Genomic DNA, 56,047 nt, shown 5'->3' with positions numbered 1-56,047 from the left:
AACATGTCGCCGGGCACTTCGCCCGGCGGCACCGGCGATACGCTGCGCAATGGCGAATAACGCGAACTCACTGCGTCGCGATCACGGTTGAAACAGCGCACAGGTGCTTCAACCCGTAGTAGCCGTACAAGCAATAAGTGGCGCGCCAGCTTCGCGCGGGCGCGCCACCACTTAAGGCATGCAACGGCCGACAAGGCAAGGCATGCAACGGCCGACAAGGCGCCCCGGTCGACCGTCGATACCTGGTATTAGAGTTGATACACGCGCTGCGCATTGTCATGGAACAACGCACACCGTTCCTGCAATGAAAATTCTTTTGTAACCACTTTGAACGCGTTGAACACGGCGTCGTAGCTGCTGAACAGCTTGTCGACAGGAAAGTTGCTCGCGAACATGCAGCGCTCCACACCGAACACATCGATCGCATCGAGCACGAACGGGCGAATACTATCGACGGTCCATTTCCAGTCACCCATGCCCAGCCCGGAAATCTTGCATGACACATTGGGCACCGACGCCAGCAGCTTCATCGCTTTGCGCCATCCTTCGATTTCTTCCGGCGCGCGATCGACAGGCATACCTGTGTGGTTCAGCACGATCGACGTATCGGGGAAATCGCGCGCCAGCGCGACGGCCTCCTCCATCTGCGTGTAGTAAAGCTGCAGGTCGAACGACAGGTCGTAGCGTTCGAGCAGTGCGTATCCGCGGCGCCACTGACTATCGCTGATGAGATGCGGACTGTCGATGAATGTCTTCACCGGGTCGCGATGGAAATTCAGACATTGACGAATGCCGCGTACATTCGGAAATTCGCAATGCGCTTCGATCACGGCCTGCACATCAGGCGAAGAGAGGTCCGCAAACGCCACGATGCCATGCGGATAGCCGTGCCGGTCCGCCACGCGTTGCAGCCAGCGTGTTTCGGCGACAGGATCGTGATGATCGTATTCGACCTGAAGATGCACGGTCTTCACCACGTTCTGATTCCTGATATCGGCCAGAAAGTCGTCGATGAGATAGTCATGACGTATCGCCGAGTAGTCGCCGAATACCCGCTTGAGCATCGGGCCCTGCAACCACGGATAATTCCCGGTCTTGAGATCGTAAAGGTGATGGTGCGGGTCGATAATGGGAAAGGTGTCCACGATGTCTCCGGTCCCGTTAATTCATTCAAAACGAAGTGCCGCCCATGTACAAGCGGACGGCTCACCCATCAGTTCGATACTCAGTAGTTGCCAGCCGAAGGCGGATACACACGCTTCACCGTGGCCTGCGCATCGGGCTGATCGATCGTGTCCTTCGTGACGAGCGGCTCCTTCAGCGCCAGTTCCTGAGTCGTCGGCTTGTGGTTGAGCGCATTGAACACCTGGCTCGTCGCATCGATGCCTTGCCCAACCGCTTCCTGCAGGAAGATGCCCTGAATCGCGCCATCGCGCAGCAGCCGGATCGTCGTCGGGCTGCCGTCGGCCGTCACGACGGCGACTTTCCCCGTGAGGCCACGCGTTTGCAACGCTTTAGCCGCGCCCGTGGCGGCTTCATCGTACATGCCGTAAATCGCCTTCACGTCGGGGTGCGCGGTGAGAATGTCGTTGGCTTGCGAGACCGCCTCGTTGACGGTCAGGCCGTGTGTTTCCAGTACCTGCACGAGCTCGCAGCCATCGGCCTTGAACGACTCCTGCGCCCCCTTCATGTACTTCTGCGCATTCTCCCGGTCCTGCGGCAGTGACAGCATCGCGACCTTGTTGCCGCCGCGCTCCTTCGCCAGCCTGCAAACATAGGCGCCCTGGATCTTGCCGGTTTCATAGTTGTTCGCGGTGACGGCCGACGTGAAATCGGTCTGCCCCGCCTGCGGCCCGATTCCTGTGAACGCGATCGGCACGGATTTCTCCTTCAGCAAGCGCAACACGGGCGGCGTACTGGTCGAACTGACCGGCCCCATCACAATCGCGCTGACACCGCGCGTGAGTGCCGTGCGCACATTGTCCATCTGCTTGGCCGGCGAATTCTCCGACGTGAACTCGACGTAGTTCATGCCGAGTTCTTTCGCGCGCTGCTTGACGCCATAGGCAACCCATTGCCAGTACGAAATATCGAGCGAAGGCGCGATATAGGCAACCGTCTGCTTCGCCTGCGCGAACGACGCTTGCGGCGCCATCGCGGCGGCGATCAGTACGGCCGCCGCGATCCACGGGCCGAATGGCTTGCGCGAGCCGCCCTGCTTTTGCGTTGCGATCTTCATCATCTTTGTCTCCTTGAACCGTGTTCGACGCGGCTTAGCGCCGTGCTTTGGTGATGCGGTCGACGAGCACCGCGATAAGAATGACGATCCCCGTCACGGTGCCTTGCCAGAAGCTATTCACACCGATCAGGTTTGCGCCGTTCTGAATAATCGTGATCATCAGCGCGCCAAGTAGTGCGCCGATTGCGGACCCTGTGCCGCCGAAGAGGCTCGCACCACCGATCACGACGGCCGCGATCGCCTGCAACATGAGGCTCGAACCCGCCGTTGCCTCCGCATTGCTGATGTACGAGATGCTGACGATGCCCGCGAACGAAGCCAGAAGCCCCGACAGCAGATACGCGGACAGCCGCACGCGATTGACGGGAATACCGATCACGCGCGCCGACGAACTGCTGCTGCCGACGGCATACAGCCAGCGCCCTGCAACAACCTTGCGCAGACAGAACTCGATCGCGACGAGCAGCAACACGCACCACAACGCATAGTTCGGCAAACCCGGAATGAGCGTGCCGGAGTTGAGCAGGTAGTAGTTGGGATCGGAGATCGGCAACGAGTGCCCGTCCGTCACGATGAACGACAGACTTCCCGCGATCGCATAGGTGCTCAGCGTGACGACGAATGGCGCGAGTCCGACGAACGTGACGAGCGCGCCGTTGATCAGGCCGATGACGAGACCGACGGAAAGACCCGCAAGACTGCTGGCCATCGCGCCGAAGCCATGCGCCATGGCGAGCCCCGTGACCATGCCCGTCAACGAAAACACCGAACCGACCGAGAGGTCGATGCCACCGGTGATGATCACGAGCAACACGCCGAATGCCATCAGAACGAGGGGCGCCGCCGCCTGCGTGACGTTCGCGATGTTGCCGCCCGAGAGCGCGGCAGGCACGACCATGCCGACGGCCAGTTCGATCACGATGATGGCGATCGCGATCGCAATCTCGGTGCGGTACGTCGACAGCAAGCGTCGGCCTGTCCTGCCCGGCTGACGTCCCTCGCTTGCGAGCGGGTGGGTGACGGTCTTCATGGTTGTCTCCAGATTGGAATACTTGGGTGATGCGTTAGGCGTTCATCGCGTTTTCAGCGGCGTTTCCAGCGGCGTTCTCAGTGACGTTCTCAGTGACGTCTTCACGCCGCCATGCCGGTCGCGTTGGCCAGCCTGGTTTCGTCGACGTCGGCATGGCGCAGCACCCCCGTCGGGCGCCCGTCCAGATCGAAGGCGAGCACCGTGTCGCACAGTTCGACAAGCTCGACATACTCGGTCGACCACCAGATCACGGCGGTGCCTTGCGCGGCCATCTTGCGAATCAGTGCGTAGATCTCGCGCTTGGTGCGGATATCGACACCGCGCGTGGGCTCTTCCAGCACCAGAAGCTTCGGCTTGAGCGTCAGCCACCTCGCCACGAGCAGCTTCTGCTGCGTGCCACCGCTCAAGGTCGAAGGCAAGTCCCACAGCGAGCCCGCGCGAACGTTCAGCGCTTCGAGCAGGCGCGTGCCTTGTTGCACTTCCTTTTTGCGTGCAACGCCGCGCCGTTCGACGATGCGTTGCGCCGCCACCAGGTTATCGACGATCGGCAGTGTTTCGAGAATCCCTTTGTTCGCGCGGTCGCCCGAGATAAAGCCGACGCCATCGCGCGCCGCAGCCGACGGACTCGTGTAGGCCACCGTCGCGCCATTGCGCTTGACGTGCCATGCGTGATCGGCTGCGAGTCCCGTCAAAGCGGTAATCAGCGCGGACGGCCCGGTCGGCGCACCCGCCAGCCCCACGATCGAACCCGGGCGAATGGCCACGCTGATGCCTTCGTGTTCGATCGTGATCGTGTTCCCTTCGCTGACGCTGAACTTCGCGCGCACGTCACTGCCTTCCTGCGTCTGCGTTGCATGCGCGGCTATCGCGTCAGATTGCTCGTCAGGTTCGACGCTTTGTCCCATGCATTCGACGATTTCGCGGTCGCTGATCGCGTCGAGCGCCACGCGGTCCACGGCCGTCTTGCCATCGCGGATGATCGTGCAGACGTCGGCGATCTGACGGATTTCGCGCATCCGGTGCGAGACGAACAGCACCGCAAGCTTCGTGTCCGCGATCAACCTTCGGATGACCGCAAAGAGGCGTGCGGTTTCGGCTGCCGTGAGATTCGCGGTGGGTTCGTCGAGCAGCAGCAGCCTCGCGCCCGAGCCGAGCGAACGCGCGATCTCGACAAGTTGCCGCTCATGCAGCGTCAGGTCGCCCACCACGCGCTCAGCCGATTCACGCGCGAAATGCGGATCGATCAATGAGAGCGCTTCGACTGCGACGGCTTTCGCCGCGCGCTCGCTGTATTTCCGCATGGCGCGCCGCAAGCGCGGCATCGCGATGTTTTCCGCAACCGACAGATGCGGCAGCAACGCAAGCTCCTGGTTCACCACCGCGATCGCACCCGCCTCGACATATGCGGCGGCGGAAGCGCCGATCTCGTTGCCGTCGAATTCGAGCGTGCCGCCATCGCGCTCATGCTGGCCGGAAATAATCTTGATGAGCGTCGACTTGCCCGCGCCGTTGCCACCGAGGAACGCATGCACCTCGCCTGGCGCGATCGACAGATCGAATCCTCTTAGCACACTCGTCGGGCCGAAGCGCTTGACGATCGAGCGCGCCGACAACACGTACGGCTGTTGAACCATGTCGAATCTCCTGTGGCGATACACGTTTCACGCGCCGCAGCCAACACGCGGAGCCGATGCGACGTACCCGTCGCACCCGATGGCACGGCGTCCATCGCAAACTCAATGAATCAGGGAATCTGGACCGTGCCTTGCTCGTCAGGTGACGAGAAACGATCGCCCTTCAGGAGGGAAAAACGGATAATGCATGTCTGTCTCCTGCGCAGTTGTGCAATGCGCCAAGTTGGTATGCCGGTGGACGTGAGAAGCACACCCGACCTTCCGCATCGCGACCACCGCCGTATTGGCTACAAGCGATGTGTGCGGGTTGTCGACAGAATGGCAGTGCAGATGACGTGCGAACAAGCCGGTTTCATTCAACTGCAACTGAAAAAAATTTCACTATGCGTATTCCACCGCTTAAGGCCATCATCGCGTTCGAGAGCGTAGCCAGAACCAAAAGCGTGAATCGCGCGGCGGAAGAATTGGGCCTGACCGCTTCGGCCGTGAGCCATCAACTCAGCAATCTCGAATCGATCATCGGCCAGTCGCTATTCCAGCGAGCGGGGCGCGGTCTCGTGCTGACACCGACCGGCGAGCGATACCTCGCCGACGTAACAGGATCGCTGGCCGATCTGAGCCGCGCAACGGAGCGCGCGTCCAGCCGCAAGGAGGTCGACATTTTGCGGGTGCATTCAAGCCCGAGCTTCGGACTCATGTGGCTGCTTCCGAGGCTGTCTTCGTTTCAGGCGGCAAACGACGATATCCAGCTCAATCTGGCCTGCTCGTACGAGAGTGTTTCCTTTTCGAACGGCTATTACGACATCGACATCCGGCACGGCTACGGCAACTGGAGCAACCTGGAAGTCCGGACCGTGCGCAGCGAATTCATTGCCCCGCTGGCTTCGCCGGGCTATCTTGAGCGGCATCCTGTCGAGACTCCGGAAGATCTGCTGACGCATCGTCTGATCTATTCGGAAACGCCGCTCGTGCAATGGAAGCAATGGTTTGGCAGAACGGGCGTGTCCGCGAAGCAGAAGACATTCGACTTTTCGTTCGACCGCTCGTACATGTCGATCGAGACGGCGGCGCTCGGCCTCGGCATTGCGCTCGAGAGCCTGATGCTCGCGTCGGTAAAAATCAGGGACGGCCTGCTGGTGCCTGTTTTCAACGATACGTACTCCGTTGAAGTCGGTGCGCATCACCTCGTTTACCCGATGCAAAACGCCGAATTGCCGCGCGTCGAACGGTTCCTCGCGTGGATCGAGCGGGAGGCGGCCGCGCCCACCTGAATTTTTCTCAGCCATGGTTGAACGTTTCCGCGTTGATGCCGCTGCCCGGTACGCCGACACTACAGGCATACATCAACGCTCAGGAGACAACCGATGTTGCTCGAGAACAGGATCATTGTGGTGACGGGCGCGGCATCGCCGCGCGGTATCGGCAAGGCGACCGCGAAGGCGCTTGCCCAACAGGGCGCACGTGTCGTGATCGTCGACCTGCGCAAGGAAGACGCGCAGGCCGCCGCCGCCGATCTCGGCCCCGGACACCTCGGCCTCGCCTGCGACGTCACCGACAAGGCAGCCTGTGTGTCCGCCGCGCGTGCAACACTCGAACGGTACGGCCGTATCGACGGCCTTATCAACAATGCGGGCATCACCCAGCCAGTTCGCACCCTCGAAATAGATGGAAAGGACTTCGATGCAATTGTCGACGTCAACCTGCGCGGCACGCTCTATATGTCGCAGGCCGTGATTCCGGCGATGAAGGACCAGAAAGGCGGCAGCATCGTTTGCATGTCGTCCGTTTCCGCGCAACGCGGCGGCGGCATCTTCGGCGGGCCTCACTACAGCGCCGCCAAAGCGGGCGTGCTGGGGCTCGCCAAAGCGATGGCGCGCGAATTCGGCGCGGATGACATCCGCGTCAACTCCATCACACCCGGTCTTATCCAGACCGACATCACGGGCGGCAAACTGACACCGGAGATGCGCGCCGACATCATCAAAGGCATCCCGCTCGGACGGCTCGGCGATGCCGCCGATGTCGCAAACGCCTGCCTCTTTCTGGTGAGCGACCTGTCGACCTACCTGACTGGCATCACACTCGACGTGAACGGCGGCATGCTCATTCATTGACGCTCGTCGGCGTCATTGGCGCTGACCGGCAAAAAAAGCCGCGCTCGCGCGGCATGCGTTCCGAGGCACCCGGGACAACACGGGGCCGCAGCAGGAGACACCCAATGAGATCCCGATACACCGCGCCGCCCATCGCTGGCGATGCCATCCCCCGCAGCGACTCGCCGACATTCGAAAGCCGAACCTATGCCAAGGTCAGCCGGCGACTGATCCCCTTTCTGATGCTGTGCTACCTCGGCGCGTACCTCGATCGCGTCAACGTCGGCTTCGCGAAACTGCAGATGCTGAACGACCTGCGCTTTAGCGAGACCGTCTACGGCATGGGCGCGGGTATCTTCTTTCTCGGCTATTTTCTGTTCGAAGTCCCGAGCAATCTCATTCTCCACAAAGTCGGAGCGCGCAGATGGCTTGCGCGGATCATGCTCACGTGGGCTGTGATCTCCGCCAGCTTCGTGTTCGTCAGATCGCCCGCGCTCTTCTACACGCTGCGGTTCCTGCTCGGCGTTGCCGAAGCAGGGTTCGCGCCGGGCGTGATCCTGTACTTGACCTACTGGTATCCATCGGCGCGCCGCGCGAAAGCGCTGTCGCTGTTTTTCATGGCGATTCCGCTCGCGGGCATCATTGGCGGCCCGCTATCAGGCTTGATCATGCATTCGCTGCAGGGCGCGATGTCGATGGCCGGATGGAAGTGGCTGTTCCTGCTCGAAGCCGTGCCGTCGCTGGTGCTCGGCATCGTGATCCTGCTGTACCTCGACGACAGCATCGCGCAGGCAAAGTGGCTCAGCGACTCCGAAAAAGCGCTGCTCGCCCGCCATGTCGCCGGAGACAACGCGCACAAGACGGCCCACCTGTCGATCAAAGCGTTTATCGGCGACCGCCGTCTCTGGCTAATGGCCGCGATCTACTTCTGTGTCGTGCTCGGCCAGTACGGTCTGACGTTCTGGCTACCGACCATTATCCGCAAGGCGGGTGTATCGGATCCGCTATGGGTCGGCATTTTCACCGCCATTCCGTATCTGTGCGCGATCGTCGCGTTGCCGCTGATCGGCATGAGCGCGGACCGCCTTCGCGAGCGCCGCTTCCACCTCGCGATTCCGATGCTGATCGCCGCGGCGGGTTTTGCAACCTTGCCTGCGTTGGGCAGCGTAGCAGCGTCGATTGTCTGCCTGAGCGTTGCCGCCGCCGGCATCCTCGCATCGTCTTCGCAGTTCTGGTCGCTGCCGACCGCACTGCTGGGCGGCGTATCGGCCGCCGCGGGCATCGCCGCCGTGAACTGCTTTGCCAATCTGGCGGGATTCTTCTCTCCGGCGATCGTCGGCTGGCTCAACGATCTGACGGGCAAGTCGACGGCGGGCCTCATTTTCATCTCTGTGGCGGTGGTGCTGGGCGCCACGCTCGTGTTCCTGGTCCCGGCCCGATCTGTCAACCGGTGACGTAGCAGGATTCATTCGATATCAAAGGAGCAATACATGGACAGCGAAATCATTACCGAGGACGTGTCGCTCGCCGAGCGCGCGTACCGGATCCGCAGAAACGCGCTACTGATGGGCGAGGTGCAGGGCCAGGGCTATATCGGCCAGGCACTCGATATCGCGGACGTTCTCGCCGTCGCGTACTTCGGCGCGATGCGTTACCGCCCGCAGGAGCCCGAATGGGAGGGACGCGACCGCTTCCTGCTGTCGAACGGCCACTACGCGATTGCGCTATATGCGGCGCTCTTCGAGGCCGGCATTCTGCCCGCCGACGAACTCGAAACCTATGGCAGCGACGACAGCCGCCTGCCGATGTCCGGCATGGCCAGCTATACGCCCGGCATGGAAATGTCCGGCGGCTCGCTGGGCCAAGGCCTGACGATCGCCGTAGGGCGCTGCCTCGGTCTGAAGCGCAAAGGCTCGAACGCGTTCGTCTACACGCTCTTCTCGGACGGCGAACTCGACGAAGGCGCGATCTGGGAAGGCCTGATGTCCGCCGCGCACTGGAAGCTCGACAACCTGATCGCGATGGTCGATGTGAACAACCAGCAGGCCGACGGCCCGTCGACGCAGATCATGGCGTTCGAGCCGCTCGTCGAAAAACTCGAGGCATTTGGCTGGTACACGCAGCGCGTAAAAGGCAACAATATCGATGCCGTCAAGCGCGCGTTCGACAACGCCCGTGACCATGACAAGCGGCAACCGCGCATCATCGTCTGCGATACGAAGATGGGCTGCGGCGTGCCGTTCCTCGAAGAACGCGAGAAGAACCATTTCATCCGCGTCGACGCGCACGAGTGGCAGCTCGCGCTCGATGCACTCGAAGCCGGGAGACAAGCATGAGCACCGTTGCAAAGAAGCCGCGTCTGAAAACCTCGGCGATGATCGCGTCGATCGCGAGCGAAGGCCAGCTCACGCGCTCCGCGCCGTTTGGCCACGCGCTTACAGAACTCGCCCGCACGAAGACCAACGTGATCGGCATGACGGCCGATCTCAGCAAATACACCGACCTGCATATCTTCGCGAAGGAATTCCCCGGGCGCTACTACCAGATGGGCATGGCCGAGCAACTGCTGATGGGCGCGGCCGCGGGGCTGGCGCATGAAGGCGCACAGCCGTTCGTGACGACGTATGCGGTGTTCGCCACGCGCCGCGCATACGACTTCATCCATCAGACAATCGCCGAAGATAATCTCGATGTGAAGATCGTCTGTGCGCTACCGGGCCTCACGACCGGCTATGGTCCGAGCCATCAGGCCGCCGAAGACATCGCGCTGATGCGCGCGATGCCGAACATGACCGTCATCGATCCGTGCGACGCGCTCGACATCGAGCAGATGGTTCCGGCAATCGCAGCGCACAAAGGGCCCGTGTATGCGCGCCTGTTGCGCGGTAACGTGCCCGCCGTGCTCGATGAATACGACTACCGCTTCGAACTCGGCAAGGCAAAGCTGCTGCGCGACGGCAACGACGTGCTGCTGATCTCGTCCGGGATCATGACGATGCGCTCGCTCGAAGTCGCGCAGGCGCTGGAGGCGGACAACATCGGCGTCGGCGTGCTGCATGTGCCGACTGTCAAGCCGCTCGATACGGCAACCCTCCTGCGCGAAGCGCAACGCACCGGTCGCATGGTGATCGTCGCCGAGAACCATACGGTGATCGGCGGCCTCGGCGAAGCAGTGGCGCGCACGCTGCTCGCCGCAGGCGTCACGCCGCCGTTCCGGCAGATCGCGTTGCCCGACGCGTTCCTCGACGCGGGCGCACTACCCACGCTGCACGACCGATATGGCATCTCGACGGGCACGATGGCCGCGTCCATCAAGAGATGGCTCGCGTGATTCGTCAAATAACCGGTAAAACGCCGCGCTCCTGCTAACTCGCCCTTGCTGCGAGGAACGGCCGCGACCCGACGGGAAGCGGTCGTTTTTGCTACCCGTCATCGAGCAGCCGTTTTCGGCCGCCGGCACCGGATGGAACCGGAAGATCGCCCCCTATGCGGTGGACGGGGTGCCTGTTTATGCGCAACGAGGTCACGACAGGCGAGCAAACCTGGACACGGATTTCGCGTTCGCAGCCTGGGACGACTAATCCGCGAACCAGACCTTTGCAATCTTTTGCAGACAGACCAAGCCGCACAGATCAACGCAAATTGAGCTTTGCGCATTTTCGCCAACGATGTCAAAATACAGGTGTACCCGTTAGTCACAAGAGGAAAGTCATGGCAGGAGTCCGACAGTTCGATGAAGACACCGCGTTCGCCGACGCGCTCGAGGTGTTCTGGCGCAAGGGTTTCCGCTCGACGTCGATGCTCGACCTCGCCGAGGCCACCGGCGTGCAGCGCGGCTCGCTCTACAACGCATACGGCGACAAGGAAGAGATTTTCGTCCGTGTGTTCGAGCGCTACACAGGCCGTTTTATCGCGGACGCGCGCAAGGCGCTCGACAAGCCGGACCTGCACGACGCGCTGGTCTCATTCTTCACGTTTGCAATCCGTTCGATCTCGCAGGGTTCGCCCACGCGCGGCTGCCTGTCCACCAAGACCGCTGTCGAGATCGACCCGGATTCTCCGCGCCTGCGTGAAGCGGTGCAGGGTATGCTCGACGAGCTCGAAGCGACGGTGTTCGAGGTGCTGAATACAAAGGAAGCGCGAGCGCAACTCGCAATACCACCGCAACAGGCGGCATCGATCATCATCACGATGACACGCGGAATCGCGGTGATGGAACGCGTGTACGAAGATCCGAAGCGGTTGCGGCAAACGGCATCCGCACTCGTCGATGCATTAGTGCCGCGGGGCTGATCGCGACGCGGCAAGCGTAAAAAAAGGCCCGCGAGGTAGCGGGCCTGAAAAGCGCCTGGACGCGGGGATCGCGTCCGGGTTACTACGCGGTTCGTTGAATTCACAGGGTGTGCCGCGCGGCGGTTGGACAAGTCGCGCCGCATTGCCATCAATGGCTGTCTGTTGCCGTTAATAAGCCGCCAGTGCCCGTCGCGGCTATTTCCTGCCGGATGTCGCGTGAGGCGTACCCGACTGCGTGCGCTTTGCCGCTTCCGCGACCACATTCATATTGGATTCCGCCGTTTCAACTGCCTGACGCGCGGTTTTGTACAGGCTGTCGTACCACGAGTTGGTCGCATGAATCATCGAGTTCAGCGCGGCGACCGCGGCCTCCGACCCGACCGGTCCGCTCTTCGCCGCCTGGTCGACACCGGTCTGAACCTTGCGTGCCTGGCGTTCGTATTGAGCGCCCGCCAGCTGCGCGAGTTCGGCTTGCGCATTCATCAGGATGTCGAACACTTGACGGTTATAGGCGGCCACCCGTTCAGCCAACGTCTGCGCCCCTTGCGGCGCGTCGAACAATGCCTGCGCCCCGTTGCCCGACAGCGCGCTTTGCCAGCGCGCAGCCTGTACATCCAGCGACGTCTTCATCGTTTGCAAATTCAGTTTCACCAGCTTTTCGAATGTGCCGAAAACCTCGGTCGCAAACCGGTACGTCGCATCGACATTGGCCTTCTGCGCGTCAGCGAATTGCTCAGGGAAGAGACTAGTCATTTAGCAAACCCTCATCGAGGAGACGATGCTCACGCGAGCGCAACGCCTCCGTATCGGTTTATCGGAGCGCGTGAAAACGCGCGAGCAAGGCATGACCGCGGTCAGTGATACGCGGCTGTTCGGATGAAAAGGCGCCGCCCTCGAACTCAACGAGCTTGCGTTCGATGAGCGTGTGAAGATCGGCCTGGTCAAAATCAATTGATTGTTCGGCGTGCTTGACGAGCATGAGCGTTGCAAACTCATGGGGGCTTAGCATGCGTGTCTCCTGATCGATGGGTTGCGCCGCCTGCCCGAATGAGCCGCGACTGCCACCGTTTAATCTGACGATACCCTTACCCGGTAAGGCTTTGAGCGTCCATGGCTGCTGCTCCGGGGACCTCATCCTAATGCGGCAAACACGTTATTTCAATCGGTATGCGTCCCGCTTCATGCATCTTTTTGCGCTGCATCGTGTTATCGGAAACTCTTTCTATTTCGCTCGCGCGACTACGGAAATTCCTTCCATAGGCAGCACATGATTAAATCTCTACGGTCATCAGCATGACATAACAATATAGTTGAAAAATCAGACGGAATCCTTATTGTCTAAAGTTTACGATGTCAATTGACTCGGAAGGCAATGTGGAAGTCGATATGGAAGCGCTACCAGAAAGCCGACCGCAAGCGGATATGAAGGAAGACGGCTACGCATGCGGCGCACACGGGTCAGCGTTCGGCTCTATGCGATTTATGAACGTGACGAAATCGAGTGCTCAGGCACACCTGACAATGGCATCGCCCGTCGTGGGTCATTTCCCGTCCTTCCTGGGAATCTTCGCGCCCGACTTGCGGGCCTGATTTAACGCAATCGCGACCGCCTGCTTCTGCGGTTTGCCGTGCTTCTTTTCCGTCTTGATGTTCTCACCGACGGTTTCCTTCGAGGTTCCTCTCTTGAGCGGCATGGTGCCTCCTGTCGCGCGAAATAGCGCGTGATCGAAATCGCATCGCTCGATGCGCGCCGTGCAACGGAGCCGACGCATTCTGCATCGAGCAACCTATGTTCCCACAATGATCCGCAGCGTTAACTGCCATGCACCACGGCCGATGATTGCCTTATGCTTGCGACTGCCCGCCACTCAGGAGACGGATGTGTTTGAACAATGCGAATGGCTGAACCGGCCCGCGAACTGGACGCTGACCGACGAGCGCCTGCGCGTGACGACCGACCGCGCGACCGACTTCTGGCGCGAAACCCACTACGGCTTCACACGCGACTCCGGGCATTGCTACGGAGTGCGCACCGCAGGCGATTTCACCGCACAGGTCCACGTGCGTGGCCAGTTCGAAACGCTCTACGACCAGGCCGGCCTGATGGTGCGCATTGACGCATCGCAATGGGTGAAGGCCGGCGTCGAGTTGACGGACGGCCTATTGATGGTCAGCAGCGTGCTGACCGTCGGCCAGTCCGACTGGGCGACCGGTACGCGTATCGACAGCGCTGGCGACTTCTGGGTGCGCGCAAGCGTCGCCCAAGGCGTATTGCGCGTGCAGTACTCGGTGGATGGCGCGCGCTGGCCGCTGCTGCGGCTCGCGCCGTTCCCGCGCGTGGCCAGCTATTTCGTCGGGCCGACGTGCTGTACGCCTGAGCGCGGCGGCCTCGTCGTCGAGTTCGACGACTTTCGGGTCGGCGCGCCGATCAACAAAGCGCTTCACGATCTGACGTAAGCCCGCTCATGCTTGCGCGGATCGTATCCCCGATGCGGAATTCATCGAAATGAAGCGCTCGGGGCACTTTCCAAACATCGAGGAAGCGCGGCTCTATCTGACTGTGCTGGGTGAATTTCTGTCAGCCTGGTAAAGAAACCCAATAAGCAGGCCAAACAGGCGAAGCAAACCGGCAGGCACGTGCTGACCGCGCCGCTTGTCTCGCCAGATCGCAAGGCGTAATCTGCGACGAGCACCGCGACCGCGGCAGTGCCATCGGCTGCGCGGCGATGCATCCGTTCGGGTCCTTCGGAGAGCCTTCCATGAAAGGCAGCCAACTGACGGTGTACGCGGACAGCCGCAGCGTCCGCACCAATCGCATGACGATCGTCCAATGGGTGCTGGACGAAATCACCAAGGCGGGTATTCACGGCGCCACCGTGATCGAAGCGAGCGAAAGCATCGACCGGCATGGCAGGTATCACGCGGGCCGTTTCTTCGAACTGGTCGATCAGCCGGTCGCCGTCACCGTCGCAGCCGACGCAACACGCATCGACACGCTGCTCGAGCGTCTGCGACAAGGCGATGTCACCCTCTTCTACACACGCTGTCCCGTCGAATTCGCGTTGCTCGGCGCGGACGCGGCGCAACCCAACGAATCCACGAAACACCGCTAGGACGGCCCGTGTCGCGAGGCGTCGTGGATCGCCCCGGCTCGACACGAGCACCGGCTTGCATTGCATTGGAGACCGCCATGAAAACCGCTCCCCGACTCCTGCACGATCTGGGCCTGTTCGACGCGGTGTTCTCACACGTTCGGCATCTTGACCCCGCGGTGCGCGAAGGCACGATGTTCGGCTGTCCAGCCGCCTTCGTCGGATCGCATCTGGCGTTTTGCGTGTATGGCAGCGGCATTGGCATCAAGCTGCCGGCCGAGAAAGCCGAGCGGCTGGTCGAACGGGGCGACGCGTTCGCGTTCCAGCCTTACGGACGATCGCCGATGCGCGAATGGGTCGAAGTGCGCATCACGCGCGAGCGCGTCGCGGACCTCGCCCCGGTACTGATCGACGCGATCGACTATGCGCGTGACAATCTGCATCACGAGCCGGCGCGCTACGCACCGCCGAAGGACAGCGAAGGCAGCGCAAGCGGTACGTCGCGCAGTACGTCTATGCGCGCAAAGAGGTAACGATGCACGGCTATCAACTGACGTTTTACACCGGCCAGGATCGCCGGCACGGCCATCAAAGCATCTCCGAACGGCTACTCGGGCTCATAAGGCCTGATCAGCGCCGCGAAGCGGTCCGCCAGGGTCGGCCGGGCACGTGCGGGCCAGATCGCGCTCAGCTCGAAACGCGGCAGCGCTTCGCCATCGGCGATCTCGCATAAGCGCACGCCGCTGAACTGCAGCGTGCGCACCGAACGCGGCAATAGCGACACGCCGCAGCCGGCGGCCACACACGCGAGCACCGTCAGCGACCGGTTTGCGTTCTGCACGATCTCGACCTCGCAACCGGCCTGGCGAAACGCGCTGAGAATACCCGCGCGAATCACCGGCAACTGATCGTGAGGAAACCAGACAAATCCGTGCCGCGCGAGATCGCTCAGCCGCACCGGCGCGTCTGCGTTGCGCGGGAACGAATCCGGCAATACCGCAAGCAGCCGCTCGCGCGCGATCAGCTTCTCCTTCATCTTGCCGCTGACCGCCACCGGCGTATGCAGCAGGCCGAGGTCGATCTCACCCTTCTCCAGCGCGCTCACCTGCTCCGCGTTGCTCATCTCGCGCAACACCAGTTCGACGCCGGGCACCGCTTCGCGCAGTGCCGCAATCGTGCGTGGCAGCACGTCGAATAGCGCCGCGGACGCGAAACCGATGGTGAGGCGCCCCGCGCGGTCCGCGCCGATCGCGTGCGCACGCAGCGACGCCGCATCGATGCGCGCGACCGAAAGCCGGATATCGTCGACGATCGCGAGCCCCGCGGGCGTCAATGCCGCGCCGCGCCGGCTGCGCTCGAAAAGCTTCACGCCCCACTCTTTTTCCATTCGCGTCAGCGCCTGGCTCAACGCGGGCTGAGCGACGCCGAGCACCTCAGCAGCGCGCGTCACGCTGCCCGCATCCGCGATCGCGAGAAAGTATTTAAGGCTGCGCGTTTCCATATCGCCGTAATATGAATATTCATTACTTTCATAATACAACGATATCCTTCGAGTCCCTAGAATGCCTGGCACGGGTGTCCGGTACGCAACGGGCGCTGTCGCTACCCTGCTAAAAATGCCCATGCCGGACCGCAGCAAGCAGGCGGCCCGCCGGAGACGGAGACAGGATGAACTGGTATCGGGAAATTTCGCCAACGGAAAAGCGCACGTTATGGACCTGCTTCGGCGGCTGGGCACTCGATGCGGTCGATACGCAGGCGTTCAGTCTCGTGATCCCCGCGTTGATTGCCACCTGGGGAATCGGCAACGGACAGGCGGGCCTGATCGGCGGCGCGACGCTCGTTGCGGGCGCACTGGGCGGCCTGCTGGCCGGCATCCTGTCGGACCGTTTCGGCCGCGTGCGCGCGCTGCAGATCACCGTGCTGTGGTTTTCGCTGTTCACGCTGCTCTCCGCGTGCGCGCAGAACTACGAGCAGTTGCTCGTGCTGAAATCGCTGCAAGGACTCGGCTTCGGCGGCGAATGGACCGCCGGCTCGGTACTGCTCAGCGAAACGATCCGCGCGCAGCATCGCGGCAAGGCGCTCGGCATTGTACAGAGCGCGTGGGGCTTCGGCTGGGCTGGCGCGGTGCTGCTATATGCGATCGTGTTTTCGTGGGTGTCGCCGGAATGGGCGTGGCGTGTGCTGTTCGCGGCTGGCGCCGTGCCCGCGGTGCTGGTGCTGTACGCGCGCCGCAACCTGCCCGAGCCGCCGCGCGACGCCGCCAGCGCCACTGACCGCAAGCTCGAAGCGAAGCTGCCGGTGGTCGGCATCTTCGACAGGTCGGTGATCCGCACGACGATCGTCGGCGGGCTGATCGGGCTGGGCGCGCATGGCGGCTATCACGCGATCACCACGTGGTTGCCCACCTACCTGAAAACCGAACGGCATCTGTCGGTGCTCGGCACGGGCGGCTATCTGGCCGTCGTGATCGCGGCGTTCATCTGCGGCTGCTTCGCGAGCGCGTGGCTGCAGGACCGCATCGGCCGCCGCAAAAACCTGATCCTGTTCGCGATCTGCTGCGCGGTAACGGTGAACCTGTACGTGTTCCTGCCGATCGGCGATACCGCGATGCTCGTGCTGAGCTTTCCGCTCGGCTTTTTCTCCGCAGGCATTCCAGCAACCCTCGGCGCGCTGTTCAACGAGCTTTATCCGCAAGGCGTGCGCGGCACCGGCGTCGGCTTCTGCTACAACTTCGGCCGCATCGTATCCGCAGGCTTCCCGGTGCTGGTCGGCCACATGGGCAACTCGATGCCGATCGGCTCGGCGCTCGGCATCGATGCGGGCGCGGCCTATGGGCTCGTCGTGCTGGCCGCGCTGCTGCTGCCCGAAACGAAGGGACGCAGAATCGCCGCCGTCAATGTCAATGCGCCCGACACGCAAGGCACGCCACAGCAGGGCACGCCAGCGCATCGCGTGTGACGGCGGCGCGCATTCAAGTCAAACGATCTTCATGAACAGCAAAGACCTCGAATGGCCGACCTCTCTCTCGCAGGCCGCATCCTCCGCCACGCCGCCCACTGCCGGCGCCCCGCCCGGCTGGCTTGGCGCAGTGCATCCGCCGCTTTGCGCAGTCGATACGCATGCGCACGTGTTCGTGCGCGGCCTGCCGCTTGCTGCGCAACGCCGTCATGCACCCGAATACGACGCGACACCCGAAGCCTATGCGAGCTACTTGCAGCCACATGGCCTCTCACATGCCGTGCTCGTGCAGCCGAGCTTTCTCGGCATCGACAACCACTTTTTCGTCGACGTGATGACGCGCTTTCCTTACCGGTTTCGCGGCATCGCCGTCGTCGCACCGTCGGTCGGCGACGCTGAACTCGATGCGCTCGCGCAAGCGGGCGTTGTCGGCATCCGGCTAAATCTGATGGGTCTGCCGATTCCGGATCTGGCCACCCGCGAGTGGCGCAATGTGCTGTCGCACATCAATGCGCTCGGCTGGCATGTCGAAGTGCATTGTGAAGCGGTCGACCTGCCCGCCGTGGTCGGCACGCTGCTCGCGCACCGCTGCACGGTCGTCGTCGATCATTTCGGCCGGCCGTCGCCCGAACTGGGCGCGGACGACCCGGGCTTCCGTTACCTGCTGTCGGTCGCATCGACGGGCCGCGTGTGGGTCAAGCTGTCCGGCGCATATCGAAGCGTGCCCAGCGGCAGTGTGCACGACCGCGACGGCACCGAACTCGGCGCGCGCCTCGCCGCGCCGCTGCTCGCCGCGTTTACACCCGCGCGGCTCGTATGGGGCAGCGACTGGCCCCATACGCAGCATCGGCAATGCGTCGACTACGACACGACGCGCATGGCGCTTGACCATTGGGTGCCGAACGCGGCGCAGCGCGAGACGATTCTCACGCGTTCACCGCAAACGCTGTATCGCTTTGACGTCCTCGCACCCTAAGCACGCCTATGATGGAAGTGCGTCGTTGGCGTTGATGCATGACGTGCTTGATCTGCGTGATGTACGTTGCGCCGCGCGGCCCGTCCGATGTTGGCGCACTAGAATGCATGGCCCGGCTGACACCGCACAAGCGCACGGGACTCGCCGCTTGCCGCAGCCGCTACGCGCATTCGATGCGTCACTTCTCCCGTACCGCTTCGATCAGGAGGTTTGCCATGCCGACCTACGAGTACCGCTGCGAAATGTGCGGCGAAAAGTTCGAACACGCCGAGCACATCAGCGAGCATGCGACCACGCATCCGGTCTGTCCGAAATGCGGCAGCGAGAAAGTTCAGCACCTGCCTACACAATTCGTCGCGAAGACCTCGCGCAAAAGCTAGGCCGGTTCCGGCGCGAGCGCCGCGCGGCAAGCCCTGCGCGGCGCTGACATCGCGCGACATAATTGATGAATGGCATGAGCGGAGCGTGTCGACCATACTCGCTTCCGCGTGCCGGCCTTGTGAAAGCGTAAGAGCAGATCCGATCAGGCAAGTCACGCAACAGGTGACATCGCCGGAATCATCGGACGATACGTTCAAACGCTTCAAGACATCGCACAAGGTCAGTCATGTTCACGACGCTCTCTTCGCTCAGCAAAAATACGGCGCGCCGCGCCTCCACCGCGCTGCTGTTCAGTTCGATCCTTCTGACCGGTTGCGCGAGCGGCATCAGCAACGTCGCGAACGCGAGCCCCTATTCGACCGCGCCGCAAGTGCGGCCCGACATCATCTACGTGTACTCGTTCAGCAGCACGCCTGACCAGGTGAAGCTCGATAGCGGCGGCCTCGCGCATAAGCTGATGGCGCACATGTCCGGCAGCACCGACGAAGCCCAGCAAGCGGCAGACGCGGTTCAGGTGCGCGAGCAGGTCGCCAACGAAGTCGTCGTCAAACTGCAGTCGATGGGCCTGCATGCGGTCCGCAGCGACGCGCCGCCGCCCGCCGACCAGAACGCGCTGCTCGTGCAAGGCAGCTTCGACAAGATCGACGCCGGCAATCGCCGCCGTCGCACGATGATCGGCTTCGGCGCCGGCGAAAGCGATGTCGGCACGACCGTGCAGATTCTCTACAAACCGGCCGGCGGCATGCCGACGCTGGTGCAGCGCTTCGATGCGAATGCGGACAGCGGCAAGGCGCCTGGCGTCGTCGAAACGGCAGGCGTCGGCGCGGCGGCCGGACATATCGCAACGTCGGTCGCCGTCGGCGGCGGGCTGCATGCGGTGTCCGAGACGAAGCACGACACCGTCGCGCAGGACGCGAAGCGCCTAGGCGACAAGATCGCGAAGCAGATCGCGCAGATCGGTGTCAGCGAAGGATGGCTCACCACGAGCACCGTCCGCTGATACAACGACGAACGGCGCGGCGAACCTCGCTGCGCACGGCGCGCCAGCCTCTCTCAACCGCCGCGCAGGGTCACTCCTGCGCGGCGCCGTTCAGATCGGGATGTTGCTGCGCCAGTTCGCTGACCCAGCCGGTGAATGCACGCAGCCGCGAACTCAGATTGCGGCGGTGCGGATAGACAATCGATAGCGGTGTCGACGGGCTCATGAAGTCGGTCAGGATTTCCCGCAACAAGCCTTTGTTGATCAGTTCCGCCACCATGAAGCGCGACGGCTGGATGATGCCGTGCCCTAACGCCGCGGCGCCAATATAGACGCTGCCGTCGTTCACCGCCAGCACGCCTTTCATCTGCACCTTGACGGTCTCGCCACCGACCTCGTATTCGAACGGAAAGGTCTTGCCGCTGCGCGCCGACACATAGTTGACCGCGCGGTGCTCGTTCAGATCGTCGAGCGTGGCCGGCGTGCCGTACTTCTCGAGATACGCGGGCGCCGCGCATGTGACGATCCGCGCATTGCCGATGCGGCGCGCGACGAGACTCGACTCTTCAAGCCGACCCATGCGGATCACACAGTCCGCGCCATCCTGAATCAGATCGATATTGCGGTCGGCCAGCCCGAGCCGTACGTCGATTTGCGGAAACTTCTGATAGAAGTCGTCAAGCGCCGGCAGCAGCAGCGCACGCGCAAGCGTGCCCGACGTATCGACGCGGATCGTCCCCGCCGGCGTTTCCCGCTTGTTCGAAAGCGACGATTCCGCATCGGAGACATCGGCGAGGATGCGGACACAGCGCTCATAGAAGAGCGCACCGTCTTCCGTCACGTTGACCTGGCGCGTCGAGCGGTTCAACAGCCGCACGCCGACATGTTCCTCCAGCGCCTGGATGGTTCGGCTGACCTTGGCTCGCGGCAGTTCGAGCGATTCCGACACTTTCGAAAAACTGTTGGCTTCGACGACTCGCGTAAATATCTCCATTGCCTCCAAGCGGTCCATGTATCTGCCCTATCGTTGATTCGCGCTGTGCGCGTATTAATCCGGAAAACCCGGACGCTCGATAAAACTCGCCCACCCTGGCCAGGATTGGAAGCGGTTTCATCTCTTATCACGCAAGATCTTACGCCAGCATGACAAAAAACTCATGACCGGGCCGTCACGCCCTGACAGACAGATTTCCCTGCAAATGGGACGGACGCCTCATGCCCCATTCCGGTGCGCCCCATTTCGAACCACCCGCGCACGAAACAAGCTTAAAGGAATTGTGTTCCGCACTAATCCGGTGCGGCCGGCAAAAAGCTGAAACCTTTAAAACGGAATTTATTCAGGTGCGCTTAAGTATTCAATCCCGTTTGCCGTAAACGCCGATTAATTAATCGAAGGCGTCACAAGCGCTGACTATTTCGCGAGCGGATTCAAACTATGTCCACCCTGTTGGAAAAGCATCGTCAAACGTCACAAGGTTCGGCCATCGCCGAACTGACCCGCGAAGTCCGCAAGATCTCCCGGGACAAGATTTCGGACATCGATCTGATCAATCGCGAGGCAACCTATCTTGCGATCAACGCGCTGATCGAAGCAGCGCGTGCGGGCGAAGCCGGCCGCGGCTTCGCCGTGGTCGCCAATCAGGTGAAGAATGTGTCGGGCCGCATCGGCCAACTCACCGGCGAACTCGGCAAGGAGCTGAACGGCCTGAGCGAACGGATGGTCACGGAGCTCGAACGCCAGCAGGGGCAGCGCCTGACCGATCTGGCGCTCAACCTGATCGACGTGATCGACCGCAATCTCTACGAACGCTCGTGCGACGTGCGCTGGTGGGCGACCGATGCGGCCATCGTCGATTGCATGATGAGCGGCTCGGATGACACGGCGGCGTATGCGTCGAAGCGCCTGTCGGTGATTCTGGACAGTTACACGGTCTATCTGGACATCTGGGTGCTCGATCTGCAAGGGCGCGTCGTCGCGAACGGCCGGCCCGCGCAGTTTCCGGTTGCCGGCGCAGTCAACGCGACGCAGCACGAATGGTTCGCCGCCGCGCTGCGCACCCGCTCCGGCGACGAGTACGCGACGGCGAACGTCGACCCGTTCGATCCGCTCAATAGCGCGCAGGTCGCGACTTATGCGACCGCGGTCCGCGAAAACGGCGCAAGCGACGGCCGGGCGGTCGGTGTGCTCGCGGTGTTTTTCGATTGGGCGAAACAGGCGTCGGCGGTCGTGAAGAGCGTACGTCTGACAGATGAAGAACGTGCGCGCACGCGCTGCATGATCGTCGATGCAGGCGGCCGCGTGATCGCGGATTCGAAGGAAGCGGGCCGCGACGCGGCGCGTTTCGATTTGCCGCGCGACCGGGAAGACACCGGCAACTACCGCAGCGGCAACGGGTCACTGGTCGGCTATGCGTTGACGCCGGGCTACGAGACTTACCGCGGAATGGGCTGGTACGGCGTGGTCGAGCAACAGATTACGACGACATTGTAAGTACGACGCAAAAATGCATCACGAGCGCTGCCAGCGGCCCCACAGCGAAACGCCCGCTTCACGCGAAGCGAGCACTACGATCGCGAATATCTTCAATACGCATTCGGCGACGGACAGCACGAACGCAACTCCGTCGGAGCGCAATTCGCTCGGCAGCGTGGGCACGATCGCGAGCACGCTCGCGCCGCAGATGAATAGCGTGATCAGCCGCGCGGGCAGTGCAACCGATGTACGACTGCAAGCGCACGCAATCAGGATCACAAGCAGCAGCTTCGAGAACACGAGCGCGGCGCTTTGCGCCGCCGACGCGCAGTCCGCGAGTTCGAACGGGGTTTCGATCAGTGACCACAGCAGCACGGCGCCGAGCGCGGCGCGCTGGACCACGGTCAGCCCGCGACGGTTTTTTCGATTCGACGACAGCAACATGACAGACCTCCGGAATGTTCTGCGCACGCCGCCTGTTAACCACTCGTAACCTGCCTCTTCGCCGCCGGCACATTGGCCTGCGTTGCGGTACACGCGATCGGGCGCCGCGTTATGGCATCCCGTGCACATCACAGTAGGACGAGAAAGCCTGCTGCGATTTTTTACTCATGACGCAAGTTCACAATTTGCACGACAGTCTTTCTATTTCGAACCATTGCAAAGCATCAGAGGGGCACGACATCCGCAACAGCACACGTTTCAGATGCGCGCGCCGGCGCACAGCGAGCAACGCAACGCAAACGGCGGGCATTTGCGAAACGGGGATTTCATTTGAACAACGGCGCGAGGGCGGCCCGTTTCAAGATGGACACACAAGCGATGCCGGCCCGCTTCTTGCGTGTGCAACTGCAGTATCTCGGAGACTTACATGGTGGATATTCTGAAACTGGCCCAGCAGTCAGGCATGCTGGTCGCGCTGGATGCACGGATCGGCAATGCCGAGTACCACAGTGTGCACGGGTCCGTGTCGTCGCTCGTCAATTTCGCGCGGGCGCTGATTGAACAGCACGTGCGCTGCGAAGACCTGCCCGCGCCGCCGGGCAGCCGTGATGTGAAGGACTGTGCACCGGCCGAAGATACCGTTTCGTAAGCTGGCGCTGCGAGCCGCTGCAAGCGCGGGGAATTGCGTGCACAATCGCTTCCCGCCGCGCTTCGTTCATCCGTCAGTCGTGAGCGCCGCGGCATGAACCCGCACCCCACTCATGACCATTCAGTTCGCCTGCACGATGTGCGGACAATGCTGCCACAACCTGCGTTTGCCATTGAGCATCGACGAAGCGACCGCGTGGCTTGCGCGTGGCGGCACAGTACAGGTGTTCTGCGAGACGATTCCGTGGCCCGAAGAACCGCCTGCGCACAACCTGCAAGCACAGCACAAGCGCAGACGTTCGTTTGCGTCGACCAGCGCCGCACTACCCGTGCGGGTGATCGCGACCATCGTCGCGGCGTTCGACGGCCCCTGCCCCAATCTCGACGCGGACATGCGATGCCGCATCTACGACGTGCGGCCGCGCGTGTGCCGCATCTATCCGGCGGAATCGAATCCGTTCATCGAACTCGCTCCCGCCAACAAGGCTTGTCCGCCCGAAGCGTGGAGCCCTGACAAACCGGTCTTCGCGGTGCACGGCAAGCTCGTCGACGCACAGATCGCACAGGTGATCGACGCGTCGCGTGCCGCGGACGCGAGCGACGCGTTGCTCAAGGACCGCTTGTGCGCGATGCTTCACATCGACACCGCCGCACTCGCCAACGAAGGCTTTGTGATCCACTCGCCCGCTCGCGATGACGCGCTGCGCGCCCTGCAAGCGCTCGCCGTGCACGCGGACGGCGCGGTATTGCCACCCGATGCGACACAGTGGCGCATCGTGTCGAACCAGCACGCGACCGTCGAGACACTCCAATCGATCGGCGCGTCAGGCGCGCATACGAGCGAGTTCCCGACCGTTCCCTTCGAGTATCTGGGCTTCAACGCAGCCACCTGAAAGCGCGCACGAATCGCCCGCTCGCGACGTCGCACATCCATAGATGAAAAACTATCGATCTCATCAAAAACATTAACTGTTATCTTGGATAGGCCAGCCTACTCTACAGTCATTGCCGCCGAAAATCGGCCGCGGCAAGCGCGCCCGAAGCGGATCGGCGGCGCGCGGCAAGACGAAAGGAGGCTGTGATGAACACGCGCGAGACGTCCCTGCATCGGCTCGTCGACAAGTGGCTTGCACCGGCGACAGTGCTGCACGTGCGTGTCGTGCGTTCCGGCCGCATGCCCGCGCAACGCGCGCGTTTCGTGTTTATCGAGGCGGCAACGCCCACCGGCACGCGCGGCATGTTTTTCTTCCGTCATCAGGACTGTTGCTGGCGGGTGTTCCCGCCGCATATCGCGCGGCCTTCACTGACTGTCTATCCGCTCGCCGCGTGAACGACGCGTGTGGCCAGCCACCGGTGCGAATTTCAAAGCGAACGTGCAGCACCGGAAGACTCGAATGGACAACCGGTCAATACTGAACACCACGCCGCGAACTGCGCGGCGCATCTGTTTCTGTTCGAGCGCAGCCCCGCAGGAAAAGGACCATGAACACACGCCGTTTCGCATTGTTACGTCACGGGCTCGTCGTCAGCACGGCGGGCTGCCTGTCGATCGGGGTGTATCTCGGCATGCCATCCGGTTTTGTCGATACATTCAACAAGGTCGGCGCGGATACTGAATTGCCGCTCGAAACACTCGCGCTCGATCAAGTGAAAGTGGACGAGGAAGTCATGGCTTCGACGCGCCGCAAAACAGGTACGCACGGCGTCGTGCGCGAGACCTTGGGCGTAGACCCGCTGATTCGCCCCACCCTACTGCTGCCATTGCGGCCGCCGCGCAGCCGGGCTCAAGGTCCGGCCCATCATCAGGCCGTCCGGGAATCGGGAGCCGCGTCGACGGCGCGCTCAAGCGCCCACGACGCGCAGGACCGCAAGCCCGGCGTCGTACGTTCGATCCGCTTCGATGACTTCAAGCACTGGACCTGAGCTTTCGAGGCTGCGCTCGAGCGTGCGCAACGCAAACGCCGATGCGCGCATCGACGCGCGCACTGGCGGTAACCGTTAATAACCCATTAAAACCTGGCCGTTGGAACCGCACACGCCGGTTCGCACGCCGGCGTTGTCTGTGCCGATGCGCCGATCAAAGCCAGCAGCCTGGCGGCGGTGCGGGCATCGCGGCATTGACCGCGCTCGCAAGCATCATCGCCTGCGCGTTAGTCGGCATCAGTTTCGCGGCACGCGGCCGGAAAATCGGGTCGCCATACGAAATCGGCTGGCCGCTCAACGCGCATACGCCGTCGCGCCGCGCAATCGCCACCACCCACGGTTGATCGGGGTAGCAGCACGACGTCGGATCGCTCCAGCTGACCGTCAGCAGACGCTCGCCGACCCGTTCGACGAGCCGCGCGGTGCCGGTGCATGACGCGGCCGACGGCGCGCGCGCCGCGCAGGACTTCAACCGGCGCGGCCGCGGCAAACCGGTCGCACCGTGCGACAGCGACGACAACAGGTTCAAGGTTTGGGACCAAGGATCACAACGAGCAACGTCTGACATTTTCCAGGCTCCTGGCGGCTGCCGCGATGAAACGGCGCGGCCGTGTCATAGGCCATCACAGCGACGGCCAGCCGCGATGCGGCTGGCGTCAAGGCGCCGATGGCCATGCGCAGCGCACCGGCAACGAGTGCGCCGGCTCGAATCGAGCACGCGCACAGGACGGGATTCCCGACGCAGCGAGGCTGCACGCGCCGCACGCGCGGCATGCGCCGCTGGACCGAGCGCGCCGCAGCGCGCCCGGTCCAGCCAACGCAATACGTCACGCGTCGGCATACTGCGTGTCCCTCCAGCGCTTCGGCGTCGCACCGACCATCCGCTTGAACACCGTCGTGAAGTGCGCCTGCGAGCGGAATCCCGCAAGTTGCGCGGCGTCGAGCAGCGAGTACTCTTCATCGGCAAGCAGTTGTTGCGCGCATTCGATACGCCGCCGCAGCAGATACTCATGCGGCCGCAGCCCGGTCGCCGCGCGGAATTGCGCGGCGAAGTGCATGCGCGTGAGACCTGCGGCGTTCGCCACGTCTTCAAGACCGATCGCGTCGCACAGGTGCGCGTCGATGAACTCGACGGCACGCTTCAAGCGCCATTTGGGCAGTGCGGACTTGCGCAGCATCGGCGCAGCGCCGTTGAGCGGCACACGCGAACGCAGTTCGAGCAGGCGGCTTACCAGCGCGAGATTGATACTGTCGACGTACATCTGGCCGAACGACGTGAACGCTTCGTCGGCCAGCAACAGCGCCTGGCCGAGCCGCTCGACGCACGGATCGTGGCTCACCCGCGGGTCGTCGACCAGCACGCTCGTGCCCGCGTCGTCGCCGGACGCTTCGCGCTGACAGGCATCGAGCACGGCCTGCGGCACGTACAGGTGCAGCACGTCACACGACGCATGAAACACCGCGCGCGCCGAATGACCGGGTCCGGTCACCTGGAACATGCCGGGCATCACACGGCCTTCGAACGTCACGCGGCCGTCATGCAGGAACGTGATGTCGGTCGAGCGCAGGTTCACGCCGACCGTGTACATGTCCGCCGGCGTGGTCGCCGACAGCTCCCTGGAGGGTGCGCTGCCGCCGATGCCCGTCACGCTCCAGCGAGACAGCGCGAGACCTGAGGTTGTGCAGGATGCCGGTTGAACGCCGGCCCTCGCCGCATCGGCCGGCGCCGGCAGCCGCCACGCATCCTCACTACGGATGCAGGATTTCAGGGAATCCGCCAACCGGCCGCCGGCGGGCAACGAAGATGCTTCCATGATCCACGCTCCTGGTATCTCCAACGATCGAATGCCTGGCGCAAAGCGATTCGCTTCGCCGCTGTATGGTTCAAAGGTAGTGGAGAAAAGCGTGGCGCTCTATCGTACAAAGGTTCCTTGCATCGGTGTATACGTGTCATCGACCTATACTTTGGTGCCATCCACCGCAACTGAAAGACCATGGCACCCACACGCCGTACTCATCTGAGGATGATTCGCGCGGTTTCGAAGCGGGTTGTGCAGTTATCCCTGGAATAATCCGCGCGGGCGCGCTCGCCGTCAGCGCTGCGCATGCCCCATTACCACCGCTGCCTGCTCTTCGCGTGTGGAATTCGGGAGCACGAAACTCATGGTGGTGCCGCGGCCCGGCTCCGAGTAAGCATGAATCTTGCCGCCATGCGACTCGACAATCGACCGGCAGATCGACAAGCCCATGCCCATGCCTTCGGCGCGGGTCGTGAAGAACGGCTGGAAGAGCCGTTGCAGGTCGGCTTCGGCGATGCCGGGCCCGCTGTCCTCGACGTCGACCCGCGCGCCGTCGTCGCGTGAGAATGACGAACGCACGATGAGACGGCGCGGCTGGCCGGCCATCGCGGCCATCGCCTGGATCGCGTTGATCATCAGATTGATCACAACCTGCTGCAACTGTACGCGGTCCCCGACGATCGTCAGTCCTGCTTGCGTCAGTTGCAGATCGAGCTCGACGGCATGCACGCCGATTTCACGCTGGATCAGCAATGCTGATTCATCGATCAATGCGTTGAGGTCGAACGGCGCACGATTCGGCGCGCTCTTCTTCGCGAGTGAGCGAATCCGCTGCACGATGCCGCCCGCGCGCTGAGCGTCGCGCAGCATGTTGTTCAGCGCCTCACGTACTTCGTGCAACTGCGGTTCGTCGCGGTTGAGCCAGCGCATGCCTGCGTCGCCGTTGGTCATGATCGCGGCGATCGGCTGACTCACTTCGTGCGCGATTGACGCGGACAGCTCGCCGAGCATCGTCACGCGCGTGACATGCGCGAGCTCCGCGAGCGAGCGATGCAACGCGTCCTGCACGTTGCGCGCTTCGGTGACGTCCATCAGCGCGCCGCGAAATTCGCTCGCCTGCTCGTCGACCTCGACCGCATGGGCGACCAGATGCACCTGTTTGACCTCGCCGCCTGGCATCAGCAAACGGAATTCCGCTTCGATGTCGCGCTCGTCGCCGGCCGCCGTCGCGCCGGCCGCCTTCATCAGCAACGACACGCGCGCGTGATCGTCGGGATGCACGCGCGCGAGCATCCCGCGCAGCGACGGATCGACCGTGCACGGATAACCGAAGATCCGGTATGCCTGCTTCGACCAGAACATGTCGAAACGCGGCACCGAGAAGCCGATGCTGCCGGTCTCGCTCAGCGCCTCCGCTTCGGCGAGAAACGACTCGCTGCGCGCGAGCGCCTCGGCTGCGCGCTTGCGCTCTTCGATGTCCACCGTCACGCCGTACCAGCGCACGATCCGGCCGTCGTCGTCGGTGAGCGGCGCCGCGCGCAGCAGCACCCAGCGATAAGTGCCGTCGCCGCTGCGCATCCGCGACTCGTTCTCGAACGACGTGCCGGTCACGAGCGCGTGGCTCCAGTCATGCCGCATCTGCGGCAAATCGTCGGGATGCACGAGCCTGGGCCAGTTCTCGCCGATCTGCTCGAGCGGCATACCGAGCTCCGACCAGCGCTCATTGACGAACACCGGCCGGCCATCCGCCGACGATACCCACACCATCGCGGGAATCGCGTCGATCGCCGCGTGAATCTCCTGTTGTTTGCGCTGGATCTCGAGCTCCATCCGCCTGCGCTGCGTGATGTCGTTATTGGTGACGAGCACCGCAAGCGGCTGGCCCCGCGCATCGCGCTGCAGCGTCCAGCGGCTCGCGACGATCAACTCCCGGTCGTCATGGCATGTCTGTGTAAGTTCGCCTTCCCAGCGGCCGGTGCGCAACAGTTCCGCTAGCACGTCGGCAAGCGGGCGCGGAAACTTCGTGTGCACGACTTCGTGCGCAGACCGGCCGATCGCTTCTTCGGCGGACACACCGTACAGCGCGTGCGCGCCGCTGTTCCAGAAGCGGATGCGGCGCTTCATGTCGTACACGACCAGCGCATCGCGCGTCAGATCGAGCAGCGTGACCTGCGCACGCAGCACATTCGTGGCCGCAATATTCTTCAACGTCAGAAAGCCCGAGATGCCGATCGCCGCGAGACTCACGAGGCAGCGACCGACTGGCGCCATCATCGAGGCGTCGCCGTGCGACATCGCGAACGCGATCACCGTCAGCGACATCAGCGCGCAGCAGACGGCCAGCATCGAACGCCGCGAGCAGATCGGCGCGACGATCAGGACGACAACCACATACATCACAGCAATCGCGATATCGATGGTCGTCAGCGCGTCGACCACGAAGATCGCGAGGGCGATCGCGCTCGCAATGGCGATTCGCGACAGCTTCTTGCGCGGCGAATCGTGCACGGCCGTCGAACTGCCCAGACCCGCGCCGTCTGGCAGCACGCGCGCGGCGGGCGCGCTGATCGGGCGCGCGGCACGCGACGAAGCGGCGCGCTTGGCCGTCGATGCCGGATGACCCGTCGCCGAAGATGCGGCAGTACGGCGAGCGGCGCCGGACGCAGCCGTGGCAGTGGTCGGAGCAATGTTCCGGGTGAGGTCGGGGATAACGTCGGAGGTAAGGCCGGAGGCAACACGCGGATCCACTTCGGGACCCACGGCGGGGTCAACAGGCGGATCATTCACAGCAGCGCGGCGGCCGTTCAGATCAGACATATTTCGGCGCCTCCAGAATTGTCAGCCGCACCCGGCGCGCGATGTCCGCTGGCGGGATACGCGCGACGATCAGACATGCGAAGATATTGCACCAACCCGATTTTTCAATGCCTGTATCTTCCCTGCAACGCGCGGTCCGGGCCGCAGGCACGGTGTGCGCGTCGCACCGGCGCCCGCGCAGCCACGGCGCCGGAACACGGAAATCTGATTATGGCCCAACTTCCGCACGCAACCGCCAAGGCCGGCGCACCCCGCGATGGCAGCGGCACGCCCGCGGTGGAGCACGACCCGGTCGTCTTCGTCGTCGATGACGACGACGCCTTCCGCGGTGCGCTGACGAACCTGCTGCGCTCGGTCGGCATGCGCGTCGAAGCCTTCGCTTCCGCTCAGAGCCTGCTCACCGCGACCTGGCCCGACGCGCCCGCGTGCATCGTGCTCGATGTGCGCCTGAAAGCGGACAGCGGGCTCACGGTGCAGAACGATCTGGCGCGCGCAGGCGTCGAGTTGCCGATCATCTTCATCACCGGCTTCGGCGATATCCCGATGACCGTGCAGGCGATGAAAGCCGGCGCGGTCGACTTCCTCACCAAACCATTCCGCGACCAGGACCTGCTCGATGCGGTCACACGCGCGGTCAGCAACGATCGCGTGCGGCGCGCGTCGCAGCGATCGTTGACTGAACTGAAGCTGCGTTTTCAGTCATTGTCAGCGCGCGAACAGCAGGTGATGACACTCGTCGCGAAGGGCCTGCTCAACAAACAGATCGCAGCCGAGCTGGGTTTAAGCGAAATCACCGTGAAAGTTCACCGCGGCCAGGCGATGAGGAAGATGGGCGCGCGCACGCTGGCGGATCTGCTGCACCAGGCCGTGCTGTTGAAAATTCGCGAAGAGCACGCATGATGCGCGGCGTCGCGCACAGCCCGCGGTGCGGCGCTGTTATACCTACATATAGTTGTGAAGTGGGACGCCTCCGGTAACCTGTGATGGCCTGTTGCGACAGCAGCAGCTTTACTTTGTAATCCAGGTTCGCAATGCCGAGTTTGCATCCTTCCCAGGTGGTGTCGATCATCGACGACGACGACTCCGTCCGTCTTGCCACCGCCAATCTCCTTCGCTCCTTCGGCGTGCAAAGCCGCACCTTCATGTCGGTAGAAGCGTTTCTCGAATCGGAATGCGTCGATCACACCGCGTGCGTCATTTCAGACATGCAGATGCCGGGCATGAGCGGCATCGACCTGCAGACCGCACTGCGCGAGCGACGCTTACCGATTCCGATGGTGTTCATGACGGCGTTTCCCGACCACGAGTTGCGCAGCGTCGCCGAAGCGAATGGCGCAACCTGCTTTCTGACGAAGCCGGTCGACGGCGAAACGATTCTCGCGTGTATCGACCGTGCGATCAACCGTAAGCATTGCGGCGATCAATCGACCTGAACGCAACGGGTTCAGCTGCGACGCGACACGTGCCGCATTTGAGCCCTATACATTGGTATAGACGCATCGTATTCGCGGCACGGCGAACGTTTTCAGGCGATACCGCATGGCCAACGGCGGCGCCTTACGTCGCCATCACACGCTATACACAACGTGACGGTTTCAATGCGGCGAGATACACGATCGCCTGCTGGCGATCGAAATGCTCGAACGTGAGACCCAGCCCCGCCAGCAGCAGCATGCCAACCGCGACGCCTTGCCAGGTCGGCGCCATCGTCACGAGCAGCAGCATCACCGCGACGCACGCGACACCCGCCAACGCGACGTGATAGTAGCGATAGCGATCGATCACGCGCTCCATGCGCGCCGCTTCCCGCGCGACCGAAAAGCTGCTGCGCACGTGGATCATCGCATTGGCGTGCGGCGCCTCGCGCGCCGCAAGCACCACGCTCAGGCTGCCGCCGGTGACGGCCATCGCCAGCAGCACGACCGACAGGCCGCGCACGAATGCATCGCCGCGCCACATCAACAATAGCGCGGTAATAAACATCAGTGCCCCAAGGATGGAACCGATCGTGGCGGCACACCGTTGCGCGTGAAAATACGCGTGTATCGCGGCGTCGAGTGTTTCATAGGTAGGCATTATCGTGCTCCGTTATGCGGACCGCCGCGACGCGTGCGAGCGCAGGTCGCCTATTCATGTCCATCGTTGAAATATTCTGGACGGTGCGCAGCCCTTGCCTGGAATGGCGGACGCGTCCGTTTATTGCTCTCATGGGCGATACCGCGCGTGGCGCATGTGCGGACGCGGGCATGTCATGTCGCCACTATCCTGAAACGACACGACAGTTAGCCTAAATATGCATTCGATGTGCAACACGGACGCCACGCAGTGCTGCATCCGGATTGCTTCGGCCAACGTCTGCTTCGATCTGCCGATCTATTCATGCCACCTCCATTTCATTCTGGTTTTCTGCGCATGATCGACGCGTCGCGCACCGTCGCAACGCGCACATACGAACAGGCTTCCAGGAGACCGAACGATTGCTGTAGCTTCGCATACGAATCAAACCATCGAAGTCCGCAGCAAGACGTTGCGGGCATTGCCACACAGCGAGTCGAGTAGACTTAGGCATTTCAATCGTAAGCAACGCCGACGCAGTGGACCGAACCCGTGCCCTTACGCTCTTTCTCGCCGTCGTGCGCGCGGGCAGCTTCAGCCGCGCCGCGGTCGAAGCCGGCCTCACGCCGCAAGCGATGAGCAAGGCGGTACGCCAGCTCGAAGCGCATCTGAACGTGCGCCTGCTGCACCGGACCACACGCAAGCTCAGCGTGACCGACGAAGGCGCGCGGCTTTTCGAGCTTGCCGACCCGGGCATGCGGATGCTCGACGATGCGGTCGATCAGGTGCACGCCAGCCGCGAAGCGGCAGGTGGCACCGTGCGCGTGGTCGCGCCGCCATCGCTTGGCGGCAAGCTGCTGGTGCCGCTGATTCGCGACTATCAGCAGTTGCACCCGTCCGCGCGCTTCGACGTCCTGCTCGACGATCGCTTTACCGATCTGGTCGAGGCGCGCGTCGACGTCGGTTTCCGGATCGGCACATCGGCCGAACGCAGTGTTGTCGCGCGCAAGTTGCGCGACGTGCGGCTCGTGATTTGCGCGGCGCCCGCGTACATCGAAGAACACGGCAGGCCGGCATCGCTTGCGCAGTTGCTCAAGCACCGCTGTACCGGCTTTCGCCATCCCAACACCGGAAAGACGATGCCGTGGGAATTGCAGAAAGGCAACGAGATCGTCTATCAGGAGGTGCCCGCGGTCGCGACCTTCAACGATGTGGCGACCGAAGTCGAAGCCGTGCGCAGCGGCATCGGCATCGGCCAGCTCGCGACGTACATGATTCAGCGGGACCTCGACGAGGGCGCGCTGATCCCGCTGCTGCCGCAACTGTCGACCGCGCGCCTGAGCGTGTTCATGTACTACCCGCAGCGCACGCAGATGCCATCGCGCGTGCGGCGCTTCGTCGACTTCGTGATCGAAGCGAGCCGCCAGTAACGCGGTCCGATACCGCCGGCGGCAAAGTCGCGTCGCCACGCGTGCGCGGCGTTGCGCCGTCGCGCGACAAAGCAAGGTGATAACATCGATTCCTCCCGGGCCACACGCGGCGATGTCGGGCACGCACCACGCGCCACCGTGTATCCGTGCGCGCCGCATCAGGCGCGACCCTCTTCCGCCCTGCCCTGATCGAAGAATCCGATGCCCGCTCAAGCAGACGACCTCGCCGGCGCGCCCGGCAACCGTTCATCCGCCGAACCGATCGAAGCGCGCGTATTCCGCGCGGGGCACCTTTCGATTGGACTGAATCTACCGTTGCTACCGGCCGGACAAATCGTCGCGGACTTCAACGAACAGATCGCGCTTGCGCAACGCGCCGACGCACTCGGCTTTCGCGCATTGTGGGTACGCGACGTGCCGCTGAACAGCGCGGACTATCCGGACCCGGTCGGCCATCTGGACCCATGGGTGCTGCTCGGCGCGCTTGCCTCGCATACCACGCGGATTGCGCTCGTGAGCGGCGCAATCGTGCTGACGCTGCGGCATCCGTTGCATATCGCCAAGGGCGCGATTTCCGTGCAAACCTTGTCGCACGGCCGCTTTATTCTCGGCCTGGGCTCCGGCGACCGGCCGCCCGAATACGCGGCATTCGGCGCAAACGGCGACGAGCGCCGTGAACTGTATCGCCGCCATTGGGAGACCGTGGCGGCCGCGCTCGGGCCGGCACCGCGCGTAATTCCGGACACAGTGTCCGAACACGCGCCCGCGTTCGCGCTGCTGCCGCAGCCGCCGCGCCCGGTGCCGATGCTTGCGGTCGGCTCAGGCGGACAGAGCGTCGACTGGATCGCGCGCCATGCGATCGGCTGGATGACCTACCATCGCGAACCCGATGCGCAACAGGCGCGACACAGCATGTGGCGCGCTGCCGTCGAACGGGCGGCGCCGGGCGCGTTTCGCGCATTCGGCGCGGCGTTGCGGCTCGAACTGAGCGACGACCCGGACGAGCCCGCCACGCCGGTCGCGCTCGGCTATCGCACCGGCCGCAACGCGCTTGTCGCGCTGCTACGCGCGGTGCGTGAGCACGGCACGCATCATGTGTCGCTGAATCTGCCGTCGTCGCCGCGCGCGCCACGCGAGGTAATCGAAGAACTCGCCGAATACGTGCTGCCTGAATTTCATCGCTAGGCCGCGCGCCACAACCGCGCGAGCGGACCCTCACGGCCCGACAGCGGGTCCGACGCCGGAAACACGACCTGTTGCATCGCCTGCCATTGCGCAGCGGACAAACCGACACGGCTGATACCGATATCCTCGTCGGGCGGATACGCGCCGACCACCAGGAAATCCGCGCTTGCCTCGAGCTTGCAATGACCGGTGCCCGCGGGCAGCACGACCACATCTCCGGCATTCACCGTCACCTCGCGGCCGATCGGCGCCGGGCCACCGAGCACGAGCCGCGCACGGCCCCCTGCGAAGCCGAGCACCTCGTGCGTGGCCGGATGGAAATGATGGAAGTCGTAAATGCCGTTGCGCCAGACCGGCGGCCAGCCGTTGCGCGCGAACGCGTGCTCGAACAACGCGGCCGGGTCGCTACCGGACAGCTGCACCGCGGAACGGTACACGAGGACCGGCAAGCGCGGGTTATTCGGAATCCAGCCATTGGGCTCGAAGCTAAGCGTTTCCGGCTGGACCGGATGCACGGAAGCGGTCTCGCCGGGTGGGTCGCCTGCCGGGCGACTGACTGCGGCCGGTGCGACCGGCAACAGGGCGCCGGCGGCCAGCGCGGCACTCATGCGCCGGCGCTTCGTATTCGTCATCGCAACTCTCCATGGTCGGATCGGGATGGTTCAGCTTAGGTGAAAAAAATCGAGGCCATCTGTGACGGCTGTCACCCGTGTCACGACAAACGCAATGAGGCGGTCACCCTCGCGCACGCCGCGCATGCCGACGCACGCAGGCAAGCTCACATCGGCGGGGCAATGCCTGCACGCGGCTTACGAATGCGGTGCATCGATCATCATGCGCCCCGGCATGCATCATGCTTCCAGCATCACCTCGTGCGCGACGCGCACATCGTGCCCTCCCTTCACCATCCTTGAATCGGCGTCCGATTCGCGATCGACACCATGTCTAACACGCGTTACGCGCAATTCCCGTTTCGCTTCGTGCAGCGGATCAAACACGCCATGCGCCGCCGGCGCACCGATACCCGACCATCATGACCCACTCTTACGACACGACAAGCGCATTACGCGCAGCGGAACACGTCGACCCCGCGCGCCTGCTGGACTCGATCGATGCGCTCGCAACGATCGGCGCGCGCGCCGACGGCGGCGTCGACCGCCCCGCGCTATCGGCGCTCGACATCGACGCCCGCCGCGGCCTGATCGAACGCGCGCAGGCGCTCGGCTGCACGGTCTCGACCGATGCGTGCGCGAACCTGTTCTTCCGTCGCCCCGGCAATGAAGATTTGCCGCCCGTGATGACCGGCAGCCACATCGACACACAACCGACCGGTGGCCGGCTCGACGGCGCGTACGGCGTGCTGGCCGGCTTCGAATGCCTCGCCGCGCTCGCGGATGCGGGCGTGCGCACGCGCCGGCCGCTCGAAGTGGCGATCTGGACCAACGAGGAAGGCTCGCGGTTCCAGCCGGGCGCGATGGGCTCGAGCAGCTTCGTCGACCCGGCGCGTCTGGCCGGCTACCGCTCGGTGCGCGATGCGGCAGGCGTCACGTTCGGCGCGACGCTTGATGCGCATCGCGCTGCGTTCCCGTCGCTCGACACCCGCGCATCGGGCGCCGTGCATGCATTCATTGAACTGCATATCGAACAGGGGCCGCTGCTCGAACTGGCCGATACGCCGCTTGGCGTCGTGACCGGCATTCAGGGCGTGCGCTGGCATTCGATCCGCTGTACCGGCGCAGCCGCGCACGCGGGCACGACGCCGATGCGGGTACGCCGCGACGCGATGACGCTCGCGGTCCACGTACGCGGCGCAATCGAAACGTTCGCGCTGGAGCTCGGCGGCGACGCGGCGCGCATTACGTTCGGCAGCTGGCGCGTCGAGCCGAACTCGATCAACACGATTCCGTCGGCGGTTACCTTCACGGTCGACTTTCGTCACCCGGACCCTGCGGTGCTCGCGAGCTTCGACGCGGCGCTCGCGGACTGTATCGCACAGCACCGCACCGACGTGCATCTGGAGCCGCTCTTTGAACACCCGCCGGTGCATTTCGCCGAATCCGCGATCGAGCGCGTGCGCGCCGCGTGCGTCGCCCTGGGCGCGCGCTCGCAACCCATCGTCTCCGGCGCATTTCACGACGCACTGCATCTCGCGAAGCACTGCCCGACCGCGATGATCTTTGTGCCAAGCCGCGGCGGCATCAGTCACAACCCGCTCGAAGCAACCGACGATGTTCATCTCGTGTCAGGCACACGCGCACTCGCGCACTGTCTTGTCGAACTGTGCAATGAAGCACGCTGAAACCCACCTCTCACACAACGCCACCTGAACCACGGAACCCGCCATGAACGAAACGACCCTTTTCACCACCGAGACCCACCCGCATACGCACGACGACAACGGCAGCGCACTCGGCGAAAACGCGACACTGCACGAGCCGATTTCACCTGACGGCACACCCGAGCCCGGCCGCACCTACACTGTCCCCGCGCGCTGCGGCCGCGCGGTGCGCGTGAAGGCCGGGCAGACGATCCGCGTCGCGAACCCGCATGGCACGCAGGTCTGCGATACGTGGATCTTCAACGCCGTGCATCTGAGCGAATTCCTGTCGTTCGAGCACACGCGCGCCTATATCGACCGGGTGATTCCGCGGCCCGGCGATCCGCTCGTGACGAACCAGCGCCGTCCGATCGCCGAGCTCACGGCCGACACGTCACCCGGCGTGCACGACACGCTGATCGCCGCCTGCGACCTGTACCGCTACCGCAACCTCGGCGTCGCCGGCTATCACGACAACTGCGCGGACAATATGCGACTGGCGCTCAAGGCGATCGGTCTGCGCGCCCGCGAAGTGCCGCAGCCGTTCAACCTGTGGATGAACATTCCGGTGAAGCCCGACCATTCGATCGAATGGCTGCCGCCGGTGTCGAAGGCCGGCGACTATGTCGACATCAAGGCGGCGATGGATTGCGTCGTGGTGTTCTCCGCATGCCCGCAGGACATCGTGCCGATCAATGCGCTGAATCCGCTCGAAGTGGAATTCACCGTGCTCGCGTAAACACGAAGTAGCGTCGCGTCAATCCTGCGGCAAGCGGAACGGCACGACGCTATTCGCGTTGTTCGCTTCGACGAGCCTGATCAGTTGCAGCATGAACAGATCGCGTTCGGTCGGCGGCAGATGCTCGATCGTGCGGTCATGCGCGCGCTGCACCGCAGGCGCCATCCTGGCGACGAGCCGCTTGCCCTGCCGCGTCAGCTTGACGAGCTTCACGCGCCGGTCATAGTCGGCCTGGCGGCGTTCTATCAGCCCGCGTCCTTCGAGGCGCGGCATCACTTCCGCGACACTCGAACGCTCCAGGCCAATTTCGATCGCGAGTGAATTCTGATCAATTTCGCCGAGCGCATCGAGCGCCGTCAACAAGCTGTATTGCACCGGCGTGACATCGAACTCCGCGGTTTCCTCGGCAAACAGAAAGCCGTGAATCTGGTGCATGCGGCGAATCAGAAAGCCCGGACGGCTAAAGAGCGGCGAGCGCGCCTGCCACGCGCGCAATTCTTCGCTTACCGAACGGGTCGCGGCATCATCGTTAATCATGGTGGACATCGGTCTCTTTCCCTGGCGAACGCGCAGCCGCGCCATGCCATCAGTGCAAGTCTGAACGGACTGCATTCTATCGAATCCGGGCGTGCGAACCCATAACCGGGGTACACCACGCAATTCACCAAAACCATGCGCGACGCCTTGATCCGGTGCGCCGCCGCACCACGCACGCGTGGCTGCAGTACATTGCGACGCGCCGACCGACCTCGATGCAAATGCCATGCACGCGCGCGCCAACCCCACCCGCTTACGGCTTCGCACACAGCCCGCGCCGATGCATCGGCCTGTGCATCGGCAACCGGCACGGTATTTGCGGTACACCACGCATTTTTCCCACTCCAGCCACCGAGCCCGTTATCCCCATGACTCAGGTTCTACTGAAAGGCGGCCGTGTCATCGACCCCGCAGCCGGCCTCGATGCAACCCTCGACATTCTCGTCGATGAGGCGCGCATCGCCGCGATCGGCCCCGACCTCGCCGCCACCGCGCCGATCGCCGAAATCGTCGACTGCAAGGACAAGCTTGTGCTGCCGGGCCTGATCGATACGCACGCGCACGTCTATCAATACGTGACCGGCCGCTTCGGGCTGAACCCGGACCTATGCGGCGTACGTTCCGGCGTGACCACGCTGGTTGACCAGGGCGGTCCGAGCTGCATCACGATTCCGGGATTCCGCCATTTCATCGCCGCGCCGTCGAAGACGCGCGTGCTCGCGTTCATCTCCGCGTACATTGTCGGCGGGCTCGAAGGTCACTACTACCCCGACCTCTATCGGCCCGAATGTCTCGATGCCGCCGCGACCGTCAAGGCCGCGCAAGCGAACAGCGACCTTGTGAAAGGCGTGAAGGCGCATGCCGAAATTGGTGGCTTCGCACGCTGGGGCCTCGACGTGATGAAGATCGCGTCGCAGATCGGCCGCGACGCACGGCTGCCCGTCTACATTCACTTCGGCCAGCTGTGGCCGAAACCGGAGCACGGCGGCCTGCCGGTCAATCCGGACTCGATCTTCAACCAGGTGGTCGAAACACTGAAACCCGGCGATATCCTCGCGCATCCGTTCAGCCGCCATCCGGGCGGCTTCGTCGAAGAGAACGGCAGGCTGCACCCGCTGGTGCCGGAAGCAATCGCGCGCGGGTTAAAGGTCGACGTCGGCCACGGCTCGCATTTCAGCTTCAAAACCGCCCGCATCGTGCTCGACGCGGGCGTCGTGCCGGACACGCTCGGCGCGGACATGCACGGCTACAACACGCACCTGCCCGCGCCGGCCGGCACGCCCGACAGCCACCCGGACGAAGAGCACTCGTTCCTCGGCCGCACGCAATTCAGCCTTGTCAGCGCGATGACGAGCATGCTCGCACTCGGCCTGCCGCTCGATCAGGTGGTGCGGATGGTCACGTCGAACGCGGCGCGGATGATCGGCATGGAAGGCGAACTCGGCACGCTGAAAGTGGGCGGGGTCGCGGACATCAGCGTGCTCGACGACCGGCGCGGCCGCTGGGTGCTCGAGGACAACGAAGGCACGCAGATCGTCACGGACCGGATGCTCACGCCGGTGCTATGCGTGCGCGACGGCGTGCGCTACGACGCGAACTCGCCGAGCCTGCCGCTCGCGCGGGCCGCCTGAGTGTCCGACCCAACACCCCGCCGCAAGGAACACGACCGATGATCAAACGACCCGCAAAGCAGCCGCCTGACCGCCCGCAAGGCATCGGCGCGTCGCTCCGGCGCAAGGAAGACGCGCGCTTCATGCATGGGCGCGGCGAATATGTCGGCAATATCCGGATGGTCGGCATGCTCGACGTCGCGTTCGTGCGCAGTCCGATTGCGCATGGTCATATCGTCGGGATAGAAAAGCCCGCAGGCTTCGAACACGCGGTCTACACGCATGCCGACCTCAACGGAGTGCAGCCGATTGTCGCGAACTCGGGACTGCCGGGGTTCAAATCGTCGGAACAACCGGTGCTCGCGCGCGGCAAGGTCCGCCAGGTGGGCGAAATGATCGCGATGTGCGTCGCCGCCACACGTGCCGAAGCGGAAGATATCGCCGCGCAGGTGTTCGTCGACTTCGAAGAACTGCCGGCCGTGGTCGACATGCTCGACGCGCGACGCGAAGGCTCCGCGCTCGTCCACGAACACTGGGGCGACAACGTCTTTCTCGAAACCTTTGTCGATGCTCAGGTTGCCGCCGCAACTGAAACCGACCTCGACGAGATCCGCCGGCGCGCGCCGATCCGCGTGCAGCGCAAGCTGCGCACGTCGCGCCAGAGCATGGCGCCGATGGAAGGCCGTGGCGTGGTCGCGCACTGGGACAAGCGTCTCGCGCAACTGATCGTGCACACCTCCGCACAAATGCCGCACATCACGCGCACCGGTCTCGCGCAGTGCCTCGGACTCGATGAAGGCCAGCTTCGCGTGATCGCCCCGGACGTCGGCGGCGGCTTCGGCTACAAAGGTATTCTGCTGCCCGAGGAAGTGTGCTGCGGCTGGCTCGCGATGCAGCTCGAACGGCCCGTGCGCTGGCTCGAAGACCGCCGCGAGCAATTGACCGCCAATGCGAATTGCCGCGAGCACGACTACGACATCACCGCCTATGCGGAGCGCGACGGACGTCTGCTGGCCGTCGAATGCGAAGCGACCGTCGATTCCGGCGCGTATTCGTCGTATCCGTTTTCCGCGTGTCTCGAAGCGGCGCAAGTCGGCAGCATTCTGCCCGGCCCCTACAAGATGGACCGCTACCGCTGCCGCACCTGGTCGGTTGCGACGAACAAGCCGCCGATCCTGCCGTATCGCGGCGTCGCGCGCACCGGCGTCTGCTACGCGATCGAAACGATGATGGACGCGATCGCGGTGGCCGCCGGCCTCGAACCGCATCAAGTGCGGCTGCGCAACCTCGTCGAGCCGCATGAAATGCCGTTCGACAACATCACGAACAAGCACTTCGATAGCGGCGACTATCCGGAAGCGGTGCGCCGCGCGGTCGCCGCGATCGACCTGCCCGCGGTGCGTGCGCGGCAGCAACGCGGCGCAGCGGACGGACGCCGGATCGGCTTCGGCATCGCGGTGTTCTGCGAACAGGGCGCGCACGGTACGTCGGTCTATCACGGCTGGGGCATTCCGATGGTGCCGGGACGCGAGCCCGCGGTGCTGCGCGTGACACCCGACGGCGTGCTTGAAGTGCGAGCGGGCATTCATTCGCACGGTCAGAGCATGGAGACCACGCTTGCGCAGATCGCGCACGACGTGCTCGGCGTCGACACCGATCGGGTGCGTGTGGTGCTCGGCGATACCGGCGTCACGCCCTATTCGACCGGCACCTGGGGCTCGCGCTCGATCGTGATGGCAGGCGGCGCGGTCGGACAGGCGGCGAAGGAACTAAAGGAGCGGCTGCTCAAAATCGGCGCGTGGCTGCTAAAAGTGCCGGTGGACGACGTGAGCTGGCGCCAGGGCGCGGCCGTCGGACCGGATGGCGCGTCGTGCACGTTCGAGCAGATCGCGCACACGTGGTATCTGAAACCGCAACTGCTGCCGCCCGACGTCGACCCGCGCGGCCTCGAAGTCGCGACCACCTACCAGGCAAAGCGCGACACCGGTACGTTCAGCTATGCCTGTCACGCGGTCGTCGTAGCGGTCGATACCGCGCTCGGGCTGACCGAGATTCTTGATTACGTGATCGTCGAAGACGGCGGCGTGCTGATCAACCCGATGGTCGTCGATGGCCAGGTTTACGGCGGCGCCGCGCAAGGCATCGGCACCGCGCTTTACGAAGCGATGCCGTACAGTGAAGACGGCCAGCCGCTGGCGTCGACGCTCGCCGACTATCTGCTGCCCGGTGCGACCGAGGTGCCGGCGATCCGCATCGAGCATATGGAAACGCCGGCCCCGTATACCGAGTTCGGCCAGAAAGGCATCGGCGAATCCGGTGCGATCGGCTCGACCGCCGCGATCGCGAACGCCGTCAACGACGCGCTGCGCCCGCTCGGCGCCGAAGTGACACGCCTGCCGATATCGCCGCGCGTCGTGCTGGAAGCAATCGCGCAAGCCGCCGCGCGTGAAGGCGCCGCAAAAGGAGTGCCCGCATGAAGGCCGCCGCATTCGACTATGAAAAGCCGCTCAACTGCGACGACGCGATCCGCCTCGTTGCCGCGAGCGGCGGTAACGGCAAATTCGTCGCCGGCAGCCAGTCGCTCGGCCCGATGATGAATCTGCGATTCGCGCAGCCGGAATCGCTGGTCGACTTGCGGGGCATCGCCGCACTGCGCGCATGCCGCGATGAAGGCGCGTGCGGCGTGCTCGGCGCGAGTATCACGCACGCGCAAATCGAAGACCGCGCCGTCGACGATTACACGCAAGGGCTGATGGCCTACGTCGCGCGCGGCATCGCGTATCGCGCGGTGCGCAATCGCGGCACGCTCGGCGGCAGTCTGGCGCACGCGGACCCGGCCGCCGACTGGATCAATGTGACGCGCGGCCTCGATGCCGATTTTCTGGTGATCGGCGCGCACGGCGAACGCGTGGTCAAAAGCGCTGACTGGATGGCCGGCGCGTTCACGACCGCGCTCGAACCCGACGAGATTCTCGCCGGAGTGCGCATCAGGAAGCTGACAACCGGCGCGCGCTGGAGCTACTACAAGTTCAACCGCAAGCCCGGCGAGTTTGCCGAAGCGATCGCGCTCTGTCTCGACGACGCAGGCAATGGCATCTGCCGCGTAGTGATCGGCGCGCTCGACGGTCCGCCTCATCTGATCGAAAACGCCCGCGAACTGATCGACGCCCCGTCGCCCGCCGCCTTCGACCCGCATCTGCTCGATGCAGGACTGGAACCCGGCAGCTATGAATACCAGGTGCATCGCGTCGCGCTCGAACGCGCGGCCGCGACGCTCCGCACTCACGGCAGGAATTCGCAATGACCGACGCGCTTGTCAAACCGCTGCAACTCTTCGTCAACGATAAGCCGGTTGCCGCGCTCGTCGAGCCGCGCACACATCTGGCCGACTTCCTGCGCGAAGCACAACTGCTGACCGGCACCAATATCGGTTGCGAGCAGGGTGTCTGCGGCGCGTGCACGGTGCAGATCGACGGCGCACCGGCACGCTCGTGCATCACGGCGGCCATCGCCTGCGCGGGCTCGCAGGTTCGTACGATCGAGGGCTTCGACGACGATGCGCTGATGAACGACCTGCGCGCCGCGTTCTCTGCCGAACACGCGCTGCAATGCGGCTATTGCACGCCGGGCATGCTGGTCACCGCGCGCGATATCGTGACCCGCCTGCCCGACGCCGACGATGCGCGCGTGCGCTACGAGCTGTCCGGGAATCTGTGCCGCTGCACCGGCTATGTGGGCATCGTCCGCGCGATCCGCCGCGTGCTCGATGCGCGCCGCGCGGCGGCCGCGCAGCCGCATATGGCCACGAGCGCCGGTGTGCGCGCGGCCACCACGGCCTAACCTGTTTTGCGAGCGAGACCCAATGGAAATCGAACAAAGCTTTACCGTCACCTATCCGCTCGATGACGTGTGGACATCATTTCACGACACGACCGGCATCGTCGCGTGTCTGCCCGGCGCGTCGCTAACCGCGCCGCCCGAAAACGGCGCGCTCAAGCTTGCGATGACCGTCAAGCTCGGTCCGATCGCTGCGAGTTTCGCGGGCGACGGCGAGATGACGCTCGACGAAAGCAGCAAGCGCGGCAGCGTCAGCGGCGGCGGCGTCGACCGCAAAAGCGCGTCGCGCGTGAAAGGCGTCGCGGCGTTCGCACTGCACGAGGTCGGGCCGCGTGAAACGCGTGTCGACGTGAAAGTCGACTATACGATCGCGGGCAGCCTCGCGCAGTTTTCGCGCGGCGGCATCGTGAAAGAGCTCGCGACCCGCCTGACTGACGCCTTTGCGCAGAATCTGAAAGCGAAGCTCGACGCGTCGCAGAGCGCGAGCGCCGCGCACATCGCGCCAGGTTCGGCAGTCGCTGCGCAGCACGCGACACAGGAGATTGCATCGGCCGAAGCCAAAGCCAACGCCAAAGCCGCCGCCGACGCACCGCCGCTGGCTGCGCCGGTGGCAGCAATGGCGGAAGCGGCGGATACGCGCGTTGTCCCCGCCACATTGCGCCCAGCGCAGACCGCACCAGAAATGAAGCCCGGCCCCGGCGCATCGAACACAGGTGCGCCCCCGGCGTCTCACGTGACGCCCCCGGCGAACGCGCCGCTCGACCTCGGCAACCTCTTCTGGAAAATCGTGTGGTCGCGCGTACGCGGCTGGCTGCGCCTCAACGCGACCTCACGATGAACCCGACAAACGCGTCCACATCGAACGACGCCCGCCACCCCGCACTCGCGCGCCTGTACGCAGTACGACCGCATTGGCGAGCGGTCGTACGCGCCCGCGACGCAATCGGCCTGCCCGACTTCACGTTGCTGCATGCCGGTCCTCCGTACGCCGACCCATGCGAACCCGCCGCACCGGTGCTGTCGTCGGCGGTGCTGTGCTGTCTGTACGAGAAATGGGCAACGACCGAGACGCAAGCCGAACATCTGATCGCGAGCGGCCAGGTCAAACTGGTCAACGCGCAATCGTTCGGCGTGGTCACGCCGCTCGCCGCGGTCGTGTCGCCATCGTCGACGCTCGTCGAAGTCGCGGACGCGCATGACCCGTCGCGCCGCGCATGGTCGCTCGCCGGCAGCGGCGCCGGCCCGCAGATCCGCTTCGGCAGCCGCGACCCTGCCGTGCTCGGGCGGCTCGCGTGGCGTGACACCGTGCTCGCACGCGAACTCGCCGCGGCGCTCGAGCACGTTGGTCCAATCGATCTGTTTGCGCTAGCGGCCACGGGCATCGCCGGCGGCGACGACTTGCATGCACGCACCAGCGCCGCGACGGCGGCGCTGCGCGCGCAACTATCGCCGTTTATCGAAGCGCCGTCGGTCGATGCGATGCTGGCCGATACGCCGCTGTTCTTTCTTACGTTGTGGATGGCCGCCTGCCATCTGATGATGTCCGCGACGGCCCGCGACGCGGACCCGGCCACGACGCTGGTCGTCGCGCTGGCGGGTAACGGCCGCGAAGTCGGCGTGCGGCTCGCGGGCAAGCCGCACATATGGACCACGCAGCCCGCTGCGGCACCGGCCGGCCCGCGCCTCGATCACGCAGCGCACGCGGTCGCTTCGCCTTTGACCGGCGACAGCGGCATAATCGATGCGGCCGGCTTCGGCGCGCATGCGTTCGCGCTTGCGCCCGAACCCGCCGGCACGTTCGCCGCGTGGCTGCCCGCGGACTGGCGCCGCGCCCAGTCGGCGCTGCTCGCGGGCGACCATCCGGCATTCGCCGGATTGCGTAGCGCGCTCGACGCGGCCGCTGTCGTGCAGCAAAACGTCGAGCCACTCGCTGCGATTGCGATGATTGGCGCCGATGGACGCACCGGCCTCGTCGGCCGCGGCGTCTACGCGGCGCCGGTCGCGCTGTTCGAAGCCGCACTGCGAGCGTTGTGACCCGCCCACCGCGAGTTCCGCACGCGACCGGCCCCCAATTTGTGCAAGACAGGAAGCCGGGTCCACTGACAACGAATATCCACGCCCCCCACCATGCTGATCAACGACCCCGCTACTCACCAAGCCGTCAGCGCCGCCTTCGACGCGTATGAAATCGCGCTGACGACCAACGACGTCGCGATGCTCGACACGCTGTTCTGGGACAGCCCGCATACACTGCGTTATGGAGCGACGGAGAACCTGCATGGGTATGACGAAATCCGCGCATTTCGCGCACAGCGACCGGGTGGCAAGCTGATGCGCACGATCGTCGAGCGGTCGATCACCACGTTCGGCTACGACTACGCCGTTGCGAACATCACATTCACACGCGATGGCGAAGCGCGCATCGGACGTCAATCGCAGAGTTGGGTGAAAATCGGCGATGACTGGCGTGTCGTCGCCGCACACGTAAGCTGGATGGACGTATGAATCAGCACATGCTGCTTGAACCCGGTCTTAACGGCGCGTTCGTTCGCGATAGCTTCGGCGCATTGCCCGCCGCAGCGGCCGCCGCCATTGCCACTGCCGTGGCCACACCCATCGCTACCCGTCTCGTTGAGCAGCCTTCATCGCAAGCGACACTCGCCGGACGGCGTCTGGCGGTAAAAGATGTGTTCGACGTGAAAGGACTGCGTGCCGGCGCCGGCAACCCGGCATGGGCCGCGGAGCAGCCGATTGCAACGTCCACCGCGTTCGCCGTGCAGACGCTGCTCGAGCATGGCGCGCAGTGGGTCGGCAAGACCGTCACGGATGAGCTTACCTATAGTCTCGCCGGCATCAATATCCATTACGGCACGCCAAGCAACCCGGCGCATCCGCAACGGATCCCAGGCGGGTCGTCGTCGGGCTCGGCAGTCGCCGTCGCGGCCGGCCACGCGGACATCGGGCTGGGCACCGACTGCGGCGGATCGATCCGGCTGCCCGCGAGCTACTGCGGCATCTGGGGCATCCGGCCGACGCATGGCCGCATTGCGAGCAACGGCTGCTTCACACTCGCGCACAGCTTCGATACGGTCGGCTGGTTCGCCCGCGATGGCGCATTGCTCACCGATGTGTTCAACGTACTCGCGCACAGCAACACACAGGCATTGCCCGAACGCGTGATGTTATGCCTGCCCGACGATCTCATCACGCTGCTGCACGTGCGGGCTCGAGCCACTTGCGCCACCGTGTTCGATACGCTATCGCACCACTTCGAAGTCAGTTTGCTGACATCGGCGAGCCTCGCGCCCGAAACATGGGCGCACGGCTTCCGTGTGCTGCAGGCGGCCGAAATCGCGCAACAGCATGGCGCATGGGCGTTGCGGCACCTCGATAGCTTCGGCGCCGATATCCGCGCGCGCCTGCAGGCCGCGGTCAACGTCAGCAACGAGCAGGTGCAGGTCGCGCAACGTGTGCGCACCGATGCGATTCGTACCCTCGCGCGCATATTTGACGAGCCTGACACGTATATCGTGATGCCGACGCTGCCTTGGATTGCACCGCTGATCGGCGCGTCCGGCGCGGAAGTCGACGAAGTGCGGGTGCGCGCGCAACAGATGCTGTGTATCGCGGGGCTGGCCGGCTTGCCGCAGGTCAACCTGCCATGGACGTCGTTCGACGATGCGCCGCTCGGGCTGTCGGTTATCGGTGCGCGCGGCAATGACGAAGGCGTGCTTGCCACGGCACGCGCGGTGCACGACGCGCTCGCGTGCCCCGTCGACATGTGCTCAAGCGCCTGAACACACACGCGCACACGCACGCATAGAGCGATGTGCAAGCGACTTACGCATCGCCGGTGGCCGCGCCGCGCTCGCGTTCGCGCCTGATCGGCGTGCGGCTCAATTCGTTGTTGGTTTCGACGAGCCGCACCAGATACTCCATGAACTGCTTGCGGTCCTTCGCGGGCAGCGCGGCCAGCGTGCGTTCGTGCGCCCGCGCGACCCCCACTTCGAGCCGCGCGAGCAGCGCGCGCCCGACATCGGTCAGTTCGGCGACTTTCTTGCGCTTGTCGGTGCGAGAACCGCGCCGCTGAATGAAGCGCCGCTCGGCGAGCCGCGCGATCACGTCCGCGGTATTCGCACGATCGAGACCGACCGCGTTCGATAACGCGATCTGTTCGGACGGCCCCATCTGATCGAGCGCGGTCAGAATGCTGTATTGCACCGGCGTAATGCCTTCCGGCGCGCATTCCTCGATAAACAGCGCGACGTGGATCTGATGCAAACGGCGAATCAGAAAGCCGGGTCGCGCCTCGAGCGCGGTGTGCCGCCATTCGGACGCGCTGTCGGCACGCGCCGCGGCGAGCGGCGCTTTCACGGCAGTCCGTTTGCTGGATGCCCGGGTCGTCATTGCGCGCACGCGTGCGTGAGTGCGTTCACACCGACGCTCAAACTGGCGGCTTCGATCATCGTCAGAATTCCTCGTGTTCGCAATATCGTCAGTACACATCGTATCAGGAAGAAAGGATGCTGTAGCGCCTTATTCCGCGATGTGGCCAGGCCGTCCAAACAAGTGCAAAACACGCCGCACAACGTGCATCGCCGCGACGCTTTGGTGCGGCATTCGGCCGTTTTGCGCATCGTCCGAATGCGCTTCATGCGCGCGCACCGCGCACGCACGGCAAGACGCGTTACTGGCATGTCATTTGCATCGTCGCGTCCGAACTCGTAAGTGTGCAAACAAATATCGCTGTTCGCAGCGACGACTCATCGACCGCCGCATCCAACCGCAAAGGGGAATGACATGCCGTCCCGCCCGTTTCACCTCGTTCGCCAATTTGTTCGCATCACCGCCGTGCCGGCGAAATCTCACGCGGCCGCACGGCGCGCGCTCGTGCTTACGCTGTTTTCAGCGCTCGCCGCAGCCGGACTCGGCCTCGGTCTGACGAAGCCCGTCCATGCGGCGGGCACGGATGAAATCAAGGCGCGCGGCTATCTGACGGTCGCGACCGAAGACGACTTCAAGCCGTTCGAATTCGTCGACGACGGCAAACCGACCGGCTACGACAACGAAATGCTCGCGCTCGTGAAAAAGAAGCTGCCCGTCGACGTGCGACAGCAGATCATGCCGTGGCCCGGCATCCTGCCGGGCGTGACGACCGGCAAGTACGACATGGCGGTGACCGCGGTGCTGGTCACGCCGGAACGCAAGAACACGTTCGACTTCACGACGCCGCTGGTCGAATCGACCACCTACTATGCGACGAAGAAAGGTTCGGGCATCAAGTCGGGCGACGATCTGGTCGGCAAGGTGGTGGGCGTGCAGACCGGCAGCGCGATGCTCTCGGACCTGAAAGCGTATGACGAAGAACTGAAGAAGAAGCACGGCGGCCAGGGCATCAAACAGATTATCGAGTACCAGTCGTATCCGGAGGCCTATCAGGACCTCGGCGTCGGCCGGCTCGATGCAGTCGCCAACACACAGATCAACCTGAACTCGCTGATCAAGACACGCCCCGACACGTTCGTGCTCGGCCAGAAGATCGGCCAGCCGGTGTATATCGCGTGGGCCGTGAAGAAAGGCAACACCGCTGCGCTCGAGATGATCAACGCGGTGCTGTTCGACCTGCGCAAGAGCGGCGAGATGTATCAGATGCAGAAGAAGTGGTTCGGCGCGAGCTTCGAATCGATGCCGCAGTCGGTCAACTGATCCTGTCGACGAGCCAGCCCGATGACCGCATTCGACTACTGGAGCATCACCCGTGGCGCGCTGTCGACGATCTCGTTGTCGCTCGCGAGCATCGTGATCGGCGTGCCGCTCGGCCTCGTGCTCGCGTTAATCCGCTGGGCACGCGTGCCGGTGCTCGACCGCGCGGTGTATTCGTACGTGAGCATCGTGCGTTCCTGCCCGACAGTCACGCTGACGCTGCTGATCTTCTTCGCGCTGCCGCAATTCGGGCTGTCGCTCGACCCAATTCCCGCCGCCATCGTCGCGCTGACGATCAGCACGTCCGCGTTCAACTGCGAAGTGTGGCGCAGCGCGCTGGTCGAGTTTCCGCGCGACCAGTACGACGCGGCATTGTCGTTCGCGATGCCGCGTATGACCCGCATGCGGCGCATCGTGCTGCCGCAGATCTGGCGCGCGAGCTTGCCGGGTCTCGTCAACGAAATGACGCTGCAGATCAAGTCGACGCCGGCCGTCGCGGTGATCGGCATCGTCGAGATCACGCGCGCGGCGCTGCGGGTCGGCTCCAACACGTATGAGCCACTGCCGCCTTTCGTGTTCGCGCTCGTGCTGTATGGCGTGATTGTCTACGCGCTGCTGCGCGTGCAGCGCATGATCGAATGGCGCGTGCGACACGGAGAAGCCGCATGATTCACGACTTCGCGACGATCTGGTCGCAACGTGCCGACGTGCTGTCCGGCTTGCTGAATACGGTAATTCTGCTGGTCTGCTCCGCCATTGCATCGATCGTGCTCGGCGCGCTGGTCACGCCGATGCTGATGTCCCCACGCAAGCCGATTGCGCGCCTCGCGACCGCCTACGTCGACGCGATGCGTTGCGCGCCGTTTCTGCTGTTCGTCTACCTGATCTATTTCGGCCTGCCGACGCTTGGCATCAGGCTGTCGAACTGGTGGGCCGGCGCGATTGCGCTGATCGTGTACAACACCGCGTATATGGCCGAACTGCTGCGCGGCGCATGGCATGAGCTGCCTGCCCCGCTGATCGAATCGGGCAAGGCATTCGGCTTCTCCGGCTTCACGCTGCTGCGCCGGATCATCCTGCCGCCGATCTTTCTGCGCGCGATGCCGATGATCGGCAACCAGGTGATCCAGATTGTCAAGGACAGCGCGTTTCTGACGGTGATCGCCGTCAACGAGCTGACGCATGAAATGACTGGCATCCAGTCCACCTACTTCATTCCGTTCGCGGCCTTCGTGACGGCCGTGCTGCTCTACTGGTGCGTCTGCCTCGCCATCGAGGCCGGCACCGGCATGCTGAACAAACTTGCTGAGGAACGCCGCGCGTGAATTCCCCTACTACGTCGTGGGCCGCCGCCAAAACCACGCAGACGCTGCACAACGCAACACTTGCCGCGCAGGACGACGCGCGCCCCGTCGTGATGCTAAGCGGCATCTCGAAGTCGTTCGGCGACAATACGGTGCTGCGCGACGTGTCGCTACAGGTCGCGCAGGGCGAAACGATCTGTCTGCTCGGGCCGTCCGGCTGCGGCAAGTCGACCTTGCTTCGCTGCATCAACTGGCTGGAGACGCCCGATGCGGGCAGCGTGCATATCACCGGCAAGCGGATGGGCGTGCGCGACAATACGCGCATCAAGATGAGCGATTCGGACCTCGCGCAGATGCGCGCGAAAATCGGCATGGTGTTCCAGCACTTCGCACTGTGGCCGCATATGACCGTGCTCGAAAACGTGATGGAAGCGCCGCTGCACGTGTTGAAGCGCGACCGCGCGACCGTGCGTACGGAAGCCGAGGCGCTACTCGCGCGCGTAGGGCTTTCGGACAAGCGTGATCAGTTTCCGTCGCGGCTGTCCGGTGGCCAGAAACAGCGTGTCGGCATTGCCCGTGCGCTTGCGATGAAACCTGACGTGCTGCTGTTCGATGAGCCGACCAGTGCGCTCGATCCGGAGCTGGTGGGCGAAGTGCTTGCGGTGATGAAGTCGCTTGCTGCGGAAGGCGCGACGATGATCATCGTCACGCACGAGATGGAGTTCGCGCGCCAGGTCGCGTCGCGCGTCGTGTTTATGGATGGCGGGCAGATTGTGGAATCCGCGCCGCCTGAGCAGTTCTTTAGTGCGCCGAAGTCGCCGCGTGCGCAGCAGTTTCTGACGCGGTTTAACAAGGGCTGAATGGCGGCGCGCCGTGTGCCGCGCGCCATTTTCGGTCGACGAAGAACCCGTCGCGCGTGCCGCGCTTCATTGCATCTTCTCCTCGGGCATTCACTACCGTGCCCCGCCTCGCCGAAGCACAGGCGGGGCTTTCTGCTTGATGGATACCTGAAATTCATATCGAATCCCTCAGATTTATCCAAAGTTTGATCGAGCAAATCGAGTCCCACGTCCGCGACACTTCCGCGCGTTTTCCTAGCACGCAAACCAATCTCAAAAAATGGAAGCGCTTTCTGTTTGACGTTATTTGACAAATCTGTCGAATATTTCACACGCTGGCCAGCCGGTCCGATTGACCTCTTCCTGTTGCAACCGTAGATTTTCGTGCCCGTAGCGGCGAATACGGACTTCGCCTCGTCGCTTTCAACTGGACAGGGATGCGTGTATGAACGCTGTGACGAAGAGTTTCGCGGATGCGTTGCGCCACCCAAGCGCGCGGCTCACCCAGCATCTGAAAGTATGGATCGGCACGCTCGACCTCGGCCTCGACGTGCTTAAGTTCAAGGTGCGCGCGGGGTTCTGCAAGGACTATACGGTCGACGTCACGGTTACGTCGCCTCACCTCGATATCGACGGGAAGCAGTGCGTCGGGCGGCGGGCGGGCCTGCAGATCGACGAGCAGGTAGCCGTACCCTCGGCGAGCTACGTCGACCCCGTCGACCGCGAAGCCGCCACGTTCAATGGCGTCGTCACGCGCTGGAAACGAGTGGGTACGAGCCGCGACGAGGCGACGTACCGGCTGCGCATCGAACCACGGTTTGCTGCCTTGTGCAAGCGCATGGTCAGGTCGGATACGTTCAGGGACGTCACGTTTCAGGAGATGGTCACGAACCTGCTGGTCGACCAGCAGAACTTCGACGCCTTCGATATTGAGTTTCAGCTCGAAGGCGAACAGGAAAAGATGGAACAGGTCGTGATGTACGAGGAGTCCGTACACCACTTCATCGCGCGGCACGCGAAACGCAAGGGCATATTCTGGTTTTATAAACAGGGCCGCGGCAGGAAGGGGCAACTCGACACGCTCGTCCTTGCGAACAATCCGCGCGCCTATATACGCTCGATTGAGGTGCCGCTGATGCCGGAGTCGGGCCTCCACAGCAACTGGCACGAGGCGGTACTCAAAGTCAACGAGCGACGCGAACTGGTGGCGGCCACGATCGAGCTATGGGAGCGCAACTATCGCACGCCGGAGGACCCTTTGCGGGCGACCGTGAGCGTCTCCAATGACGCTGGCGACCGCTCGGTGTTCGGGCAAATCAGCCGCAGCGCGGAGTTCCACCTGACGCAGGAGCAAGGCCAAGCGCTGGCGCGGACGCGGCGTGACGAGCAGATCACGCGGCAGGCAACGCTGTCGGGTACGACCAACGCGAACGGCGTCGCGCCGGGCGTCGTCATGAAGCTGACCAATACGAACCTGGCAAGCGCGAAGTATGGCTTCGTGGTTACGTCGATGAAAATGGAAGGTAGCCGCATGGAGCCGGTGCATTCGCGCTTCAAGGCGATGCCCGCGCACCTCACGTATCGTCCGGAATTCGCTTACGCACGGGATTGGCGTTTTCTGGAAGGTCCCGTCGTCGGCGTGGTCACGACATTCGACTCCGCGCCTTACGGGTGCATGGACGAGCACGGGCGCTATCCGGTATTGCCCAAGTTCCTGCAGGGATCACACAACACCGACAGGCAGCTGCTGAAGCTGCGCCTGCTGCGTCCAACGTCGTCCTATCAAGGTGGCTTCCATTCGCCGCTGCTGCCGGGGACCGAGGTGATCCTCGATGCGGCCCACCGGGATGTGGATCGTATCCACATCACCGGAGCGCTACATGACTACTCGCATCCTGATGTCGTACACGGCGCGCAGGCAATGTTCAGTTATGCGATCTGGCGTTCGCCGCTGCGCGGCGCGGAGATCGTGTTTAACGATCTGCAGCACAAGGAAAGCGCGCGGATCGCCACGGTAGACAGCCAGTCGGCGGTCAATCTCGGTTATCTGCTCAATAGCAAAAAACTCCCGCGCGGGCAGGGCTTCGAGATCACCACCCAGGCGCGGGGCACGATGCGCGCGCCCAAAGGGCTGTTCTTATCGGCGGACACGGCGGCCGGAGGTGACACGCCACACCTGGAAATGGAAGCTGCCATGCGGCAGTTCGAAGCGTCTCACGCCGAAGTGGCCTCTCTTCGCGAGGAAGCCCGGCGTGCCACGGCGGAACTGGCTGAACTCAAGGAGCAACAGCAGCAACTTGAAAGCGCGTTTCGCGATCTGAAGCAAGCAGTCATTCTGCTGTCCGCCCCCAAGGGAATAGGCATGGTAACGCCCCAAACGATTCAACTTGCCGCCGGTGGACACATTGCCGCGACCTCCGGAGGGAATACGGATTTCAGCGTTGGACATCATTTCACCGTGGCATCAGGCAAAAGCGTGTCGTTGTTCGCACTCCAGAGCGGTATCAGGACGCTGGCCGCCAACGGCAATGTCGATGTGCAGGCGCAACAGGGCGAAATTAACCTGATGTCACACGACGGAATAAATATTTCGAGCTCGAATGACCGCGTTACGGTCACGGCGAAGGAGGAGATCCTGTTCGTCTGTGGTAGCTCCTATTTCCGCATTACGCCGTCTGGAATCGAGGACGGCACTCCAGGCGACCGGACAATCCATTCGGCTTCCTACGCGAAGCTCGGACCGCAGAGTCTCTCAGCGGCCATACCTAAGTTGCCGGACTCAGGCGGCGCGTTCAATCAGGCGTTTGCCGTGAACTGGAGTGGTACGAAGATTCCCGCGCGCAACGTGAAATATCAGCTTTTCTCCGAAGGAAAGCTGATTGCCGAGGGCGTGACCAACGAAAAGGGCGAAACTGCCGTCGCACAGAGCCACGTTCCGCAGGACGCCATACTCAAACTTCTGGATAACTGAACCATGGCTGAAAACGATGACACCAATGTCACGGGCGTTTTCCGTTCCTATATGACGCCGGCGGCCTACACGCAGCGTGCCCAGGCCGACAGGACCGTATGCGACCTGCACGTCCCCCCTGCGGCCGACTCGATCATCGGGCACTGCGAGTATTACTACCGTCCGCTGCATTGTGAGTTCAAGGACAAAGCCGAGAAGCTGCCGAGCATCAATGAGATTGTTGACTGGGCCGAGGGTTTCAATCCATGGCTCGACCGGGAGGTCACTAAACAACTGCTCGGCAAACGAGACCGCTTGATTCCACCTCAATGCACCGATTCGGACTGGTCACGTCACAGCAGTTTCATGGTGCGTCACATCGGTTGCGGGCATAAACCGCCTTCGTATTACCTCAGCTACGGCTACTACTACTGCTCGAACTACGGAAAGTATTTGAATAAGAGATTGAGCGAAAAAGGAAGGACCTGGCTTGCCATGGCAAGAAAGAAGTTGCAAGAACATATGGAAGACGGACTCCATCTAAACATGATTCAGGACGGAATTTCGATGGCCAGCAGGATAAAGGGCAATGACAGCTTCTCGATGCCCGAGGTGAAGCAGTACCAGCTCGAACTGAACGACAAGACGTTTCAGGACTTCGCCTTCAACACACATCCGATTGCGTATCTCGACGCGGGCCTGGCTGACCTTCCGATGCCCGATCTATGCAGGATCGGCGGCCAGCCAAGTATCCAGGAGTGGGGGCACGGACGGACCTGGAACCAGGCGATAGAAAGCGCAAAAGTGGTGTTGCCGAAGAAAGCCGGTGACTTCGTGAACGGAACAATCAACGCGGTGAACAACGCGCTGCAGCGCCTCATGGTGAAGTGAAATGCGAAGGCCACGGCTCTGGAAAATATGTATTTGCGCCGTTGCAGTGCTGCTCGCGTTCAACTATGGATATCAGAAAATGACCACACCCGCATGGGAAAACGTCTCGGACGCCTTTATGATGAATGACAAACCGTATGGTGGAGGGGCTTTCCGGATTCGTGGCGACGAGGTAATAACGTTGAAATTTGCAGGACCGGAGATCAAATTCAAGCCTCGAAACGAGAGAAAAAATCCAGACGTCGCAGAACCAATCGAACCATGGATGAGCAATGCGGGCGAGACGTTGAATCGTTCCACTGCGAGCTTCATCCGCGGAACGCTTGACTCGGGAATGACACGCTACTTCCAGCAGCAAGCGCAGGACGGTGCCTGGTGGTATTCAAAGGACTGGGCGGTGCAGTACATCAGCACCGGCTGGATGGACTTTACGCGCCAGGAGCCTGTGAACGGCCTGGCTCCACAGATTACCAGACTGTGGCGCTCGATCGATGGCGGCAGGACCTGGACACAGTTGAAGTGGCCAGAGGACCGCAACATCAGCTATCTCAAGTTTCTCGACCCGCAGCGCGGCTACGCGATCGGCTGGGGACCTAATGTATGGCGCACCGCCGACGGCGGCCAGACCTGGCAGGCAATCGCGCTGCCGCCGATGGCGACCGACTATCGCAAACCCCGCAAGCAATTCGATGCCGTCGACCTTGGCCCGGACGGGCTGCTGCGTGTGGCCTACTACGTTGGGATGCTCGGCGAAGTGCGTCTTTCCAGCGTCGTGTACCGGCTGCCTTGGGATAAGGCGCAGTTCGAGCCGGACGTCGTATTGCCTGACCAGGTTGTGGTGCGGCTCGGCTCGACGGAGGAACCTCCC

At 63.4% G+C, this 56,047-nt stretch carries 58 protein-coding genes (1 of these 58 cut by a window edge); 40 read left to right on the top strand and 18 right to left on the bottom strand.

Going from position 1 to position 56,047, the window contains the following annotated elements; all coding sequences use genetic code 11:
• A protein-coding gene (locus HV796_RS24495) for a hypothetical protein (RefSeq protein ID WP_175229091.1) crosses the window boundary here: on the top strand, window positions 1–60 show its end. Its footprint begins 336 nt before the window's first position; only the last 60 of its 396 coding nucleotides appear in the window; the start codon falls outside the window, past its left edge; it ends in the stop codon at window positions 58–60.
• A 188-nt stretch (window positions 61–248) separates the two neighbouring features.
• Here the strand turns inward: HV796_RS24495 and HV796_RS24490 are convergent, their stop codons facing one another.
• From HV796_RS24490 to HV796_RS24475, 4 genes are all read right to left on the bottom strand, one after another.
• The gene (locus HV796_RS24490) at window positions 249–1,145 is read right to left on the bottom strand and encodes an amidohydrolase family protein (protein ID WP_175229090.1); all 897 of its coding nucleotides are present in this window, start codon (window positions 1,143–1,145) and stop codon (window positions 249–251) included.
• 80 nt (window positions 1,146–1,225) lie between these two features.
• Complete coding sequence (locus HV796_RS24485) at window positions 1,226–2,242, bottom strand: substrate-binding domain-containing protein (RefSeq protein WP_246356021.1); 1,017 nt, start codon at window positions 2,240–2,242, stop codon at window positions 1,226–1,228.
• Window positions 2,243–2,273: 31 nt separating this feature from the next.
• The gene (locus HV796_RS24480; RefSeq protein WP_175229089.1) at window positions 2,274–3,269 is read right to left on the bottom strand and encodes an ABC transporter permease; all 996 of its coding nucleotides are present in this window, start codon (window positions 3,267–3,269) and stop codon (window positions 2,274–2,276) included.
• Between the two features lie 101 nt (window positions 3,270–3,370).
• Window positions 3,371–4,903, bottom strand: coding sequence for a sugar ABC transporter ATP-binding protein (locus tag HV796_RS24475; protein ID WP_175229088.1), 1,533 nt, complete (start codon window positions 4,901–4,903; stop codon window positions 3,371–3,373).
• A 383-nt stretch (window positions 4,904–5,286) separates the two neighbouring features.
• On the opposite strand from HV796_RS24475, the gene HV796_RS24470 reads away from it, so the two are divergent.
• From HV796_RS24470 to HV796_RS24445, 6 genes are all read left to right on the top strand, one after another.
• Entirely contained in the window at window positions 5,287–6,174 is an 888-nt protein-coding gene (locus HV796_RS24470; RefSeq protein ID WP_175229087.1) for a LysR substrate-binding domain-containing protein, read from the top strand.
• 93 nt (window positions 6,175–6,267) lie between these two features.
• On the top strand, window positions 6,268–7,017 hold the full coding sequence (locus HV796_RS24465) for an SDR family NAD(P)-dependent oxidoreductase (protein WP_175229086.1): 750 nt from the start codon (window positions 6,268–6,270) through the stop codon (window positions 7,015–7,017).
• A 104-nt stretch (window positions 7,018–7,121) separates the two neighbouring features.
• Window positions 7,122–8,450, top strand: a complete 1,329-nt coding sequence (locus HV796_RS24460) for an MFS transporter (protein ID WP_175229085.1) — start codon at window positions 7,122–7,124, stop codon at window positions 8,448–8,450.
• 36 nt (window positions 8,451–8,486) lie between these two features.
• Window positions 8,487–9,332: a transketolase gene (locus HV796_RS24455; protein WP_175229084.1), complete on the top strand. Its 846-nt coding sequence runs from the start codon at window positions 8,487–8,489 to the stop codon at window positions 9,330–9,332.
• Window positions 9,329–10,327: a transketolase family protein gene (locus tag HV796_RS24450; protein ID WP_175229083.1), complete on the top strand. Its 999-nt coding sequence runs from the start codon at window positions 9,329–9,331 to the stop codon at window positions 10,325–10,327. The genes HV796_RS24455 and HV796_RS24450 overlap by 4 nt, the downstream gene beginning before the upstream one ends.
• 380 nt (window positions 10,328–10,707) lie before the next feature.
• A complete protein-coding gene (locus tag HV796_RS24445) occupies window positions 10,708–11,289 on the top strand; it encodes a TetR/AcrR family transcriptional regulator (protein ID WP_175229082.1) in 582 nt (193 codons plus the stop codon).
• Window positions 11,290–11,484: 195 nt separating this feature from the next.
• Here HV796_RS24445 and phaP read toward each other — a convergent pair whose 3' ends face one another.
• The 3 genes from phaP to HV796_RS24430 form a co-directional block, all read right to left on the bottom strand.
• A complete protein-coding gene (gene phaP, locus HV796_RS24440; protein ID WP_175229081.1) occupies window positions 11,485–12,042 on the bottom strand; it encodes a TIGR01841 family phasin in 558 nt (185 codons plus the stop codon).
• Window positions 12,043–12,100: 58 nt separating this feature from the next.
• Window positions 12,101–12,298, bottom strand: a complete 198-nt coding sequence (locus tag HV796_RS24435; protein WP_175229080.1) for a hypothetical protein — start codon at window positions 12,296–12,298, stop codon at window positions 12,101–12,103.
• Between the two features lie 532 nt (window positions 12,299–12,830).
• The gene (locus tag HV796_RS24430; RefSeq protein WP_175229079.1) at window positions 12,831–12,983 is read right to left on the bottom strand and encodes a DUF6496 domain-containing protein; all 153 of its coding nucleotides are present in this window, start codon (window positions 12,981–12,983) and stop codon (window positions 12,831–12,833) included.
• 187 nt (window positions 12,984–13,170) lie between these two features.
• On the opposite strand from HV796_RS24430, the gene HV796_RS24425 reads away from it, so the two are divergent.
• The 3 genes from HV796_RS24425 to HV796_RS24415 all read left to right on the top strand — a co-directional run bounded on the left by HV796_RS24425 (window position 13,171) and on the right by HV796_RS24415 (window position 14,914).
• On the top strand, window positions 13,171–13,746 hold the full coding sequence (locus HV796_RS24425; RefSeq protein WP_175229078.1) for a DUF1349 domain-containing protein: 576 nt from the start codon (window positions 13,171–13,173) through the stop codon (window positions 13,744–13,746).
• Between the two features lie 302 nt (window positions 13,747–14,048).
• Window positions 14,049–14,402 carry a DUF190 domain-containing protein gene (locus HV796_RS24420; protein ID WP_175229077.1) on the top strand — a complete coding sequence of 118 codons (354 nt, stop codon included), beginning with the start codon at window positions 14,049–14,051 and terminating at the stop codon, window positions 14,400–14,402.
• 77 nt (window positions 14,403–14,479) lie between these two features.
• On the top strand, window positions 14,480–14,914 hold the full coding sequence (locus tag HV796_RS24415; protein WP_246356020.1) for a hypothetical protein: 435 nt from the start codon (window positions 14,480–14,482) through the stop codon (window positions 14,912–14,914).
• 74 nt (window positions 14,915–14,988) lie between these two features.
• Here HV796_RS24415 and HV796_RS24410 read toward each other — a convergent pair whose 3' ends face one another.
• On the bottom strand, window positions 14,989–15,882 hold the full coding sequence (locus HV796_RS24410; RefSeq protein WP_175229076.1) for a LysR family transcriptional regulator: 894 nt from the start codon (window positions 15,880–15,882) through the stop codon (window positions 14,989–14,991).
• Window positions 15,883–16,049: 167 nt separating this feature from the next.
• Between HV796_RS24410 and HV796_RS24405 the strand changes: the two genes are divergently transcribed.
• From HV796_RS24405 to HV796_RS24390, 4 genes are all read left to right on the top strand, one after another.
• On the top strand, window positions 16,050–17,342 hold the full coding sequence (locus HV796_RS24405) for an MFS transporter (RefSeq protein WP_175229075.1): 1,293 nt from the start codon (window positions 16,050–16,052) through the stop codon (window positions 17,340–17,342).
• Window positions 17,343–17,373: 31 nt separating this feature from the next.
• Window positions 17,374–18,318 (top strand): amidohydrolase family protein, encoded by a 945-nt coding sequence (locus HV796_RS24400; RefSeq protein ID WP_175229074.1) that lies wholly within the window; start codon window positions 17,374–17,376, stop codon window positions 18,316–18,318.
• Between the two features lie 215 nt (window positions 18,319–18,533).
• Window positions 18,534–18,698, top strand: coding sequence for an FmdB family zinc ribbon protein (locus tag HV796_RS24395; protein WP_175229073.1), 165 nt, complete (start codon window positions 18,534–18,536; stop codon window positions 18,696–18,698).
• Between the two features lie 227 nt (window positions 18,699–18,925).
• Window positions 18,926–19,699 (top strand): DUF4410 domain-containing protein, encoded by a 774-nt coding sequence (locus HV796_RS24390; protein ID WP_175229072.1) that lies wholly within the window; start codon window positions 18,926–18,928, stop codon window positions 19,697–19,699.
• Window positions 19,700–19,769: 70 nt separating this feature from the next.
• Here the strand turns inward: HV796_RS24390 and HV796_RS24385 are convergent, their stop codons facing one another.
• Complete coding sequence (locus HV796_RS24385) at window positions 19,770–20,690, bottom strand: LysR family transcriptional regulator (protein ID WP_175229071.1); 921 nt, start codon at window positions 20,688–20,690, stop codon at window positions 19,770–19,772.
• 423 nt (window positions 20,691–21,113) lie between these two features.
• On the opposite strand from HV796_RS24385, the gene HV796_RS45465 reads away from it, so the two are divergent.
• Window positions 21,114–22,169, top strand: a complete 1,056-nt coding sequence (locus HV796_RS45465; protein ID WP_175229070.1) for a cache domain-containing protein — start codon at window positions 21,114–21,116, stop codon at window positions 22,167–22,169.
• A gap of 18 nt (window positions 22,170–22,187) precedes the next feature.
• Here HV796_RS45465 and HV796_RS24375 read toward each other — a convergent pair whose 3' ends face one another.
• The gene (locus HV796_RS24375) at window positions 22,188–22,595 is read right to left on the bottom strand and encodes a hypothetical protein (protein WP_175229069.1); all 408 of its coding nucleotides are present in this window, start codon (window positions 22,593–22,595) and stop codon (window positions 22,188–22,190) included.
• 427 nt (window positions 22,596–23,022) lie between these two features.
• Here HV796_RS24375 and HV796_RS24370 point away from each other — a divergent pair, with 427 nt between their 5' ends.
• From HV796_RS24370 to HV796_RS24355, 4 genes are all read left to right on the top strand, one after another.
• A complete protein-coding gene (locus tag HV796_RS24370; RefSeq protein ID WP_175229068.1) occupies window positions 23,023–23,244 on the top strand; it encodes a hypothetical protein in 222 nt (73 codons plus the stop codon).
• A 112-nt stretch (window positions 23,245–23,356) separates the two neighbouring features.
• Complete coding sequence (locus tag HV796_RS24365) at window positions 23,357–24,136, top strand: YkgJ family cysteine cluster protein (RefSeq protein WP_175229067.1); 780 nt, start codon at window positions 23,357–23,359, stop codon at window positions 24,134–24,136.
• A 188-nt stretch (window positions 24,137–24,324) separates the two neighbouring features.
• Window positions 24,325–24,573: a hypothetical protein gene (locus HV796_RS24360; RefSeq protein WP_175229066.1), complete on the top strand. Its 249-nt coding sequence runs from the start codon at window positions 24,325–24,327 to the stop codon at window positions 24,571–24,573.
• A 152-nt stretch (window positions 24,574–24,725) separates the two neighbouring features.
• Entirely contained in the window at window positions 24,726–25,166 is a 441-nt protein-coding gene (locus tag HV796_RS24355) for a hypothetical protein (protein WP_175229065.1), read from the top strand.
• A gap of 154 nt (window positions 25,167–25,320) precedes the next feature.
• On the opposite strand, the gene HV796_RS24350 is transcribed toward HV796_RS24355, so the two are convergent.
• The 3 genes from HV796_RS24350 to HV796_RS24340 form a co-directional block, all read right to left on the bottom strand.
• Window positions 25,321–25,734: a DUF3331 domain-containing protein gene (locus tag HV796_RS24350; protein ID WP_175229064.1), complete on the bottom strand. Its 414-nt coding sequence runs from the start codon at window positions 25,732–25,734 to the stop codon at window positions 25,321–25,323.
• Window positions 25,735–25,993: 259 nt separating this feature from the next.
• Window positions 25,994–26,980: a helix-turn-helix transcriptional regulator gene (locus HV796_RS24345; protein ID WP_175229063.1), complete on the bottom strand. Its 987-nt coding sequence runs from the start codon at window positions 26,978–26,980 to the stop codon at window positions 25,994–25,996.
• Window positions 26,981–27,259: 279 nt separating this feature from the next.
• On the bottom strand, window positions 27,260–29,782 hold the full coding sequence (locus tag HV796_RS24340) for a sensor histidine kinase (RefSeq protein ID WP_246356019.1): 2,523 nt from the start codon (window positions 29,780–29,782) through the stop codon (window positions 27,260–27,262).
• 210 nt (window positions 29,783–29,992) lie between these two features.
• Here HV796_RS24340 and HV796_RS24335 point away from each other — a divergent pair, with 210 nt between their 5' ends.
• Complete coding sequence (locus HV796_RS24335; protein ID WP_175229062.1) at window positions 29,993–30,682, top strand: response regulator transcription factor; 690 nt, start codon at window positions 29,993–29,995, stop codon at window positions 30,680–30,682.
• A gap of 131 nt (window positions 30,683–30,813) precedes the next feature.
• Window positions 30,814–31,215, top strand: coding sequence for a response regulator transcription factor (locus HV796_RS24330; RefSeq protein ID WP_175229061.1), 402 nt, complete (start codon window positions 30,814–30,816; stop codon window positions 31,213–31,215).
• A gap of 142 nt (window positions 31,216–31,357) precedes the next feature.
• Here the strand turns inward: HV796_RS24330 and HV796_RS24325 are convergent, their stop codons facing one another.
• The gene (locus HV796_RS24325) at window positions 31,358–31,858 is read right to left on the bottom strand and encodes a hypothetical protein (RefSeq protein ID WP_175229060.1); all 501 of its coding nucleotides are present in this window, start codon (window positions 31,856–31,858) and stop codon (window positions 31,358–31,360) included.
• A 518-nt stretch (window positions 31,859–32,376) separates the two neighbouring features.
• On the opposite strand from HV796_RS24325, the gene HV796_RS24320 reads away from it, so the two are divergent.
• The gene (locus HV796_RS24320; RefSeq protein WP_175229059.1) at window positions 32,377–33,267 is read left to right on the top strand and encodes a LysR family transcriptional regulator; all 891 of its coding nucleotides are present in this window, start codon (window positions 32,377–32,379) and stop codon (window positions 33,265–33,267) included.
• Between the two features lie 201 nt (window positions 33,268–33,468).
• Entirely contained in the window at window positions 33,469–34,452 is a 984-nt protein-coding gene (locus tag HV796_RS24315; RefSeq protein ID WP_175229058.1) for an LLM class oxidoreductase, read from the top strand.
• On the opposite strand, the gene HV796_RS24310 is transcribed toward HV796_RS24315, so the two are convergent.
• A complete protein-coding gene (locus HV796_RS24310) occupies window positions 34,449–35,084 on the bottom strand; it encodes a cupin (protein WP_246356018.1) in 636 nt (211 codons plus the stop codon). The two genes, HV796_RS24315 and HV796_RS24310, sit on opposite strands and share 4 nt — an antisense overlap.
• Window positions 35,085–35,303: 219 nt before the next feature.
• Window positions 35,304–35,450 (bottom strand): hypothetical protein, encoded by a 147-nt coding sequence (locus HV796_RS24305; RefSeq protein WP_175229057.1) that lies wholly within the window; start codon window positions 35,448–35,450, stop codon window positions 35,304–35,306.
• Between the two features lie 35 nt (window positions 35,451–35,485).
• On the opposite strand from HV796_RS24305, the gene HV796_RS24300 reads away from it, so the two are divergent.
• The gene (locus tag HV796_RS24300) at window positions 35,486–36,751 is read left to right on the top strand and encodes a M20 family metallo-hydrolase (RefSeq protein WP_175229056.1); all 1,266 of its coding nucleotides are present in this window, start codon (window positions 35,486–35,488) and stop codon (window positions 36,749–36,751) included.
• A 43-nt stretch (window positions 36,752–36,794) separates the two neighbouring features.
• A complete protein-coding gene (locus HV796_RS24295; RefSeq protein WP_175229055.1) occupies window positions 36,795–37,508 on the top strand; it encodes a DUF1989 domain-containing protein in 714 nt (237 codons plus the stop codon).
• Between the two features lie 18 nt (window positions 37,509–37,526).
• Here HV796_RS24295 and HV796_RS24290 read toward each other — a convergent pair whose 3' ends face one another.
• A complete protein-coding gene (locus HV796_RS24290) occupies window positions 37,527–38,054 on the bottom strand; it encodes a MarR family winged helix-turn-helix transcriptional regulator (RefSeq protein WP_175229054.1) in 528 nt (175 codons plus the stop codon).
• 359 nt (window positions 38,055–38,413) lie between these two features.
• On the opposite strand from HV796_RS24290, the gene HV796_RS24285 reads away from it, so the two are divergent.
• From HV796_RS24285 to HV796_RS24250, 8 genes are all read left to right on the top strand, one after another.
• On the top strand, window positions 38,414–39,676 hold the full coding sequence (locus HV796_RS24285; RefSeq protein WP_175229053.1) for an amidohydrolase/deacetylase family metallohydrolase: 1,263 nt from the start codon (window positions 38,414–38,416) through the stop codon (window positions 39,674–39,676).
• A gap of 38 nt (window positions 39,677–39,714) precedes the next feature.
• Window positions 39,715–42,132, top strand: coding sequence for a xanthine dehydrogenase family protein molybdopterin-binding subunit (locus HV796_RS24280; RefSeq protein WP_175229052.1), 2,418 nt, complete (start codon window positions 39,715–39,717; stop codon window positions 42,130–42,132).
• The gene (locus HV796_RS24275) at window positions 42,129–42,959 is read left to right on the top strand and encodes an FAD binding domain-containing protein (RefSeq protein ID WP_175229051.1); all 831 of its coding nucleotides are present in this window, start codon (window positions 42,129–42,131) and stop codon (window positions 42,957–42,959) included. Before HV796_RS24280 ends, HV796_RS24275 begins: the two co-directional genes overlap by 4 nt.
• A complete protein-coding gene (locus HV796_RS24270) occupies window positions 42,956–43,495 on the top strand; it encodes a (2Fe-2S)-binding protein (RefSeq protein ID WP_175229050.1) in 540 nt (179 codons plus the stop codon). Before HV796_RS24275 ends, HV796_RS24270 begins: the two co-directional genes overlap by 4 nt.
• A gap of 22 nt (window positions 43,496–43,517) precedes the next feature.
• Window positions 43,518–44,330: an SRPBCC family protein gene (locus HV796_RS24265; RefSeq protein ID WP_175229049.1), complete on the top strand. Its 813-nt coding sequence runs from the start codon at window positions 43,518–43,520 to the stop codon at window positions 44,328–44,330.
• Entirely contained in the window at window positions 44,327–45,526 is a 1,200-nt protein-coding gene (locus tag HV796_RS24260; protein ID WP_175229048.1) for a YlbE family protein, read from the top strand. Before HV796_RS24265 ends, HV796_RS24260 begins: the two co-directional genes overlap by 4 nt.
• A gap of 93 nt (window positions 45,527–45,619) precedes the next feature.
• Window positions 45,620–45,997, top strand: a complete 378-nt coding sequence (gene hpxZ, locus HV796_RS24255; RefSeq protein WP_175229047.1) for an oxalurate catabolism protein HpxZ — start codon at window positions 45,620–45,622, stop codon at window positions 45,995–45,997.
• Window positions 45,994–47,289 (top strand): amidase, encoded by a 1,296-nt coding sequence (locus HV796_RS24250; protein WP_175229046.1) that lies wholly within the window; start codon window positions 45,994–45,996, stop codon window positions 47,287–47,289. Before hpxZ ends, HV796_RS24250 begins: the two co-directional genes overlap by 4 nt.
• A gap of 43 nt (window positions 47,290–47,332) precedes the next feature.
• Here HV796_RS24250 and HV796_RS24245 read toward each other — a convergent pair whose 3' ends face one another.
• Entirely contained in the window at window positions 47,333–47,866 is a 534-nt protein-coding gene (locus HV796_RS24245; protein ID WP_246356017.1) for a MarR family winged helix-turn-helix transcriptional regulator, read from the bottom strand.
• A gap of 426 nt (window positions 47,867–48,292) precedes the next feature.
• Here HV796_RS24245 and HV796_RS24240 point away from each other — a divergent pair, with 426 nt between their 5' ends.
• The 7 genes from HV796_RS24240 to HV796_RS24210 all read left to right on the top strand — a co-directional run.
• Window positions 48,293–49,198: a transporter substrate-binding domain-containing protein gene (locus HV796_RS24240; RefSeq protein ID WP_175229044.1), complete on the top strand. Its 906-nt coding sequence runs from the start codon at window positions 48,293–48,295 to the stop codon at window positions 49,196–49,198.
• Between the two features lie 21 nt (window positions 49,199–49,219).
• A complete protein-coding gene (locus HV796_RS24235) occupies window positions 49,220–49,864 on the top strand; it encodes an amino acid ABC transporter permease (RefSeq protein ID WP_175229043.1) in 645 nt (214 codons plus the stop codon).
• Window positions 49,861–50,520 carry an amino acid ABC transporter permease gene (locus HV796_RS24230; RefSeq protein ID WP_175229042.1) on the top strand — a complete coding sequence of 220 codons (660 nt, stop codon included), beginning with the start codon at window positions 49,861–49,863 and terminating at the stop codon, window positions 50,518–50,520. The genes HV796_RS24235 and HV796_RS24230 overlap by 4 nt, the downstream gene beginning before the upstream one ends.
• Before the next feature lie 92 nt (window positions 50,521–50,612).
• A complete protein-coding gene (locus HV796_RS24225) occupies window positions 50,613–51,359 on the top strand; it encodes an amino acid ABC transporter ATP-binding protein (protein ID WP_175229131.1) in 747 nt (248 codons plus the stop codon).
• 424 nt (window positions 51,360–51,783) lie between these two features.
• A complete protein-coding gene (locus HV796_RS24220) occupies window positions 51,784–54,309 on the top strand; it encodes a DUF2345 domain-containing protein (protein ID WP_175229041.1) in 2,526 nt (841 codons plus the stop codon).
• A 3-nt stretch (window positions 54,310–54,312) separates the two neighbouring features.
• Window positions 54,313–55,179, top strand: a complete 867-nt coding sequence (locus tag HV796_RS24215) for a hypothetical protein (protein WP_175229040.1) — start codon at window positions 54,313–54,315, stop codon at window positions 55,177–55,179.
• A 79-nt stretch (window positions 55,180–55,258) separates the two neighbouring features.
• A partial coding sequence (locus HV796_RS24210) for a WD40/YVTN/BNR-like repeat-containing protein (protein ID WP_425497099.1) occupies window positions 55,259–56,047 on the top strand: 789 nt, incomplete at its 3' end.

This window comes from Paraburkholderia humisilvae (assembly GCF_902859855.1).
GTDB classification, from domain to species: domain Bacteria; phylum Pseudomonadota; class Gammaproteobacteria; order Burkholderiales; family Burkholderiaceae; genus Paraburkholderia; species Paraburkholderia humisilvae.
Note: the sequence above shows the minus strand (reverse complement) of the source record. Positions and strands in the feature narration are given on the sequence as shown.

Bases quoted from the DNA above. Each gene is read 5' to 3' on its own strand.
- HV796_RS24310 (WP_246356018.1), bottom strand. From the start codon at position 35,084: ATGACGAATACGAAGCGCCGGCGCATGAGTGCCGCGCTGGCCGCCGGC.
- HV796_RS24265 (WP_175229049.1), top strand. From the start codon at position 43,518: ATGGAAATCGAACAAAGCTTTACCGTCACCTATCCGCTCGATGACGTG.
- HV796_RS24475 (WP_175229088.1), bottom strand. From the start codon at position 4,903: ATGGTTCAACAGCCGTACGTGTTGTCGGCGCGCTCGATCGTCAAGCGC.
- HV796_RS24240 (WP_175229044.1), top strand. From the start codon at position 48,293: ATGCCGTCCCGCCCGTTTCACCTCGTTCGCCAATTTGTTCGCATCACC.
- HV796_RS24370 (WP_175229068.1), top strand. From the start codon at position 23,023: ATGGTGGATATTCTGAAACTGGCCCAGCAGTCAGGCATGCTGGTCGCG.
- HV796_RS24235 (WP_175229043.1), top strand. From the start codon at position 49,220: ATGACCGCATTCGACTACTGGAGCATCACCCGTGGCGCGCTGTCGACG.
- HV796_RS24460 (WP_175229085.1), top strand. From the start codon at position 7,122: ATGAGATCCCGATACACCGCGCCGCCCATCGCTGGCGATGCCATCCCC.
- HV796_RS24395 (WP_175229073.1), top strand. From the start codon at position 18,534: ATGCCGACCTACGAGTACCGCTGCGAAATGTGCGGCGAAAAGTTCGAA.
- HV796_RS24455 (WP_175229084.1), top strand. From the start codon at position 8,487: ATGGACAGCGAAATCATTACCGAGGACGTGTCGCTCGCCGAGCGCGCG.
- HV796_RS24375 (WP_175229069.1), bottom strand. From the start codon at position 22,595: ATGTTGCTGTCGTCGAATCGAAAAAACCGTCGCGGGCTGACCGTGGTC.
- HV796_RS24330 (WP_175229061.1), top strand. From the start codon at position 30,814: ATGCCGAGTTTGCATCCTTCCCAGGTGGTGTCGATCATCGACGACGAC.
- HV796_RS24405 (WP_175229075.1), top strand. From the start codon at position 16,050: ATGAACTGGTATCGGGAAATTTCGCCAACGGAAAAGCGCACGTTATGG.
- HV796_RS24325 (WP_175229060.1), bottom strand. From the start codon at position 31,858: ATGCCTACCTATGAAACACTCGACGCCGCGATACACGCGTATTTTCAC.
- HV796_RS24300 (WP_175229056.1), top strand. From the start codon at position 35,486: ATGACCCACTCTTACGACACGACAAGCGCATTACGCGCAGCGGAACAC.
- HV796_RS24285 (WP_175229053.1), top strand. From the start codon at position 38,414: ATGACTCAGGTTCTACTGAAAGGCGGCCGTGTCATCGACCCCGCAGCC.
- HV796_RS24345 (WP_175229063.1), bottom strand. From the start codon at position 26,980: ATGGAAGCATCTTCGTTGCCCGCCGGCGGCCGGTTGGCGGATTCCCTG.
- HV796_RS24270 (WP_175229050.1), top strand. From the start codon at position 42,956: ATGACCGACGCGCTTGTCAAACCGCTGCAACTCTTCGTCAACGATAAG.
- HV796_RS24390 (WP_175229072.1), top strand. From the start codon at position 18,926: ATGTTCACGACGCTCTCTTCGCTCAGCAAAAATACGGCGCGCCGCGCC.
- HV796_RS24355 (WP_175229065.1), top strand. From the start codon at position 24,726: ATGAACACACGCCGTTTCGCATTGTTACGTCACGGGCTCGTCGTCAGC.
- HV796_RS24430 (WP_175229079.1), bottom strand. From the start codon at position 12,983: ATGCCGCTCAAGAGAGGAACCTCGAAGGAAACCGTCGGTGAGAACATC.
- HV796_RS24260 (WP_175229048.1), top strand. From the start codon at position 44,327: ATGAACCCGACAAACGCGTCCACATCGAACGACGCCCGCCACCCCGCA.
- HV796_RS24465 (WP_175229086.1), top strand. From the start codon at position 6,268: ATGTTGCTCGAGAACAGGATCATTGTGGTGACGGGCGCGGCATCGCCG.
- HV796_RS24220 (WP_175229041.1), top strand. From the start codon at position 51,784: ATGAACGCTGTGACGAAGAGTTTCGCGGATGCGTTGCGCCACCCAAGC.
- HV796_RS24225 (WP_175229131.1), top strand. From the start codon at position 50,613: ATGCTAAGCGGCATCTCGAAGTCGTTCGGCGACAATACGGTGCTGCGC.
- HV796_RS24290 (WP_175229054.1), bottom strand. From the start codon at position 38,054: ATGTCCACCATGATTAACGATGATGCCGCGACCCGTTCGGTAAGCGAA.
- hpxZ (WP_175229047.1), top strand. From the start codon at position 45,620: ATGCTGATCAACGACCCCGCTACTCACCAAGCCGTCAGCGCCGCCTTC.
- HV796_RS24445 (WP_175229082.1), top strand. From the start codon at position 10,708: ATGGCAGGAGTCCGACAGTTCGATGAAGACACCGCGTTCGCCGACGCG.
- HV796_RS24230 (WP_175229042.1), top strand. From the start codon at position 49,861: ATGATTCACGACTTCGCGACGATCTGGTCGCAACGTGCCGACGTGCTG.
- HV796_RS24215 (WP_175229040.1), top strand. From the start codon at position 54,313: ATGGCTGAAAACGATGACACCAATGTCACGGGCGTTTTCCGTTCCTAT.
- HV796_RS24385 (WP_175229071.1), bottom strand. From the start codon at position 20,690: ATGGACCGCTTGGAGGCAATGGAGATATTTACGCGAGTCGTCGAAGCC.
- phaP (WP_175229081.1), bottom strand. From the start codon at position 12,042: ATGACTAGTCTCTTCCCTGAGCAATTCGCTGACGCGCAGAAGGCCAAT.
- HV796_RS24400 (WP_175229074.1), top strand. From the start codon at position 17,374: ATGAACAGCAAAGACCTCGAATGGCCGACCTCTCTCTCGCAGGCCGCA.
- HV796_RS24470 (WP_175229087.1), top strand. From the start codon at position 5,287: ATGCGTATTCCACCGCTTAAGGCCATCATCGCGTTCGAGAGCGTAGCC.
- HV796_RS24280 (WP_175229052.1), top strand. From the start codon at position 39,715: ATGATCAAACGACCCGCAAAGCAGCCGCCTGACCGCCCGCAAGGCATC.
- HV796_RS45465 (WP_175229070.1), top strand. From the start codon at position 21,114: ATGTCCACCCTGTTGGAAAAGCATCGTCAAACGTCACAAGGTTCGGCC.
- HV796_RS24250 (WP_175229046.1), top strand. From the start codon at position 45,994: ATGAATCAGCACATGCTGCTTGAACCCGGTCTTAACGGCGCGTTCGTT.
- HV796_RS24350 (WP_175229064.1), bottom strand. From the start codon at position 25,734: ATGTCAGACGTTGCTCGTTGTGATCCTTGGTCCCAAACCTTGAACCTG.
- HV796_RS24435 (WP_175229080.1), bottom strand. From the start codon at position 12,298: ATGCTAAGCCCCCATGAGTTTGCAACGCTCATGCTCGTCAAGCACGCC.
- HV796_RS24485 (WP_246356021.1), bottom strand. From the start codon at position 2,242: ATGATGAAGATCGCAACGCAAAAGCAGGGCGGCTCGCGCAAGCCATTC.
- HV796_RS24295 (WP_175229055.1), top strand. From the start codon at position 36,795: ATGAACGAAACGACCCTTTTCACCACCGAGACCCACCCGCATACGCAC.
- HV796_RS24315 (WP_175229058.1), top strand. From the start codon at position 33,469: ATGCCCGCTCAAGCAGACGACCTCGCCGGCGCGCCCGGCAACCGTTCA.
- HV796_RS24335 (WP_175229062.1), top strand. From the start codon at position 29,993: ATGGCCCAACTTCCGCACGCAACCGCCAAGGCCGGCGCACCCCGCGAT.
- HV796_RS24450 (WP_175229083.1), top strand. From the start codon at position 9,329: ATGAGCACCGTTGCAAAGAAGCCGCGTCTGAAAACCTCGGCGATGATC.
- HV796_RS24275 (WP_175229051.1), top strand. From the start codon at position 42,129: ATGAAGGCCGCCGCATTCGACTATGAAAAGCCGCTCAACTGCGACGAC.
- HV796_RS24365 (WP_175229067.1), top strand. From the start codon at position 23,357: ATGACCATTCAGTTCGCCTGCACGATGTGCGGACAATGCTGCCACAAC.
- HV796_RS24360 (WP_175229066.1), top strand. From the start codon at position 24,325: ATGAACACGCGCGAGACGTCCCTGCATCGGCTCGTCGACAAGTGGCTT.
- HV796_RS24340 (WP_246356019.1), bottom strand. From the start codon at position 29,782: ATGTCTGATCTGAACGGCCGCCGCGCTGCTGTGAATGATCCGCCTGTT.
- HV796_RS24415 (WP_246356020.1), top strand. From the start codon at position 14,480: ATGAAAACCGCTCCCCGACTCCTGCACGATCTGGGCCTGTTCGACGCG.
- HV796_RS24480 (WP_175229089.1), bottom strand. From the start codon at position 3,269: ATGAAGACCGTCACCCACCCGCTCGCAAGCGAGGGACGTCAGCCGGGC.
- HV796_RS24410 (WP_175229076.1), bottom strand. From the start codon at position 15,882: ATGGAAACGCGCAGCCTTAAATACTTTCTCGCGATCGCGGATGCGGGC.
- HV796_RS24420 (WP_175229077.1), top strand. From the start codon at position 14,049: ATGAAAGGCAGCCAACTGACGGTGTACGCGGACAGCCGCAGCGTCCGC.